Annotated in this window: 48 protein-coding genes and 2 tRNA genes; 12 read left to right on the top strand and 38 right to left on the bottom strand. The window is 45.8% G+C overall.

The window, feature by feature from the left end; genetic code table 11:
* Nucleotides 1-138: 138 nt before the first annotated feature.
* From DXD25_RS07680 to DXD25_RS07665, 4 genes are all read left to right on the top strand, one after another.
* Nucleotides 139-3,222, top strand: a complete 3,084-nt coding sequence (locus DXD25_RS07680; protein WP_117662657.1) for a TonB-dependent receptor — start codon at nucleotides 139-141, stop codon at nucleotides 3,220-3,222.
* A gap of 15 nt (nucleotides 3,223-3,237) precedes the next feature.
* Nucleotides 3,238-4,794: a RagB/SusD family nutrient uptake outer membrane protein gene (locus DXD25_RS07675; protein ID WP_233522228.1), complete on the top strand. Its 1,557-nt coding sequence runs from the start codon at nucleotides 3,238-3,240 to the stop codon at nucleotides 4,792-4,794.
* 177 nt (nucleotides 4,795-4,971) lie between these two features.
* Entirely contained in the window at nucleotides 4,972-6,189 is a 1,218-nt protein-coding gene (locus DXD25_RS07670; protein WP_117662688.1) for an ATP-binding protein, read from the top strand.
* A gap of 217 nt (nucleotides 6,190-6,406) precedes the next feature.
* Nucleotides 6,407-6,856, top strand: a complete 450-nt coding sequence (locus tag DXD25_RS07665) for a hypothetical protein (RefSeq protein WP_233522227.1) — start codon at nucleotides 6,407-6,409, stop codon at nucleotides 6,854-6,856.
* A 152-nt stretch (nucleotides 6,857-7,008) separates the two neighbouring features.
* Here the strand turns inward: DXD25_RS07665 and DXD25_RS07660 are convergent, their stop codons facing one another.
* From DXD25_RS07660 to DXD25_RS07615, 10 genes are all read right to left on the bottom strand, one after another.
* Nucleotides 7,009-8,301 carry an ATP-binding protein gene (locus tag DXD25_RS07660; RefSeq protein WP_117662651.1) on the bottom strand — a complete coding sequence of 431 codons (1,293 nt, stop codon included), beginning with the start codon at nucleotides 8,299-8,301 and terminating at the stop codon, nucleotides 7,009-7,011.
* A 366-nt stretch (nucleotides 8,302-8,667) separates the two neighbouring features.
* The gene (locus DXD25_RS07655) at nucleotides 8,668-10,497 is read right to left on the bottom strand and encodes a fimbrillin family protein (protein ID WP_117662650.1); all 1,830 of its coding nucleotides are present in this window, start codon (nucleotides 10,495-10,497) and stop codon (nucleotides 8,668-8,670) included.
* Between the two features lie 27 nt (nucleotides 10,498-10,524).
* A complete protein-coding gene (locus DXD25_RS07650; protein WP_117662648.1) occupies nucleotides 10,525-11,526 on the bottom strand; it encodes a fimbrillin family protein in 1,002 nt (333 codons plus the stop codon).
* Between the two features lie 30 nt (nucleotides 11,527-11,556).
* Entirely contained in the window at nucleotides 11,557-12,462 is a 906-nt protein-coding gene (locus tag DXD25_RS07645; protein WP_117662646.1) for a fimbrillin family protein, read from the bottom strand.
* Between the two features lie 61 nt (nucleotides 12,463-12,523).
* The gene (locus DXD25_RS07640; RefSeq protein WP_117662644.1) at nucleotides 12,524-13,438 is read right to left on the bottom strand and encodes a FimB/Mfa2 family fimbrial subunit; all 915 of its coding nucleotides are present in this window, start codon (nucleotides 13,436-13,438) and stop codon (nucleotides 12,524-12,526) included.
* Nucleotides 13,439-13,458: 20 nt separating this feature from the next.
* Entirely contained in the window at nucleotides 13,459-14,682 is a 1,224-nt protein-coding gene (locus tag DXD25_RS07635; protein WP_117662642.1) for an OmpA family protein, read from the bottom strand.
* A 231-nt stretch (nucleotides 14,683-14,913) separates the two neighbouring features.
* Entirely contained in the window at nucleotides 14,914-15,180 is a 267-nt protein-coding gene (locus tag DXD25_RS07630) for a helix-turn-helix domain-containing protein (RefSeq protein ID WP_233522226.1), read from the bottom strand.
* Between the two features lie 2 nt (nucleotides 15,181-15,182).
* Nucleotides 15,183-16,076, bottom strand: a complete 894-nt coding sequence (locus DXD25_RS07625; protein WP_233522225.1) for a hypothetical protein — start codon at nucleotides 16,074-16,076, stop codon at nucleotides 15,183-15,185.
* 319 nt (nucleotides 16,077-16,395) lie between these two features.
* A complete protein-coding gene (locus tag DXD25_RS07620; protein WP_089545314.1) occupies nucleotides 16,396-17,253 on the bottom strand; it encodes an enoyl-ACP reductase in 858 nt (285 codons plus the stop codon).
* A gap of 129 nt (nucleotides 17,254-17,382) precedes the next feature.
* A complete protein-coding gene (locus DXD25_RS07615) occupies nucleotides 17,383-18,339 on the bottom strand; it encodes an endonuclease/exonuclease/phosphatase family protein (protein ID WP_117662686.1) in 957 nt (318 codons plus the stop codon).
* A 56-nt stretch (nucleotides 18,340-18,395) separates the two neighbouring features.
* Between DXD25_RS07615 and DXD25_RS07610 the strand changes: the two genes are divergently transcribed.
* Nucleotides 18,396-18,467, top strand: a tRNA-Arg gene (locus DXD25_RS07610).
* A gap of 129 nt (nucleotides 18,468-18,596) precedes the next feature.
* Here the strand turns inward: DXD25_RS07610 and secDF are convergent.
* From secDF to DXD25_RS07595, 3 genes are all read right to left on the bottom strand, one after another.
* The gene (secDF, locus tag DXD25_RS07605) at nucleotides 18,597-21,620 is read right to left on the bottom strand and encodes a protein translocase subunit SecDF (RefSeq protein WP_117662638.1); all 3,024 of its coding nucleotides are present in this window, start codon (nucleotides 21,618-21,620) and stop codon (nucleotides 18,597-18,599) included.
* 110 nt (nucleotides 21,621-21,730) lie between these two features.
* Entirely contained in the window at nucleotides 21,731-22,828 is a 1,098-nt protein-coding gene (locus DXD25_RS07600) for an endonuclease/exonuclease/phosphatase family protein (RefSeq protein WP_117662636.1), read from the bottom strand.
* A 4-nt stretch (nucleotides 22,829-22,832) separates the two neighbouring features.
* Nucleotides 22,833-23,807 (bottom strand): rhomboid family intramembrane serine protease, encoded by a 975-nt coding sequence (locus tag DXD25_RS07595; protein WP_117662634.1) that lies wholly within the window; start codon nucleotides 23,805-23,807, stop codon nucleotides 22,833-22,835.
* A 227-nt stretch (nucleotides 23,808-24,034) separates the two neighbouring features.
* On the opposite strand from DXD25_RS07595, the gene DXD25_RS07590 reads away from it, so the two are divergent.
* Nucleotides 24,035-24,310 carry an HU family DNA-binding protein gene (locus DXD25_RS07590; protein WP_089545318.1) on the top strand — a complete coding sequence of 92 codons (276 nt, stop codon included), beginning with the start codon at nucleotides 24,035-24,037 and terminating at the stop codon, nucleotides 24,308-24,310.
* Between the two features lie 73 nt (nucleotides 24,311-24,383).
* Here the strand turns inward: DXD25_RS07590 and DXD25_RS07585 are convergent, their stop codons facing one another.
* From DXD25_RS07585 to DXD25_RS07525, 13 genes are all read right to left on the bottom strand, one after another.
* Entirely contained in the window at nucleotides 24,384-25,187 is an 804-nt protein-coding gene (locus tag DXD25_RS07585; RefSeq protein ID WP_117662633.1) for a gluconate 5-dehydrogenase, read from the bottom strand.
* A gap of 166 nt (nucleotides 25,188-25,353) precedes the next feature.
* Nucleotides 25,354-26,169, bottom strand: coding sequence for a FecR family protein (locus DXD25_RS07580; protein ID WP_117662631.1), 816 nt, complete (start codon nucleotides 26,167-26,169; stop codon nucleotides 25,354-25,356).
* A gap of 90 nt (nucleotides 26,170-26,259) precedes the next feature.
* Nucleotides 26,260-27,252, bottom strand: a complete 993-nt coding sequence (locus DXD25_RS07575; protein ID WP_117662629.1) for a DUF4249 domain-containing protein — start codon at nucleotides 27,250-27,252, stop codon at nucleotides 26,260-26,262.
* A gap of 57 nt (nucleotides 27,253-27,309) precedes the next feature.
* Nucleotides 27,310-30,054 (bottom strand): TonB-dependent receptor, encoded by a 2,745-nt coding sequence (locus DXD25_RS07570; RefSeq protein WP_233522224.1) that lies wholly within the window; start codon nucleotides 30,052-30,054, stop codon nucleotides 27,310-27,312.
* Between the two features lie 24 nt (nucleotides 30,055-30,078).
* Nucleotides 30,079-30,600, bottom strand: a complete 522-nt coding sequence (locus DXD25_RS07565; protein WP_117662627.1) for an RNA polymerase sigma-70 factor — start codon at nucleotides 30,598-30,600, stop codon at nucleotides 30,079-30,081.
* Nucleotides 30,601-30,685: 85 nt separating this feature from the next.
* A tRNA-Gln gene (locus DXD25_RS07560) sits at nucleotides 30,686-30,756 on the bottom strand.
* A 66-nt stretch (nucleotides 30,757-30,822) separates the two neighbouring features.
* On the bottom strand, nucleotides 30,823-32,124 hold the full coding sequence (gene tyrS / locus DXD25_RS07555; RefSeq protein ID WP_089545324.1) for a tyrosine--tRNA ligase: 1,302 nt from the start codon (nucleotides 32,122-32,124) through the stop codon (nucleotides 30,823-30,825).
* 63 nt (nucleotides 32,125-32,187) lie between these two features.
* Nucleotides 32,188-32,439 carry a membrane protein insertion efficiency factor YidD gene (yidD, locus tag DXD25_RS07550; RefSeq protein WP_089545325.1) on the bottom strand — a complete coding sequence of 84 codons (252 nt, stop codon included), beginning with the start codon at nucleotides 32,437-32,439 and terminating at the stop codon, nucleotides 32,188-32,190.
* The gene (rnpA, locus tag DXD25_RS07545) at nucleotides 32,436-32,840 is read right to left on the bottom strand and encodes a ribonuclease P protein component (protein WP_233522222.1); all 405 of its coding nucleotides are present in this window, start codon (nucleotides 32,838-32,840) and stop codon (nucleotides 32,436-32,438) included. Before rnpA ends, yidD begins: the two co-directional genes overlap by 4 nt.
* Nucleotides 32,841-32,848: 8 nt before the next feature.
* Nucleotides 32,849-33,598 (bottom strand): uroporphyrinogen-III synthase, encoded by a 750-nt coding sequence (locus DXD25_RS07540; protein ID WP_089545326.1) that lies wholly within the window; start codon nucleotides 33,596-33,598, stop codon nucleotides 32,849-32,851.
* A 6-nt stretch (nucleotides 33,599-33,604) separates the two neighbouring features.
* Nucleotides 33,605-34,636 (bottom strand): DUF4271 domain-containing protein, encoded by a 1,032-nt coding sequence (locus DXD25_RS07535; RefSeq protein ID WP_117662625.1) that lies wholly within the window; start codon nucleotides 34,634-34,636, stop codon nucleotides 33,605-33,607.
* A gap of 50 nt (nucleotides 34,637-34,686) precedes the next feature.
* Complete coding sequence (gene metK, locus DXD25_RS07530) at nucleotides 34,687-35,961, bottom strand: methionine adenosyltransferase (RefSeq protein WP_117662624.1); 1,275 nt, start codon at nucleotides 35,959-35,961, stop codon at nucleotides 34,687-34,689.
* Between the two features lie 148 nt (nucleotides 35,962-36,109).
* Complete coding sequence (locus DXD25_RS07525; RefSeq protein ID WP_089545329.1) at nucleotides 36,110-37,015, bottom strand: tyrosine recombinase; 906 nt, start codon at nucleotides 37,013-37,015, stop codon at nucleotides 36,110-36,112.
* A gap of 133 nt (nucleotides 37,016-37,148) precedes the next feature.
* Between DXD25_RS07525 and aroQ the strand changes: the two genes are divergently transcribed.
* Together aroQ and DXD25_RS07515 are read left to right on the top strand one after the other, a co-directional pair.
* Nucleotides 37,149-37,583 (top strand): type II 3-dehydroquinate dehydratase, encoded by a 435-nt coding sequence (gene aroQ / locus DXD25_RS07520; RefSeq protein ID WP_089545330.1) that lies wholly within the window; start codon nucleotides 37,149-37,151, stop codon nucleotides 37,581-37,583.
* A 1-nt stretch (nucleotide 37,584) separates the two neighbouring features.
* A complete protein-coding gene (locus tag DXD25_RS07515) occupies nucleotides 37,585-38,223 on the top strand; it encodes an O-methyltransferase (protein WP_089545331.1) in 639 nt (212 codons plus the stop codon).
* Nucleotides 38,224-38,297: 74 nt separating this feature from the next.
* Here the strand turns inward: DXD25_RS07515 and DXD25_RS07510 are convergent, their stop codons facing one another.
* The 11 genes from DXD25_RS07510 to pckA all read right to left on the bottom strand — a co-directional run bounded on the left by DXD25_RS07510 (nucleotide 38,298) and on the right by pckA (nucleotide 49,953).
* Nucleotides 38,298-39,527 (bottom strand): FtsX-like permease family protein, encoded by a 1,230-nt coding sequence (locus DXD25_RS07510; RefSeq protein WP_117662622.1) that lies wholly within the window; start codon nucleotides 39,525-39,527, stop codon nucleotides 38,298-38,300.
* A 16-nt stretch (nucleotides 39,528-39,543) separates the two neighbouring features.
* A complete protein-coding gene (gene rbfA, locus DXD25_RS07505; RefSeq protein WP_089544731.1) occupies nucleotides 39,544-39,879 on the bottom strand; it encodes a 30S ribosome-binding factor RbfA in 336 nt (111 codons plus the stop codon).
* Nucleotides 39,880-39,909: 30 nt separating this feature from the next.
* Nucleotides 39,910-40,746, bottom strand: a complete 837-nt coding sequence (murI, locus tag DXD25_RS07500) for a glutamate racemase (protein WP_089544732.1) — start codon at nucleotides 40,744-40,746, stop codon at nucleotides 39,910-39,912.
* The gene (locus DXD25_RS07495) at nucleotides 40,743-41,294 is read right to left on the bottom strand and encodes an OmpH family outer membrane protein (protein WP_117662620.1); all 552 of its coding nucleotides are present in this window, start codon (nucleotides 41,292-41,294) and stop codon (nucleotides 40,743-40,745) included. Before DXD25_RS07495 ends, murI begins: the two co-directional genes overlap by 4 nt.
* A gap of 102 nt (nucleotides 41,295-41,396) precedes the next feature.
* Nucleotides 41,397-41,882, bottom strand: coding sequence for an OmpH family outer membrane protein (locus DXD25_RS07490; protein WP_089544734.1), 486 nt, complete (start codon nucleotides 41,880-41,882; stop codon nucleotides 41,397-41,399).
* A gap of 139 nt (nucleotides 41,883-42,021) precedes the next feature.
* Nucleotides 42,022-42,537 (bottom strand): OmpH family outer membrane protein, encoded by a 516-nt coding sequence (locus DXD25_RS07485; RefSeq protein WP_089544735.1) that lies wholly within the window; start codon nucleotides 42,535-42,537, stop codon nucleotides 42,022-42,024.
* A gap of 11 nt (nucleotides 42,538-42,548) precedes the next feature.
* The gene (locus DXD25_RS07480) at nucleotides 42,549-45,185 is read right to left on the bottom strand and encodes an outer membrane protein assembly factor (protein WP_089544736.1); all 2,637 of its coding nucleotides are present in this window, start codon (nucleotides 45,183-45,185) and stop codon (nucleotides 42,549-42,551) included.
* 50 nt (nucleotides 45,186-45,235) lie between these two features.
* Complete coding sequence (locus DXD25_RS07475) at nucleotides 45,236-45,988, bottom strand: isoprenyl transferase (protein WP_117662618.1); 753 nt, start codon at nucleotides 45,986-45,988, stop codon at nucleotides 45,236-45,238.
* A gap of 24 nt (nucleotides 45,989-46,012) precedes the next feature.
* Complete coding sequence (locus tag DXD25_RS07470) at nucleotides 46,013-46,708, bottom strand: DUF6089 family protein (protein ID WP_117662617.1); 696 nt, start codon at nucleotides 46,706-46,708, stop codon at nucleotides 46,013-46,015.
* Between the two features lie 44 nt (nucleotides 46,709-46,752).
* Nucleotides 46,753-48,150, bottom strand: a complete 1,398-nt coding sequence (locus tag DXD25_RS07465) for a DUF6242 domain-containing protein (RefSeq protein ID WP_117662615.1) — start codon at nucleotides 48,148-48,150, stop codon at nucleotides 46,753-46,755.
* A 201-nt stretch (nucleotides 48,151-48,351) separates the two neighbouring features.
* Nucleotides 48,352-49,953 carry a phosphoenolpyruvate carboxykinase (ATP) gene (pckA, locus tag DXD25_RS07460; protein ID WP_117662613.1) on the bottom strand — a complete coding sequence of 534 codons (1,602 nt, stop codon included), beginning with the start codon at nucleotides 49,951-49,953 and terminating at the stop codon, nucleotides 48,352-48,354.
* A gap of 469 nt (nucleotides 49,954-50,422) precedes the next feature.
* Between pckA and upp the strand changes: the two genes are divergently transcribed.
* From upp to DXD25_RS07445, 3 genes are all read left to right on the top strand, one after another.
* Entirely contained in the window at nucleotides 50,423-51,082 is a 660-nt protein-coding gene (upp, locus tag DXD25_RS07455) for a uracil phosphoribosyltransferase (protein ID WP_089544740.1), read from the top strand.
* Nucleotides 51,083-51,836: 754 nt separating this feature from the next.
* Nucleotides 51,837-53,426 (top strand): S8 family serine peptidase, encoded by a 1,590-nt coding sequence (locus DXD25_RS07450; RefSeq protein ID WP_117662611.1) that lies wholly within the window; start codon nucleotides 51,837-51,839, stop codon nucleotides 53,424-53,426.
* A gap of 8 nt (nucleotides 53,427-53,434) precedes the next feature.
* Nucleotides 53,435-53,890, top strand: coding sequence for a hypothetical protein (locus DXD25_RS07445; RefSeq protein WP_117662609.1), 456 nt, complete (start codon nucleotides 53,435-53,437; stop codon nucleotides 53,888-53,890).
* 73 nt (nucleotides 53,891-53,963) lie between these two features.
* On the opposite strand, the gene DXD25_RS07440 is transcribed toward DXD25_RS07445, so the two are convergent.
* The gene (locus tag DXD25_RS07440; protein WP_117662607.1) at nucleotides 53,964-55,625 is read right to left on the bottom strand and encodes a nucleoside kinase; all 1,662 of its coding nucleotides are present in this window, start codon (nucleotides 55,623-55,625) and stop codon (nucleotides 53,964-53,966) included.
* A 171-nt stretch (nucleotides 55,626-55,796) separates the two neighbouring features.
* On the opposite strand from DXD25_RS07440, the gene DXD25_RS07435 reads away from it, so the two are divergent.
* Nucleotides 55,797-57,506, top strand: a complete 1,710-nt coding sequence (locus tag DXD25_RS07435; protein ID WP_117662605.1) for a Na/Pi cotransporter family protein — start codon at nucleotides 55,797-55,799, stop codon at nucleotides 57,504-57,506.
* The last annotated feature ends 165 nt before the right edge of the window (nucleotides 57,507-57,671 follow it).

Below are 57,671 nucleotides of genomic sequence, written 5' to 3'. Positions count from 1 at the left end.
TTATAGAAAAATTTGTGTAATTTTGCAAACGAAAACAAATGAAGGTTATCAGATTCAAAAACTGCATTTTTATAATAATGTATTTTTATACAACATAGAATATAATAGTATTAATTTAATTACAAGAGAGAGATTCTTATGGAAAAAAGACTCATGGTGTTTCTCGCCGGACTGTTTCTCAGTATAGGAATGGCCCTGGCACAAACTCAAGTTACCGGTACTGTTACCGCAGCCGAAGATGGCGCTCCTATCATTGGTGCATCTATCAAGGTGGTTGGTACAAAAACGGGTACTGTTACCGACATAAACGGTAATTTCAAGATGGATGTTCCTGCCAATGCAAAGTTGGAAGTGTCCTACATTGGTATGACCACAAAAACCATAAAGGCAGGTAAAAACTTAAACATTGTTTTGGGTGCCGACGAGCGTTCATTGGAAGAAATCGTGATCAGTGTGCCTTATGGTACACGTAAAAAAGCTTCCTTTACAGGTTCTGCAGGTATTGTTGGTGGAGAGAAGATTTCCTCTTCACAGGTTAGTAGTGTATCCAAGGCTTTGCAGGGTACCGTGGCTGGTCTTCAGTCATTCTCTACCAGCGGTCAGCCGGGTGAGGATGCCAGTGTCTATATCCGTGGTGTAGGATCCGTAAATGCCTCAACTACTCCACTTTACGTGGTAGATGGTATTCCATACGATGGTAAGTTGGCTAACATCAACAGCCAGGACATCGCTTCTGTCACCGTTTTGAAGGATGCTGCCGCAGCATCTCTTTATGGTTCTCGTGCTGCCAATGGTGTAATCATGATTACCACCAAGCAGGGACAGGCAGGCGCTGCTCCTTCTATCGAATTGACTGCCAAGTATGGTTTCTCTAGTCGCGCCGTAGCAGATTACGACCAGCTGAGCACCGACGACTACTTCAAGCTGCAGTGGGAAGGTATGCGCAACAGATACATCAACAATGGCAAGACCGAGGCAGAAGCAGCAACTTTGGCTTCAGCAAACACAGTAAAGGCATTGGGTATCAACCCTTACGGTACTGCTTATCCTCAGCCAATCGACCAGAATGGTAATCTGGTAGCCGGCGCTCACACCCTTTGGGATGACAGCTGGGAGGATGCCATGACCCAGAATGCTCACTATACCGACTTGAGCGCTCGCGTTTCCGGTGGTAGCAAGACCTCTAAATATTACATCTCTTTGGGCTACCTGGATGATCAGGGTGCTTATATCTGCTCAGGATTCAAGCGTTACAATGTACGTACCAACCTGACCTCCGATCTGAAGTCTTGGTTGCAGGTAGGTATGAACCTCTCTGCCTCTCACTCTATCCAGAGTTATCCTAAGCAGAATGATACTCGTACCGACAACGTGGTTTTGTTTGCCCGTCAGTTGCCTTCGTTCTATCCTGTTTATGAGCGTGATCCAGAGACCGGTGCTTATCTCTACGATAACAACGGCAACAAGATTTACGACTATGGTAACTACCGTTCAGGATCATACGCAGGTATGAACCTCGCCCAGTCTATGCTTTACGACAAGCACGACCGCAAGCGTGATGCAGTTACAGCACAAGGTTTCGTTTTGGTGAAGCCGATGGAAGGATTGACTTACAAGATGACGATGAACCTCGACTACAACAGTCTGTTCACTCACGATTATACCAACCCTACCTACGGCAAGCGTCCTATCGGTTCTTCAGCTAAGGGCAACACCCGTACTACAGGTTTCACCATCAACAACGTGGTCAACTATCAGCATACCTTTGCTGAGAAGCACGACATCACTCTGATGGCAGGTCAGGAATACTACGAGTACAACACCTCTAACTTCAGCGGTGAGCGTTCTAATGTGATTGCCGACGGTTACTATGAGCCAGACGTAGCTTCTACACTGGTAGATTTCGGTGGTAATGCCGATCAGTATAAGCTGTTGAGTTTCTTCGGTAACGCCGAATACTCTTATATGAAGAAGTACTATGCATCCGTATCTTTGCGTTCTGATGGTTCCTCACGCTTCCATCCAGATCACCGCTGGGGTACATTCTGGTCATTCGGTGGTTCTTGGCGCATCATCAACGAGAAGTTCATGGAGCCTGCTACCAAGTGGTTGAACAACCTGACTCTCCGTGCCAGCTATGGTGCCCAGGGTAACGACAACGTAGGCTACTATGCTTACCAGGCACTCTACAGCATCGGTAAGTTTGATGGAGAAGCTACCTTGCATGCATCTCGTCTGGCTACTCCTAACCTGACTTGGGAGACCAACCTGAACACCAACATCGGTGTAGATTTCAGTATGTTCGGCGATCGCCTCACCGGTACTGTCGAATACTTCGAGCGTGCTTCCAAGGACTTGCTCTTCAGCCGCAGTCTGGTACCATCATCAGGTTTCTCAAGCATCGACGACAACATCGGTAAGCTGAAGAACTATGGTTGGGAATTCACCCTCAGCGGCACTCCAGTCCATACCAAGGACTGGATGTGGAAACTCTCAGTGAATGCTACCACTTACAAGAACGAGATTGTGCAGCTTCCTACAGAAGTGATGTGGAGCGGCAGCAAGAAATGGGTGAAGGGCGGTTCGCTCTACGACTACTATCTCTATGAGTGGGCAGGCGTAAACCCTGACAATGGTAACCCACAGTGGTACTACTATGACAATGGCGAGAAGAAGGTGACAGAAGATTACAGCAGTCTGACATCAGATGACAAGGTGAAGTCTGGCTCTTCTCTTCCTGATGTAACCGGTGGATTCTCTACTGACATCAGCTGGAAAGGACTCACACTCTCAGCCCTGTTCTCATACGCTATCGGCGGCAAGCTCTATAATAACGACTATACCGACCTGATGGGTGTTGGCGGTTTGAACGGTAGTTCCAAGAGTGTCGAATTAATCAACCGCTGGACTCCAGAGAACAGAAATACCAACGTTCCGAAGATTGTAGATCAGCAGACCAGCTACTTCACCTCATCATCTACCAGATGGTTGGTTGACCGTAGTTATCTCCGCTTGAAGACCGTGACATTGAACTATTCATTGCCACACAGTCTCTTGCAGCCACTGACATTGAAAGATGTCAATGTATTCATTCAGGCAGAGAACCTGTTGACATTCAGCCATCAGCAGGGATTGGATCCAGAACAGCCATTGAACGGTACTGTATCTTACCGCTATCCTGCCATGAAGACCATCTCATTCGGTATCAATGTAAAACTCTAAAATAGAAGTATCAAGATGAATAAATATATAACAAGAATGGGTGTGAGCCTCGCCTTGATGGCAACCACATTGTCTTCATGCGACCTGGATACCACCCCTACCACATCACTCGACTCTGATGCGGCTTTCAAGACCACCACATACGCAGAGAATGTATTGAGAGGTGCCTGGAGTTATGCCTTCAATGAAGGACAGACTTATCAGTCTATTGGCATATTCTCTGTTCTCCTGAGCGATGACTTCATGGGCTCAGACTGTGTTAAGGCTAAGAGCTATGGTTACAGTCAATGCTACAATCTGACCGTAGGCTACGGTCGTGGCCAGCACAATTCCGTACTCTGGGATATATGCTACGATGCCATCAACAACTGCAACAACATCATAGCCAACATCGATAAGGCTTCAGGTAGCGATACCGACAAGAGCCGTATCAAGGGTCAGGCATACGCCACCAGAGGATATATGTATATGATGCTGGCATCACACTTCGCCTTCTCTGTAGAAAAAGATCCTAATGCAGTCTGTGTTCCAATCTACACAGAGCCTACAGATATGAACCAGGCTTTGACCGGTAATCCTGCTGCCAGCGTCAAGGAGGTATATGACCAAGCATTGGCAGACTTGAAGGAATCGGTAAAGTTGATTCCGGAAAAGTATAATCGCGGTGTGAACACTACAGATTATTACAAGATCAACCATACCGTAGCCATGGGTATTCTTGCCAGAACCGCCCTCTATGCCCGTGACTGGCAAACAGCTTACGATTACGCCAGCAAGGTATTGGAGAAGAACTCTTATCTGATGACTGAGGCTGAATACAAGAGCGGCTTCAACAACTGCAACAACGGCGAGTGGCTCTGGGGATATTCTGCAACACAGGATGACAGCGATGGTGCCTACACCATGAACTTCAAGGACAAGTCTCTGGATGGTTATGGAAGTCTCTGCGTAGATCCATATTTCGTAGAAAACTATCATGATAACGACTATCGCAAGGATCTGTTCCAGGATTGGGGCTACACCGCACAGGGTGGTAAGGTAGTTCGCCTGCTGAACTCAAAGTTCGCCTTCCAGGATATTGACAATGGAATTACCGATATGGATCTGATGCGTACTTCAGAGATGTATCTCATCAAGGCAGAGGCAGCTTATTATCTCCACCATACCGACGAGGCAAAATCTGTACTCTACACCTTGCAGCAGGCTCGTATGAAAGAGGGTAAGACTGCTCCTGAGATTACTGCAACGGGTGAGGATCTGCTGAAGGCTATCTGGTTGGAGCGTCGCCTGGAACTCTGGGGTGAAGGTTTCGCCATCACTGACATCATCCGCAACCAGCAGTCTATCGAACGTAAGGAGTTTGAGGGGCCTGTCATCATCAAGGAAGAAGATGAGGAAGGAAACATCACTACCGAAGAAGCTACAGGTACCGGCCACGATGTGCTCAAGTTCAACGATGGTACAGACTTCTGTCCTAATAGCAAGTACTACCTCTACCGTATTCCGCTGAACGAGGAGCTCCAGAACCAGAACCTCTATAAGAATCATGAGAAGTTAGACTTCTATAGATAATACGTTTTAATAAATGAATCTCGTAAAGTTCTATATCCCTGCTCGGATATAGGGCTTTTTTATGTGAGATGCAGTGTGCACCAAACTTGTTAATTATAAGTAATAAAAACAAAAAAACTGTTGTTTTTGTTACTTATACGAAACAAAAAGAGTATCTTTGCGGAAAGTTTTACTCGTATGAAACAAAAGATATTAGAAAGACTAGGGTACTCCAATCGTATCGAACGCATGTTTGGACGTGGAATGATGATTGCCTTGACGGGCCAGAGGCGTGTCGGCAAGAGTTGTGTGATGCGGCGAATTTATAATCACATCGCTGAGAATGAGGAAAATCACGTTATCTATATAGATAAGGAGAAAACCTCATTTGATATGATAGCCAACTATCAGGATCTGGAGACTTATGTAGCAGCCAACATCGTTGAGGGTAAGGAAAACTATCTGTTTATTGATGAGGTGCAGGAAATTTCTGATTTCGAGAAAGCACTCCTCAGTATCCAATCGGATGATACCTGCCAGATTATGATTACCGGCAGCAATGCCAAGATGCTGTCGGGCGAACTGGCAACTCGCCTGAGAGGCAGATATATAGCTTATCGTATTCGAGGACTCTGCTATGAAGAGTTCCTGACGTTCCATGAACTGAAGGATGATGATGCTTCCTTGAACCTGTATCTGCAGTATGGCGGACTCCCTCAGTTGCGCAATTTAGGGTTGGAAAATACCGATTTGGTAGAAGATTATCTTGACAATGTGTATAATACGATAGTGCTTCGTGATATCATAGAGCGAGAAAACATCAGAAACATACCATTGTTGCGAACGCTGCTGAAGTTTGTGAGCGATAATATCGGTAAACAATTCTCGGCAACGAGTATTGTTAAATTCCTGAAGAGTCAGAACACCGAAACGTCTGCCAAGATGATTCTCACGTATTTGGAGTATTTAAGCAATGCGTTTATTATCGATCGAGTTAACAGATACGACATTCATGGTAAACGACTTTTCGAGTTAGGCGACAAGTTCTATTTCGAAGACCTAGGAATCAGGAATTATATTATAGGCGGCAATAGGCGTTTTGATATAGAAAAGGTAATGGAGAACGCTGTATATATCCATTTGAGCAGGATGGGATATAAAGTATATGTTGGTCAGATGTATAAGGCTGAGATTGATTTTGTTGCCGAGAAAGCGGATAATGTGGCGTATGTGCAAGTTACCTATCTGCTGGCTTCTGAGGAAACGGTAAAACGTGAATTCGGCAATTTGAAATTGATAAAAGACAGTCATCCCAAATACGTGATTTCTATGGATAGGCTTTACAGTCAAACCAATATTGATGGCATTAAGCACATTCATCTGCGAGATTTTTTGAAAATGACAACTTTGGTTTGATGCCATGTAGATTATGAATATTACCATATAATCAAGGGTCTATACGCCATCTGTTCATCGTGGCATATAGACCCTTGTCACAGATTTACACATATATTTACCTTATAACATAAAATATGTGGGTTCCTAACTTTTTCCGTAACATTTCCCAGAAATCTCTTGCAGATATGAAAATAAAGTCGTAACTTTGCACTTGAGAATTTTAAAACAGATGGTTATGAAGTACTTAGATCCTAAGGCAGACCTCACGTTCAAGAAGATATTCGGCAATCATCCCGATCGATTGAAAAACCTTCTGAATACCCTTCAGTCACTCAATGAAAATGAACTGATACAACAGCAACAATATCTGCCGACAACAGAAGAGCTGGAGATTTCTGGTTTCTCGGATGCCGAACTCAGAGCCTACGACAAGTTTTGGGATTCCGTAAGCGTTGAAAGAACCCTCATAGATGACAGCTACCAGAAAGGTAAGGAAGAAGGTATGGAGAAAGGAATTGCTGAAGGCATGGAAAAGGGCATGAAGCAAGGCATGGAAAAGGGCATGAACCTGCGAAGCCTTGAGATTGCCAGGAAGATGCTGGCAAAGGGTATGGATGACGCATCGGTCATGGATATGACGGGGCTGACGGCAGAGGAGATAAAACTGCTGAAAGCGGAGATGTAGATTACGAATATCACCATATAATCAAGGGTCTATACGCCACCTGTTTATCGTGGCATATAGACCCTTGTCGTTTATTTATCCCAATACAACATTGGCAGGGACGGCAAGGTTGTGGTATATGTTTCTTGCAACAGCAATGGTTTCACACAACATTAAGTACGCAGAAAGGCTCCATAAAGCGGTATGTTGGAGATATTCTCTTGTTGACGATAAGGCAACATAGAATAACGTATGGCAGATATGTCAGGGTGCTCCTTAAGATAGTTATGCAATGAGGTGGCTTTGATGCTTGTACCGCCTTTTACTTCTATAGGCAATAATGCCCCTTCACGCTGAACGAGGAAATCCATTTCCATACGAGAAGTATCAGAACTGTAATAATAGATGTGGGTAATACCCGATGCAAGCAACTGCTGAAGGACATACTGTTCTGTGAACGCTCCTTTGTACTCCGTGAATACGTTATCGCCAAGTAACACATCCTTTGCAGCGGTATCAGCCATAGCCCCCATCAGTCCACAATCGCACAGATACAACTTGAATGCCGACAAGTCTTCATAAAACTTCAACGGCAACTCAGGCTTTGTCACCTTAGTTATTTTATAAACCAAACCGGCATCCACCAACCACTGTATGGCTAACTCAAATTCCTTGGCTCTGCCACCCTTTTTCAATACCCCATAGACAAACTTCTTATTCTCTTTCGAAAGCTGACCGAGTATGGACTGCCATACCATATCTATGCGAGGCACCTCCTGTGCAGGAGCATGCTTGGAGAAGTCGCTTGCATAATTGGAGAGAATTTCATTCTGAATAGTGCGCACTTGCCCGAGCAATTTGTTTTCCATATACATCTTCACAACTTCAGGCATTCCGCCCACGTAATAGTATTGACGCAAATAATCTTTCAGTTTTTCGTGGAACGCATTCATCAACGTATAATCCTTGCTGTGCATCAACTTGAGCAGCTGGTCCTCTCCCATGGCCATAAGAAATTCTTCAAAATCCATAGGGAACAGACGCATTGTCTGAACCTTGCCTACGGGAAATGACACACCTGCATGCAGGGCAACCCCCAACAGCGAACCTGCCACCACAATATGATACTCTGGAGCATCTTCGCAGAAATACTTCAAAGCTTCCAACGCCTGTGGGAATGCTTGCACCTCATCCAAGAATATAAGGGTTTTACCAGGAATTATATCCACACCAGTCAAAGCACTTAATCCTCGAATGATTCTCGCCGTATCGAAGTCGCCTTCATATATGGCTTGCAGGTTATCATTCCTATCGCAACTTACATAAGCAAGATTATCAAACTCTGCACGACCGAATTCTTTAAGAATATAAGTCTTGCCACATTGTCTTACCCCGTTTAATATCAACGGCTTATGACACTCTTGATTTTTCCATTCTACAAGCTTAGCATATATCTTTCTCTTCATACCTTTACACTTTTAGACACAAAAAACAATCAGATCATTACACTTTTCGACACATGATAATGTCGAAAGTTTACACTTTCTGACACGTAATATCAATGCAAAGCTACACTTTTTTACACATACGACCAAATAAACATTGAGCATAAAGCGGGATATTAAGATATTTTAATACAATAGGTACTTCAAACCATGAAAACAGGTAGCACGAAACCACCACACAGCCATATCATCCACCGAACGGGCATCGGGACACGATGAAGGGTCTATACGCCACCTGTTCATCGTGGCATATAGACCCTTTAGTTTTGCTTTTGCAATGTTATTTCATACCCTCCAGAGCATACAGCCATGTCGGGCTCTTTCTCATTATTCTGTTATTTTATTACCACTTTCATCCAGTACGGTACATTGACCAATCTTCCAGAGATCTGGGTAAGAATAGTGCTTTATCATTACATCATAGGCCGCTTTGTCTTTTACTGTGAGAGTGCGGGTAGATGCTTTTGTTCCAGCGTCACTAAAACAAGAATAAACACCATAAGAAACCTTCATTTGATTGCTTGGAATTAACAATTTGACAGAAGATAAGTTATAACAATAAGCAAACATTTGATAGCAGCTGTATTGTTTTATTGTTTCAGCTGAAACTTTCGGACCATTTACAAGTGCCTCACACGTTGAGAACATAGATTGATAGCAACCTTCTGGCAAATCCTTGACTAGCAAATCAGGAACCTCTGTTAGAGCTGTACAACCAGAAAACATACCATAATAACAGCGGGTTGCCAATTTTGTGGCTGGCAAATCCGGAGCTTTCTCTATGGAAGTACATTTCCTGAACATATAATCATAACAGTGATCTGCCATTATTTTGGCTGGCAACTTCGGAGCCTCTGCTATAGATGTACATTCTTCGAACATATGAAGATAGCAGTTATCTGCCAAATTTGTGGCTGGCAAATCCGGAACAGAGGTTAATACATCACACTTCTTAAACAGATAGCAGAAACGGGCATTGCTTGTATTAACATTCTTGTAATTTTTGTAGTTGAGCAATGTACGGATGTCACCTGTACATTTCACATTTCCATTTCCTGGTTGAGTAATACTGATTCTAGCATACTTAGTTGCACTTTCTGCTGTACCATTTTCATTTGTACCACGCAAGCGGAGATTACCATACTTTCCACCAAACGTTACAGAACTGGAAGTATATTTTTTCCATTCTCCGAAGTTTACGGAATACTCAAGACCAGAGTGTACATATCCATTTTCGCCTATCAGGTAAAAATCATGCCATTTATCCGCTGTGAAAGTTACGTAAGGAGGTATTTCTTCAGCCGTTTCCTGTTTTTCGCTAATATTGGCACTCTGCCAATCTGCTACTTTTACGTCAGCTATGGTTACTGCTTTTTTACCCACAATGAGGTTGTAGGTATAGCTCTTGCCAGCCACTAAGCCTCCAGTCTTGACAACAAGAGGGTCAGAGATTGTTCCTCCATCAGATACCTTGATGTTTGCCTCGATACTTCCTGGAGCAACCAGAGCAGTATAGGTTGAACCAATTGCACCCTCACCAGTATGCAAAGGAGTGATATTAACAGTAGCTGTCTCGCTGACATCAGTAGTTGCCTTGCTAACAATACTGAGGTTGTTGATCTTTGCACTAGCAGTAAACTGGTCGTTAAAACGCTGTATCTTAAAAATCAGACGGGCGGTCTTGCGTTCCAATTTTACAGTGAGAACTTTATCTGAAGGGATAGTTTTAGGGGTTGTCTCAGCAGCCATATAATCAGACTTTACAATCTTATCTGCATCACTCTGGTCTTCCTGGATATAGCCATACTCAAAGGAGTTCTTGCCATCGGCTGGATACCAGCATTGGAATGTCAGATTCTTAGTATCCCATACCAGATACTCGGAATTACCTGGCGTCCAGTTGTCACCATCGAAGGTGTAAGTGAGCGATGAGCCACTATTGCTTATACCTATCTTATCTCCACTGTTAAAACTCGTCAAGCCAGCATCATCTGTTGCCGTTGGATTACTGCGTGTGGTGGCGTTACCCACTGAAGCCGAAATGCGGACTGCATTCGAATCGTTGAACCATGCATTCTGGGTGTCGGTATCTGTTGCACAACCTGCCAGGAACAAACCGGCAGTTGCAACCAAACCTAATATTTTCTGATACTTCATAGTCGTTCTTTTAAAAGTTTATGTTTTTTATTCTGTCTCAAGAGTGCTATCAGGCTCATTGAGCCATGGTTTAGCTGTGATGCTTTCCTTTGTAGTCAATACCACATCATTACCCATGGTAAGCTTGAGAGTATGACTGAATCCGCTCTTCAAGGTGATTTCTTTATCTAAAATCCATTCATAGGCCTTATTGGCAGTCTTCAGTGTAATCTTGAAGTCATTGGCAGCAATGGTTTGCGGAATGACTATGCAGGAGAATCTAGCTGTACAGGACTTTTTTGCATTGTCCTTATCAAAGGTAAAAGTGCCCTGTGTTGCTTTAATATCGGTAGCAACTGCTTTATCTGTAGGGGTCGCGATGGCAGTTGTGCTGGTCACATTTACATTCGCTGCAATCTTAGTTCCTCCTATGGTAACCTCTGTGATAGGAGAAGTTGTTGGAACAGATGGCACGTTGAATTCGGTTCCCAGTGTTACGATGATATCTATCAAACAGAAAGCATGATTGAACGTGATGTTCAGTTTCTGATCCACGAGTTTCTTTCCTGGCTCAAAGTCTGGGGAATAACAGTACAGCAAGTCGTTCTTGGCATCAGCTGTCGTCTGGTCGGCAGCTACGCTATAAGAGAAAGATTGAAAACCTTTACTTTGATCATAGACACCATTGAATATTGTTTCCTGTGCAGGAGCCAATGCCACGATATCTACAGGTGTTATCGCATTCTGCCAAAGCAGAGTTTCACCGCAGCTCCATGTGCCGGAAGTCTTAGAAAACCTCTTGTTGACATAGGTATATGTAGCAGCCAGAGAGCTCTCAGAATTCTTATTCACGATAGTCATGAGGAAGTCTTTTTCCATGAGTGAACCACTGTTCTCGTCTGCACGAGTCTTAGCATTGTTCAAATCTGTAGTTACGCGGATGATGTTATCACTAGGATAATTGCTCTGCGCCAGATCTCCATCGTTGGAACAGCTGGTAAACATGGCAGCTGCCATAGCTGTTATTGCGAAAAAATGTATTACTTTCATATTATTCTGTTTTTAGAGTTGAATATTAATTTAATCGACTGCTTCACCGGTAATAGGGGTACTGGTCTCCCAATCGGTAATCTTTACTTCATTCAGGGTAATTGTATCACGACCTACCACCAGGTTGACGGTTGTAACCTTGCCACTCTCAAACTTGAAAGGAGTGCCGTTGTCGTAGATGAAATTCTTGCCGCCTATTACGACGGTAATCTTCTGAACGCCATCCTGCGGGATGATGATGGAAGCATATTGCTTGTTGGCAGTTAAAGCAGGCATGTCGAAGTTGGCTTTATCTTCTGCTACTGCAGATGGGGTGACAACCTTGGTGAGATAATTGACGGTTGCACTTTTTACGGCATCGCCTACAACTACCTTATCTACGGTAGGTCCCTCTGTTCCCCACTGATTCTTATAGGTGAGGTTTACTAGAAGTTTAGCCATCACATGGGTAAAGGTAAGCGGTACAGCCTGTTTGCCTTCTGCAGTTATTCCGTCAGCATTCACAGCCACCAGCAGGTCGCTTTCCACTTGCTTTGTCGCATCAAATACATATTCACCAGCCGCAAGGTCTGAAATGGCTTTTTTAGGATATACACCGATGAAATAATGCTTGTCGCGGTTGTTCTTCCACAGCATCTGCGGAGTAGATATCCACGAGCCTTTGGTCAGTTTGTTGATGGCATTATCCACCACACGTCCGGTTGCTGCCGGAACTGCAGTTGCATCTCCTGTCCAGGCATACACACTGATTTCATCACCCTCCTCAAAGGTTTGACCGCCTTTCGCATCTGTGGCAACACGGGTCATATTGCCGATGCTGGTAGAAACGGTGATATACTTGGAGGTCTCGCCTCCGATACCGTTCTCGTTGTCAGAACAACTGCCCAATGCCAAAGCCATTGCCATCAGGGCAAAGAGATAAGTCTTTGTTTTCATTGTCTTTTACTTTTTTATGTTTATATTCTTGTTTTGATTCTCACTTGAATGATAGAGCCGCTTAATCTCCCGGATTCAGGATTTCACCACGATATACCCAACCTTCTGTCCAATCATCAATCTTCGTGCTCGTAAGATACATGTAAGGTTTCATCTCCTCATATTCCAAGTTGATCTGGTACTTGCCGCCAGATTTCATGACAGGAGCTTCGATGTCGTAGTTGCTAACTACTCCCCCAGGAGAAATCAGTTGGATAAACAACTTGGTGGTATGAAAACCGTTGGCTGTCGGCATCAAGCGTAATGTTTCCGTTTTTAAAGTTTCACCAGGCACTGCGATTTTCAAAGGTATATCACACTCCTCCTTGGTATAGCTTGCCGTCCCGAATGTTCCATCCTCATTCTTTTGCAGAGGTAGGAGTCCGGTTGCCACATTCAGAACCTTGCCTATCATTGCAAAATTATCAGGAACTCCTTCTATGAAGATAGTCAATTCTGCAAGTATATGTCGCATTTCATTTTTTGTGATATAGTGCACATTCTCCTTGTCTATACCGATGTCCGTGACACCATAATAGGCATGTTCGGGTGAAGCACTCGGATCCGACAGTCCGATTGCCAGACTGTTTATGTTGTCAACGGCTCTTGTCTGCACACTGATGGTGAACGGATCCACCAGATTGGTGGTGGTGAGAATGCGGTAGTTACCTTCCGGCAGGTCATATCGCTCTTTTGCCATTTCCTGCGCACTGCCATGCTGGCTTTGCGCCACCTGCGTGCCGTCTGTAGCATTCACAATCCATGTCTTCACGTCCTTCACTTCCGTGCCCTCATCGGCTTCATCAGCCCAGGCAAGCGAAACCGACAAGCCTCCATCCCCTTCGCCATCATGGACATCATGATCGCAGCTAGCCAATAGGCATGGGACGCATAGCAGCACCCATAACCCAATATTAAATCTTCTTTTTGCTCTCATTTTCTATCTTGTTTTATGGGTTACTGATGATGATTTGTAGTCTCTACTCGGCGGGCTTTTGGGGCAGTTCTGGAAGCGTCGCTTCCCTTTCCTACTACCGAGATGCGTCTTGCTGCAATACCTCTCTTCACAAGCCAGGTCTTCAGGGCTTGTGCTCGCTGGCGGGAGATGCGTCTGTTGACAGCCACGCTGCCTCTTGTGTCGCACCAGCCAGTCACCATCACCTTCATATCCGGATTCTCCTTCAATATATGGAGGATGCTTTTCAGCTTGGAAACCTCGCTTGGGCGAATGGTGATGCGGTTGAAGCTGAAGTAGATGACAGGGAATGTCACCTTTACAGGTTCTTTAATATCCTGTTCAACAACTTTTGTTTCAGCCTTATCCTCCGTTTCTTTTTCTTTCTGATTGACATTCTCCGAAAGAATGGTATCTTGATGTAGAACTTCCGTTTGTGGAACTGATGGAGTTTCAACTATCTTGTTTTTCTTTTTTGAGAAGCTGATTCCCAGTCTGATTCCGCTTTCCCATACGAAGTTGTTCTTGTGCAGATGTTCCGGCATTCCGTCCATACGTTCTCCTGAAAGGCGTGTCAAACCGGAATAGATGCCCAGATTAAGATTGGAGGTCAACTGGTAACCAGCCTGCAAGCTGGCTCCATAGCCCAGATGCCAGCGGGTAGAGCCTTTCATCACCTCGGCATGATCTGCCAGGGTCTGGATATCTGCGCAGGTGGTCACTGCATAGAGATGAGGAGATACGGCTACAGTCCATCGGCTGTGGGCGGTATTGCGTAACAGCCCCAGCAGATTCACGTGAACCCTTGCACCATACCAGCCCATCCTGACATGGCTTTTCAGTTGGGCATATTCCCAGCTATCCATACCCAGGACACCTGCCTTGTAGAGTATGCCATCGCTGCCCAGCCAGTAGTTGCGCTCCACGCAGCAGTCTTGTGCCGACAGGTTCACCTCTCCATATCTGGCAGAGAGTTCTGCTGAGAAAATGGGGTTGAAACGATAACCGCCATAGATGCCGGCAGCCCAGCCCAGGTGGGTCTTGTCGTGTCCGAAACTGGAAAAAGTGGATAAGCCGAAAGGCAATCCGCCATCCATGCCCAGATACCATCCTTTGGAATCTGGCAGGTTACTATCGCTGGCTTCCGCTTTCGCAAAGGAAAAGGAAAGAATGGAAACAAGCACAGCAACCAGTAATCTGATCTGTGTCGTTGAACGATTCATCATATTACTCTACATTATTGTCATTACTTACTACATTATTTTCATTTGCTTACTTCAGAATATATAAGAAGCTTTCCGAAATGATGATTCGGAAAGCCAAATCTTGATTGATGGTATAAGATTCAAATATTTCTTTCGTGCCACAAAATTAGTGTTTTTCACTGAAAAAGGGTGTCGCATTCCCCTAAAAAAGTGTCGCATTCCTACCAAAAAGGAGTAGCATTCCTAGAAATGCTACTCCTTTTTGGCAGATTTTCTCCATTCTGTAGGCGAGCACCCTGCCTTGGTCTTGAAGATGCGGTAAAGATGGGTGCGGCAGGAAAATCCGCACTCGGCAGAAATGATATCGTTGCTGTAGTCGGGATACTCCAGCATCATCTTCTTGGCTGCATTGAAACGGATCTCGCTGAGCCATATCCTGAAGTTGGAATGCAGACACTGGTCGAAGAACAGACTCAGTTCGTTCTTCGAGATGCAGAGTGTGTGGGAAAGTGTGAGCATATTCACGTTACAGTCCTTGTAGCCCTGATTCTCACACCAGGCATCCAGGCTCTGCTGGATAAAGTTCCTGCGTTCATCAGAAATAATCTGCAATTGCCTTGGTTTATCATCCGCAGGATTCTGCTGTATGTCAGAATTTTCCTCTGCCCCCCCCCATTTCCGGTTTCAGATGGAGGGTTGTTTTCCGCTTCCTTGTCCAGGAGCTCTTCGGTAGGAATGTAATTGCTGCCAAGGGCTATGAATGTAAGGTTAAAGAACAGCAGTGCCATCAGCCCCACAGGAGCCAGTATATATAATAAGGTGGTGGAGAACATGGCTACCGGCAAGACAAGGACCGGGAGACAGAGGATGAATATGCTGGCTCGTGAATATCTCACGTAGGGCAGCATATCCGTAGCCGCCATCGTTTCCAGCATCTTCCTGCGCCTGTTCATCTCCCGTATAATCATATATATGCAATAGGATACACTCACGCAAAACAGTACCAGCATCAGATAAAGTTCTTCTCTAATATACAGACTTTGGTGAAGGCTGACGCCCACGCAGAAGATCAGGATGATGGCGGTATAGATGGCACCGCACACCAGATACATCTTCCTGCGGTTGGCACGGGTGGTCTCCAGATTATAGATGCCCATACAGATGAGCGAGAAGCAAGGGGTATAGATGAGAATGTTGATCACCGCCCCCAGATCATCGTCTATGGCACGGAATCCGAACTTCATCTGTATCACATATTGTATCGCCAGACCTGTGATGGCTGCTGCTATCATCCATCTTGAACGTTCGTATCGTTTGTTCTTCCATCTTACATGCAGACAAGAGAGTGCCACGATGAAGGCATTGATGAACATGAAGATGAAACAGGCAAACTGAAGTAAAAACAATGAATCCATACGCTTCCTATCTTATGTTTACTTGCTTAAATTTCTAATTACTTGCTTTATGTGTATCAAAGTTGTATATCCCAACAGCGTAAGATAACTATTTATATAGTGTAAAGTCTATGTATTATGCGCCGTGCATCGTTCGAAGTAAGCACGTGCATCGTTCGATGTGAGCGCGTGCGTCGTTCGACGCACGTGCTTACTTCGTTCGGTGTGAGTCGCAAAACAAATAGGCAATACACCTCTTTCCCTGCAGGAATGAGCGTATATTGCCTATTATGAATAGATGTGATGATATATAGAGTATCATCCTTTCCTTGTTTTTCTATTATCCGTAGATAACCTTACCATTCTCATCCTCGTAAGGAGTCATATCCTTAGCATACTGGTTCATGGCGCGGAGGCTCATACCCATAGATGAGAAACCACCATCGTGGAAGAGGTTCTGCATAGTTACCTTGCGGGTGAAGTCAGAGAACATCATTACGCAATAGTTAGCGCAATCCTCTGCTACCGCATTTCCGAGTGGAGACATCTTGTCAGCGAAGTCCATCATATTCGCGATATCCTTGATACCCTTACCTGCAGTTGTAGCTGTAGGGCTCTGAGAGATGGTATTGATGCGGACATGCTTCTCGCGACCATAGATGTAACCAAAGCTGCGTGCGATGCTCTCAAGCATGCTCTTGGCATCAGCCATATCGTTGTAACCGAAGAAAGTACGCTGAGAAGCTACGTAAGTGAGAGCTACTACAGAACCCCACTCATTGATAGCATCCAACTTCTTGGCTACCTGCAACATCTTGTGGAAAGAGATAGCAGAAATATCCAAAGTCTTGTTCAAGAAATTGTAGTCGAGATCATCGTATGTACGATGCTTACGAACATTAGGGCTCATAGCAACAGAGTGGAGCACGAAGTCAATCTTGCCACCGAGCTTCTCCTGAGCCTCAGTGAATACCTTTTCCAAATCCTCAACGCTGGTCGCATCCGCTGCGATGATAGGAGCGTTGATCTGTTCAGCGAGCTTATCCAGCGTGCCCATACGCAAAGCCATAGCTGTGTTACTGAGTGCGATGGTAGCACCCTCTTCAGCAGCCTTAACAGCTACTTTCCAAGCGATTGATTCCTCATTGAGTGCACCGAAGATGATGCCACGCTTGCCTTTTAACAAATTGTGAGTCATTGTTATCTTAATACTATATGTTTGTAAATCGTGCGCAAAATTACGAAATTTGTGCAATATATGCAAGCTTTTTCGCAAAAAAGTGCTGTTTATACCACCTTTTTTGCGAAAAGTCAAGTAAATCGTGCCTTATTTATCATCTATCCGGATGCGGGCCACCAATGGAAGATGATCGCTGTAACCTCCTAAATACCTCGGACCCAGGTAGGTGCGATATGGTTTTTTACCGCCATATTTCTCATCATCTTCGAGCAGGAAAGGCAAATCTCCTATTCTGCAGGCATTTTCCGGATGCTGCATCGATTCGCTCAGCAGTATCTGGTCAAGACTGCGCCATTCTCCATGCCAACGGTAAGTAGCCTTTGCCCCATGGCTACCCTGTGCTCCGGCAGATATATTAATAAGGTGGTGCTGATAGAGATATTCCAGAGCGGGAGAGTCGTGATAATCATTGAAGTCTCCTGCCACAATAATCTTTGCCCCACTTTGAAGCGCATAAATGGAATCCACAGCTTCTGCCAACTGGCTCGCCACCTGCAGGCGGTAAGGACGGGATTCACGCTCTCCTCCTCTTCTACTAGGTGCATGCACCACAAACACATGCAGCGTATCGCCCGTGATGACACGTCCCGAAACATAGAGAATGTCTCTCGTAGGACGGGTATCCGGCAGACGCTTCACCCGAATAGACCAGGAATGTATCAATGAAAAGGAAAACGGCTGATACATCAAGGCTACATCGATGCCTCGCTCATCGGGCGAATCGGTCATCACATACTCATAACCAGCCGTACGGATGACTGAACGCTTGGTCAGGTCAAACAATACACTGTCGTTTTCCACCTCACAGAGAGCCACCAGGTCGGGAAGCTGCACATCTCCGGAAGCCTCCTCATACCCCAGTCCCACAATCTCCTGCCCCAGCTGGTTCACCTTATGCCAATAGCGGTAGGGAGTCCAGTGATAACTGCCCTCAGGCAGGAACTCGACATCATTCTTAAGCGAATCATGCCGTGTATCAAAGAGATTTTCGCAGTTTAACTCCACAAAAGTGAGTAAACTTGATAGGATGAGTGTTAAAAACATAGTCATTTATTTTGTATTGTCAATGTTTTAATGTATCTTTGCAGTCAGTTTTCGAAGGTCCCATAGTTTAATGGATAGAACGGAGGTTTCCTAAACCTTTGATCCGAGTTCGATTCTCGGTGGGACCACGTAAACGATAAAAGGTCGCTCCTATTTAACTAGGAAGCGACCTTTTATCGTTTTATAGTCTTGATGATTCCCTATTTCCATCCGGCATTCACCGGACAGAAACAGAAGAATCTCTTATTGTTTACGTTTTACTTAACCTCTGCAACAGCAGTCTCTTCAGCTGGCTCCTCCTTGATCTTGCGGCCAAGAACGATGTAAGCCATTGGAGATGCGATGAAGATAGAAGACAAAGTACCGAATACAACACCCAGAATCATTGCGAATGAGAAGCTGCGGATGCTGTCACCACCGAGGATGAAGATACAGAGCAACACAATCAATGTAGATGTAGATGTATTGATGGTACGAGCCAATGTCTCATTGATAGATGCATTGAAGAGCTGCTGACGGTCGCCCTTAGGATGCAACTTCAAGTTCTCACGGATACGGTCGAATACTACCACCTTATCGTTGATAGAGTAACCTACCACGGTCAGGATAGCACCGATGAAGGTCTGGTCAATCTCCAATGAGAATGGAACGAGACCCCACAGGAGTGAGTAGAAACCGATAACTGTCAAGGCATCGAATGCCAACGCAACAGTAGAACCTACAGAGAAGGCTACATTGCGGAAACGTATCAGGATGTAGAGGAAGATAGCAATCAGAGCGAAGAGCACACTATAGATAGCACCCATAGTGATATCCTTAGCTACAGAAGGACCTACCTTAGTACTACTGATGATAGAACCACCCTGGCGAACGTCTGGGTTCTTGAATGCCTCAACACTCTTCTGAGAAACCAGGTTAGCCTTCTTCAAGGCGTTGTAAAGGATAGTCTCAGCCTCATCGTCAACAGTTGGACTGTTGCTCTCAATCATATAGTTGGTAGATACACGGATAGTCTTACCATCTGTACCGATAGCGATAGCACTTGTAGTAGCCTTAGTACCATCTGCATTGACGAAAGCACCACCAAGAACGGTACGGATCTGCTCAGGCTCTACAGGATTCTCAAACTGTACTACATAGTTACGACCACCAGTGAAGTCGATACTCTTGCTCAAACCACGAACAAAGAAGCTACCGATGAATACCACAGCTGCTACGATGGCAACGGTGAAGGTAGTCTTGTACATAGACATGAACTTGTACTTCTTGCCCTGCATCAGGTTGTGAGAAACAGGAGTATCAAACTTGCAGTGCATCCACTTGTCGTGATTCAACTTGTAGTCGTAAACCAGACGAGTCAAGAATACGGCTGTGAAGAATGAAACGATGATACCGATGATCCAAGTAGTAGCGAAACCACGGATAGGACCTGTACCGGTAGTCAACAGGATGACACCTGTAATCAATGAAGTCAAGTTAGAGTCGAAGATAGCTGAGAAAGCATTACCATAACCGGCAGCTACAGCCTGCTTCATACCCTTACCAGAGCGAAGCTCCTCCTTGATACGCTCATAGATAAGCACGTTAGCATCCACGGCAGTACCCAGAGACAAGACCATACCGGCAAGACCTGGCAATGTCAAGGCTGCCTGGAATGACGTCAGAATACCGAGTGTGAAGAATACATTGACGAGCAATGCCAAGTTAGCCATCATACCAGGAATGATGTTGTACATCATCACCATGTAAACCATCAGGAGTACGAAAGCAACAACGAATGAGATGATACCCATCTGGATAGACTGTGCACCGAGAGTAGGACCTACAACCTCCTCCTGAACGATACGTGCAGGAGCTGGCATACGACCAGACTTCAATGTATTAGCCAAGTCCTTGGTCATTTCGATAGTGAAGTTACCGGAAATCAGAGAGTTACCACCATCAATCTCACCGTTTACACGAGGAGCAGAGTAAACTACACCATCCAGAACGATAGCGATAGCCTTGCCCACGTTAGCCTTGGTCATCTGAGCCCACTTGCGGGCACCCTCTGTATTCATCTTCATGCTTACAACAGGAGAACCCATCTGGTCGAACTCATCCTTAGCGTCTGTGATGACATCACCCTCCAATGGAGCACGACCTGTAGTAGTTGTCACCTTCAAAGCGTGAAGCTCATAGATGTTCTTCATCTTGATATTGTCAGCAGGCTGTGCACTCCAGAGCAAACGCAAGTCTGAAGGCAACAGGCGCTTAGCCACTGCAGAATAGATAATCTTGTTGATAGCAGCAGTATCGCGAACGCTGGCGTAACCAACAGTACTCAAACCACCACCAAGCTGCAAGCGAGCCAACAGTGGGTGAGCCTTGATGGCAGCAGCATTCTGAGCATCCTCGCCTACCTTGGCAGCAGCATCGTCCTTCTTCTTGATAGAGAACTTAGTTTCTGCCTTCTTAGGCTCGGCCTTAGCTACATCCTTCTTAGCGGCAGCAGAATCTGCTGCTACGGTATCGTTCTTCTCCTCACCGTTATCGCCATTGGCAATACGAGTGTCGAGCTGCTGGAGATAAGGAGCGATTTCCTCAGAGTTATATGTCTCCCAGAACTCAAGGTTAGCACTACCCTGAAGCATCTTACGCATACGCTCAGGCTGGCTGATACCAGGCATTTCTACCATGATACGGCCCTGCTGACCTTCCAACTTCTGGATGTTAGGCTGTACAACACCGAACTTATCGATACGGGTGCGGACAACGTTGAAAGAGTTGTCGATAGCATCCTGTACAGAAGCGCGGATAGTCTTCTCTACCTCTGCATCGCTGCTCTGAGGAGAAACCTTGCCCTGCAACTGCTGGGTAGCAAATACCTCTGCGAGTTTATGACCAGGTGCGCTCTTGTGATAAGCGTTAATGAAAAGTGACACGAAGTCACCACCGTTAGCTTCTTCCTGAGCTCTGGCTTCCTTCATGGCATTGGTAAAACCAGCGTCGGTCTTGTGATCGGCAAGGTTTTCAATTACATCAGGTACAGAAATCTCAAGAATTACATTCATACCGCCCTTCAGGTCAAGTCCAAGACCAATCTGGGTCTCCAAGCAGTTCTGGTAAGAATAAACACCCAGGTACTTTACAGAATCCTTATAATCCTGCTGAGCAATAGGGTCTTTGATCTTTGCAGCCTCGCTGTCATAGTAACGTGTGGCAAACGAGAATGACAAATAGAAGATACTTGCGAGAGTCAGTAAGACGGCTACACAAATTACAATTCCTTTGTTTTGCATTTCTATTTTATTGTTATTAATTTATTTATTTTCAGCTTTATAATTCATCATTACATATATAATGACGTGCAAAAATACGCATTTTTTTTCTTATATAAGAATATTTTGCCTTATTTTTGCTTTTTTGGGCGCTTTTTTAGCTTACAGATGATAGGATAATGGTCTGAAACCGCTATTTTATCATCTACTTTGCACTCATAAGGCTCCCAATCCTCAGAACACATGATATTGTCTATCCGTACGAAAAATCCACCACGATGATAGCTGATTCCCGGTCCGTTGCCGCTTTCTACATAGCAATCTACCAGATTCTTAGCTATCGTGCGATGCACGTAAGAGATCGGTCCGTCATTGAAGTCACCGCAAAGGATTGTACTCATCCCCCGATGCTCCCTGATGTATCTCGCCACCGCTTCGGCTTGGGGCGCACGCTTCTTCGTTGCCTCTGCCAACTTCACCACCAGAAGCTTGGAGGTCTGCTCGGCAGTATCTACCTGCAGTTTGCCTACGACCAGTTTCTTGAACTGCTGACGGTCTTCCTTGCTCAAACCCGTCGTCTCCAGATGATTATTGATAAGCAGAACTGGCTTATCGTTGATTTTCAAACGGTAAGCCACACTCATATTCCCCTGCGATTCATAGGGAATCAGTTCCTTGGAAAGGATAGGATATTTACTCAGCAGCATCAAGGCGTTTCCGCCATGGGGATGAACCATAACGTCCTGATAAGCATAAATCGGCTTCAGCATACTGTCTATCTGCTCTGCATTCCTGCCGGTAGGCTGCGCTTCCTGCAAACAGACAATATCAGCATTCTGTTCCAACAGATAAGACAGGCAGATATTCACTCCATCCTCATCTTCCGTCTGGTTTCCGAATCCCCAGGTATTGTACGACAGAACCTTGATGCTTTCCTTCGGAGCATCTCCCTTCATATTGACCGGCATATACTGCCGGACAGGTACGAAGCTGACCAGAAAGCCCAACAAAGGAATGAGAACATACCTGGCACGGAAGATGACCCAGAATATCAGAAAGCCTAGATTGAGGAAAAGAAAGACCGGAAAGAGCAGTCCTGCATTGCAGAATGCGGGAAAACGTTCCGGATTCAGCAGATCAGAATATCCCACCAATAACATAAAGGCAACAGTAGCCACATTGGCTCCTGCCACCATCTTGACCGTAAAATCCCTTAATCCATTCAACATGACGCTATCTGTTACTCTGGTCAAAAAGAGTCTGTTTCTCTTCTCGGGTCAGACTGTCATAACCACTCTTGCGTATCTTATCCAAGATACGGTCAATCTCCTTCTGTGCAGCCTTCTTGCGCTCTTCGGCTTCATCTGTACGCTGGAAATCTGTGGTATAGGTATCATTACGGCTATAATTATCGTTGCGGGTATAGTTCTCATTGCGGGTATAATCGAAACGTTGCTTGGTCTGCTTGTTTCTACCCCCAAACATATTACGTAACTTATCGAAAGAATCGGCAGCAGAAGAGTTATGATAACCTCCATCCATCTGCTTACGCCAGTAACGGATCATGAAGAAACCGAATACCATACCTCCCAGGTGGGCAATATGAGCCACACCATCGCCACGGGTTGCCAAGGCAGAGAAGAGCTCGATGGCAGCATAGCCAATCACGAAATACTTCGCCTTGATAGGTACAGGCAACGGGAAGATGAATATTCGCTCATTAGGATAAATCATTCCGAATGCAAGCAGGATGGCATAGATGGCACCCGATGCACCTACCGTGGTCCACATGTTGAGATAATCGCCCATAGCCATACGGGCGCCCTCACCACTTACTACAAACTCATAGGCAGCCATATCCTTGACGATATAGGTAACATACTGAGCTGCTTCCTGAAAGAGGCCGGCACCTACGCCGCAGGCTATGTAATAAAAAAGGAACTTCTTCGGTCCCCAGACTCTCTCTACGACACATCCGAACATCCAAAGGGCGAACATATTGAAGAGAATATGCTCGAAACCACCATGCATGAACATATACGTAAACAGCTGATAAAAATGGAAATCGGAAGCCATGAAGAAATGAAGTCCCAAGATATCATTGAGAACATACCCATCGGTTCCGTTCTTTCCCATGACCAGGCAAGCCAGAAAGGCCACCACATTCACTATCAGCAGATTCTTTGTAACTATTGGAATATTGCGCATAACAATTTTTGCCTTAACTATTAATGATCTTATTAAAATTTGAAATTTGGTGGCAAAATTACTAAAAATATCCGTGAAATCACCAAAAAATGAGTAGATTACAATAAAATTTCACTATTTTCATCACTTTTCTGCTTTTTTTATTTGAACTTTCAAAGGAAAAGACTATATTTGTAAGCAAAATCGATAATTGATAGAAATTACTAATCATTTAATAACGTATAATTATGAACAAGACAGAATTGATCGACAAGATTGCAGCAGGTGCAGAGATCACAAAGGCACAGGCTAAGGCAGCTCTCGACGCAACTACTAATGCGTTGAAGGAGGCTCTCATCGCAGGTGACAAAATCCAGTTGGTAGGCTTCGGTACCTTCAGCGTAAACGAGCGTCCTGCTCGCGAGGGTATCAACCCAGCAACCAAGGAGAAGATCCAGATTGCAGCTAAGAAGGTGGCTAAGTTCAAGGCTGGTGCTGAGCTCGCTGATGCACTCAACAAATAATTGTTAAGATTATTTTCGACGTAAAAGGGCATTCCTCTCGGAATGCCCTTTTATTGTATGATATTACTTGATATTATTTTGGCTGCTTGCCGATGTAAGCCAAAATACCACCATCTACATAGAGGATGTGGCCATTTACTGCGTTAGATGCTTCTGAAGCCAGGAACACGGCTGGTCCTTCCAACTCCTCTGGATCCAACCAGCGGCCTGCTGGAGTCTTTGCACAGATGAAACTGTCGAATGGATGACGGCTACCGTCTGCCTGACGCTCACGAAGTGGTGCAGTCTGTGGAGTTGCAATATAACCAGGACCCAAGCCGTTACACTGGATATTGTACTCACCATACTCAGAGCAGATGTTACGAGTCAACATCTTCAAGCCACCCTTGGCTGCAGCGTATGCAGAAACGGTTTCACGACCCAACTCGCTCATCATAGAACAGATGTTGATAATCTTACCATGGCCCTTCTTGATCATACCTGGGATAACAGCCTTAGATACGATGAATGGTGCAGTAAGGTCGATGTCGATTACCTGCTTGAAGTCATCTACAGACATCTCCGTCATAGGAATACGCTTGATGATACCTGCATTATTTACCAGGATGTCAATAACACCGAGTTCCTTCTCGATATCAGCAACCATGTTCTTCACCTGTTCCTCATCAGTTACATCACAGATATAACCCTTGGCATCAATACCCTTAGCCTTGTAATCAGCAAGCGCCTGATCCATGTGATGCTGGCTGCGGCAGTTGAAAGCAATTTTTGCACCTGCCTTGGCATAAGCCTCAGCAATAGCGAAACCGATACCGTATGCGGCACCAGTTACGAGGGCAACCTTACCCTCCAATGAGAATAGTTTGTTAAAGTCCATACTTCTATATTTTCTGTTGTTTGATTTGTTACGATGGCAAAGATACAAAATATTTTTGAATCTAGCTCTTAATCAATACGAAAGATGCGACCTTTTTACTTATTTTCTCATTTTATTGACTACTTTTCATAAGTTAGTCCCTTTTTACGATGTTTTATTCACACACTTATCGTATCTGAACACCCAAAGTCTCTTCTATCACCTGAATAACCTGCGGGATAGAATCTGTTTCAAAATCACCCGTCAGACGCTTGCTCTCATCAGAAGCCGTATATCTGGTGCCTGACAATTTAGATAGTTCCTCCAATACTTCGGATAATGGAGTATTGTCGAAATGCAAACGATGCGTAGCCCATGCCACATCGTTGATGTCGTAATCAGCCAACAACTCAGGCTGGACAGCCCCTTTCAACAGACGTGCCCGCTTGCCTTTAATCAGGAAGACACCTTCAGCAGAACTGCGAGCCGTGAAAAGCACCTTTCCACTGGTTACCATCACTTCGGGAACATCTGTTCTTTCATCCACCATAAACTGGGTACCGAGCACCCTTACATGTCCATGCTCTCCTACCACATCGAAAGGATGCTGTTCATCATGCTTCACCTGATAATAGATACAGCCCTTCATCTCCACCTTTCTGCAATCATCTTCCTGATAGGAAAGAGAAGAATGAGGCATCAACGATACCTTCGTTCCATCAGGCAGATGATACGCCATTACTTCCGATTCAGCAGAAAGCGTCACCGTCTTTGGCTGCAAAAGCGTATAGGCTCCTATGGTGAAGAGCACCAGAATAGATGCAGCCACTGCTATCCAGCGGATGCGACGCATGCGTAAAGATACAGTTGCTGCATGCGAAACTTCTTCATCAGCAATGCCAACCCGAGCCTTCACTTTCCGCAAAGCCTTCCGGGTATCCAGCTTGCCCGGCAGAAAATACTTCAGCACAAAATCCTGTTCATTCTTATTGATCTTCATCATAGAATCCCTTTCTTCGTTTAAAATTGTCCTGTAATCTGTGCCTTGCCGGCAATGGCAAAGCACTTGGTATATATTCCTCCATTATCTTCGTTATTTATAGAAGTATTTCGAAACAGAACTTATATTGTAGCCAGCCACCACTCCGAAGCCTTCTTTTACATTCGAATAGGTAGGCGTAACCTGCATCAAGCCCACATCTGCCCAACTGTTGCTCTGCGCATCGTTGATACTCTTGAGAAACCGATAATATTCAGGAGTTACCTTGTATAAATCTACTACATAAGAAAAACTATAAAATGACTGATAATATGAATTAGAGTATGTATCCAGATGAAGTGTATAGGTCTTGCCATTTATCGTACGGTCATTAAAGATGTAGGCATTACCAAAATACTCATAATCATCCATACCGAAATCATCATCCAGCTTCGACTTCTTGTTCAACAAGGGTTCATTGTCTGTCAGCAGCCCTAGATCACGGTTCTTTTCTCGATTCAGTAATCTGAGCTTCACCGAATAATAATCTTCCGAAGAAGGATTATCATGGAAAATGGCTTCTACCCTATCAATCGTTATCGGGTTATAACCATCCGATGATTTCATTTCCAATTTAACATCACCCAACTCCACTTCTACCTTCTCTGGGATATAAGTAGATGCTGAAACAGATGAGAAATCCGGTGCAGAAACCTGAATACTGATTTTGTCGCCAGCTTTCTGCTTGCCTACCACATAATACTGACCTACCAGTTGCGAAAGCACATCGGATTTTGTGCTTCGGGTAAAGAGTTGAGCCTCTTCCTCGTTTGCGATGCGTTTCACCGTTTGCTCCACCCCATTCACCTTATATATAATATGTGCATCTACCTTTTCGCGGGATAAGATGTCAACATTCCCCTTTACTGATGCTACAGGCAGACTCTTAGCTACACTGACGAGCGTGGTATCACCTTCGGTAGGAAAGCAATAAACCACCAGTCGGGGATGATCCTGCAGCTTTTGAATATCAAAATCATCCTTGCAGGAAACCAACGCCAAACATAAAAGCATGAAGCTAAATGCCCTATATATCATTGTTTTCATTTTTATCTCTTTTTATCTTTACATAAAATCTACATCTACTATTCACTATGCTATTCATTAGAACTTGATGGTATAGCTGAACGAAGGAATGATTGGGACAAATCCCTTGTTCTTTGCCCTAAACCGCTTTGTTTTCTCATCGTAATCCACCTTGACATACATCGAGTTCAGGTGACAATATGCATTGTAGATGCTCAAGTTCCAGATGCGCTCATGTCCATGCTTGGTAACATGATGGAAATCAAAGCCCAAGTCCAGACGATGATAAGCCGGTAAGGTCAGGTTGTTGGGGATGGCATAGACAAAAGATGCCGAATTCCACCAACTGCCAGGGTATCGATTGCCACCATCCGGCAAACCAGGCAGTGCTGCAATCTGAGTTGGCACGGTGGCATGATTGCCGGAATGATAACTCCACACCGCATAGCAACTCACCTTCCTGTTGAAATCATATCTCAAGGAAAGGTTCAACTTATGGCGATTGTCATACTTGTCGTAATACCAGTCCTGATAGAACTCATCATACTTCCGCTTGTTCCAGGAGAGCGTATAGGAACCGCTCAAGGTCAGGTGATTGGTACGATATGTGGCATCTGCCTCCAAACCATAGAACAATCCCTTGCCATCTATCACCTGACTATCCCAATTCTCTGCCGGAGGTTCGATTCCCAGCCAACTGCTGTATTGCAGAAGATGCTTTGAGAGCTTGTAATAGCCTTCGAGCGATAAAATCCAGTGGCGATTCGGCTGCGCATAGATGCCAGCTGCAATCTGATAAGAACGCATCGGTTTCAAATCCTTGGTGGTTGGCACCCAATAATCAGTAGGCAAATCCAGATAACTGTTGGATATCTTATGCACATACTGAGTCATCTGCGTGAAAGAAGCCTTCAGCGATACCGCATGACTCCACTGGTATTTCAGTGCGAAGCGAGGGTCTATATTGAAGAAGTTCTTATCGCTGATATGAAACAATCCCAGATGGAAACCAGCATCCAGGCTCCATTTATCACTGAGACAGATTTCATCCTCCGCATACGCCGACCATTCATGAGACACATGCCTATTGGTACTATTCACACGGATGGTATCCATCTCAGCACCACTTCCACCTCCCATATAGTCAAGCTGCATCACCGTCTGTGGACGGAAGAGATGCATCGTGTAGTCATGACCGAAACGGATATGATGACGTGGATTCGGACGGTAATCGAATGCCGTGCGATATCCGGCATCATAGATAGTAGAAGTATAGCCATGCTCCAAATGACTCCACACCCTTTCATTCTTGGTTTGTGGATAGATTTCCCTGTCATTATCCAGGGAGTAAAGTTTGGAACGGTTATGGGAATATACAGCCGTGAAGTTGGCAAAGAGCTTCGGTGAAAACAGATAATTCCAATTCAAAGCTACATTGAAATTTCCCCAATTGAGCTGCGTCTTCGTTAATTCCTTATTATATGAATCACCTTCATGGTACCAATCCCCCTTGCTATCATCCATATCATCCGTCACGTCCCAACTGTCTTTTCCGTGATAGAGACTCAAGTCTATCTTCGAACGGTCGTTGAAACGATGGGTTACCTTGGCATTCAGGTCCATGAAGTAATAACCTATCGAAAGTTTCTCATCCGGATCAGAGAAAGCCTTGGTCAGGGGACGGGACAGCAAATCCAACCAGGAACGGCGCATACCTATATTATAAGAGGTCTTGCCTTTCTGGATAGGTCCCTCAAACTGCACACTGGCATCGAGCAGTCCGATGCGATAGGCGCCATGAAACTGATTCATGTTTCCATCGGCAGTACGCACATCCACCACCGACGACAATCTTCCACCATATCGTGCAGGAAAGCCGCTCTTGTAGAAATCCACGTTTTTCACCACATCGGCATTGAAACTGGAGAAAAGACCCAGCGCATGATTCGTATTATAAAGCGGAGTACCATCAATCAGAAAAAGATTCTCATCGCCATTGCCGCCATGCACATAGAGTCCGCTTGCCAACTCCTGTCCTTCTGCCACTCCACTCACACGCTGCAGGGTCTTCACCACATCCGGCGAAGACATCAGGGCAAATTCAGTCTTGATATCCTTGTTCGAAAAGGAGCGCTTGCCGGTTTGTGTGGTCAGAAGAGGAGAGTTCAAGTCGCCATCTACCACCACCTCAGGCAGTTTACCATCTACCCTAAGCGCCATATTATGATGCATATCTTTCGAGAGATTCAGCTTCTCCACCTTGTCGGCATAGCCCACATACGAAAAGCGGAGCTGGTGCTCGCCTTCGGGCAGGGTAAGCGAAAAGAAACCATATTCATTGGTGGTTGTACCGATGCCATCCGTCAGATCATAGATGGTGGCATTAATCAGCGATTCGCCACTCTCGTCACGGACGTATCCGCTGAGAGTATGGCGACGCTGAACCTGCTGAACTTTGTGATCTATATTCGTGTAAGATGTTGATATTTGTTGTATGGGTTTTCGCTTCAATATCACATAGTTCGCATTGATATTATATAGAATATGAGTTTTCTCGAAAAGCGCCTTCAGTGCCTTCTTCACCGAAAGATGCTGGATATCTGGTCCATGATACTTGATGTTCAATTCCCCATCAAGCGATGAATCATAGACGAAGTTGATTTTCCTGATGCGGTGCAGCCAATCCATCTGCTGACGGATGGTGGTAGAAGTCTGAGCCTCCACCATCATCTTCGGCGTGCCTGCCAACGTTGGAGCTGGCAAGGCTAGAATTGAGAGCGCAAAAATAATCTCTTTACCTTTCATAACTGTACTTTTATTCATTCTTTTATTGCTATAACGCAAGAATTACAGAATACCCCCATGGATGAAAGGTAAAATATAGAAAAAATCTGCAAGAAAATCATCTTTCTTGCCTCGTAAGGTCTTTAAAGCCTTGGAAATCTGATGTTCTACGGTCTTTTGCGACAGGTTGAGTTCTTCGGCAATCTCCCGATAAGTCATGCCATCACGCTTGCTCATGAGGAAGATTTCCCTGCATCGTTCGGGCAATAGCTCGATAGCCGTCCACAGTTCTGCCTCCCGGAAAGAACTTTCCTGTGCCTGGTCATCAGAAATTGTGCCGCTCAAGTCAGAAGGAGAAATCTCCGTATCTATCGGAGACTGGCGGCGCAACCGGTCGATGCAGGCATTGCGCACAGAGGTATATAAGAAAGCCTTGATGTTTTCCGGCATGATGTTCCTACTTATCAATTTCACAAAACAATCCTGCACCACGTCTTCAGCCTCATCGATATCATGAAGATAATGAGTGGCATAAAGACATAGCGGACGATAATAGTGCTGAAATATCAAGTCTATCTCTTGCATAAACCTTCTCTACCTAAACTAAACTCTTATATAACAAAATAACCCTCCAAATCCGCAAAGACCTGAAGGGTTATTTCATAATCTGTTGTCCCAGGCGGATTCGAACCACCACTGACAGAACCAAAAACTGTAGTGCTACCATTACACCATAGGACAAGCAAATCGGATGCAAAGGTAGTGGATTTTTTCTCCACTACCAAATATTTTCAATACTTTTAACGATTACTTAACGGTAATCAAGAAGTAGTTCTTCTTACCTTTCTGAACCAAAAGATACTTGCCGTCAATCAGGTCATCAGCAGTTACAACCTGGTCGAAAGCAGCGAGTTTCTCCTTGTTGAGAGAAACGCCACCACCCTTAACGAGCTTGCGCATCTCGCTCTTGCTTGGGAAGATCTGCATACCCTCCTGATTGAAGAGATCTACGGCTGTACCACCGAGCAGGTTCTTGTCGAGGTCGTAGTGAGGAACATTGGCGAATACATCGTTCAATGTAGCCTCATCGAGCTGTGCCAGATTCTCCTTGGTAGCCTTACCGAAGAGGATGTTGCTGGCTGCAATAGCCATATCCAAGTCCTCCTGTGAGTGAACCATTACGGTAACCTCCTCAGCCAGACGCTTCTGGAGTACACGGCGACCAGGATCCTGCTTGTGCTCTTCTACGAGGGCATCGATAGTCTCCTTGTCGAGGTCGGTGAAAATCTTGATATACTTCTCAGCATCATCATCGCTTACGTTCAACCAGAACTGGTAGAAAGCATAAGGAGTAGTGCGGTTGCGATCCAACCAGATGTTACCGCTCTCAGTCTTACCGAACTTCTTGCCGTCTGCCTTAGTAATCAAAGGACAAGTGAGGCAGAAGCACTCTGCATCGTTACCCAATGTACGGTGAATCAACTCAGTACCGGTAGTCATGTTACCCCACTGGTCGTTACCACCCAACTGGAGGCGTACGCCATACTTCTCATACTGATAGAGGAAGTCGTAGCCCTGGAGCAACTGATAGGTGAACTCTGTGAAAGACAAACCGTCACGAGCCTCACCGTTCAAGCGCTTCTGCACGCTATCCTTCGCCATCATATAGTTAACTGTGATGTGCTTACCTACCACGCGCGCAAAGTCGAGGAAGGTGAAGTCCTTCATCCAGTCGTAGTTGTTAACCAACTCAGCCTTGTTAGGCTCATTGCCATCGAAGTCGAGGAACTTAGATACCTGCTTCTTGATAGCTTCCTGGTTATGATAGAGAGTCTCAGAGTCGAGCAGATTACGCTCCTGGCTCTTGCCAGAAGGGTCGCCAATCATACCTGTAGCACCTCCCACGAGGAGATAAGGCTTATGGCCACAACGCTGCAAGTGACGCAACATCATGATACCGCAAAGGTGACCGATGTGCAGAGAGTCTGCAGTAGGGTCTGTTCCGAGATAGGCAGACACCATGTGGGTGTTAAGGTATTCCTCAGTACCTGGCATAATCTGTGCCAGCATACCACGCCATTTCAATTCTTCAACAAAATTTTTTGCCATCGAATGTGATTACTTTATATATTATATAATATGTATAAGGGGCCCAGCGAAACAGCCGGAAACTTACGGCACGGGATCATAGCCCGAACCACCCCAAGGGTTGCATCTCAAGATACGCCATATTGCCAAAGCCAGCCCCTTGAAAGGTCCATGCTTCCGTATGGCTTGCCTGGCATATTCAGAGCAGGTTGGCTGAAAGCGGCATGACGGCGGTGTATAGGGAGTGATGCACTTCTGATAGAACAGGATAGGAAGTACCAACAGCCAGGTCAGTACTTTTACGAATCCATGCCAGACGATATGCAGATACTTCATAGTTTCTCTACCAATCGTTGCAGGTTCTTGTTCATCCTGGCATTCAGCTCAGCCGAATCGTGCAGTTTGCCATCCTGCCAGATGACGGCAAGCAGCAGCTGCTTGTCGGGCATCTGTGCCATACGCTCCATCAGCTCATGCTTCTGGGTGCGGTAAGCCTCACGGATCTGTCTTTTCACCCGATTGCGCTTCACGGCTCTCTTGAAGAATCGCTTCGACACGCTTACCATCAGTTCTACAGAAGCACTCTGCTCATCAGTCTTGTCAACAACAAGATACACCATCTTCAAGGGCCAAGCCGTCATAACATGGGCTTTACCGCTAAAGAGCTGGTCTATGAGCGTCTGCTTGCATAGGTGCTCTCTCTTTCCGAAAGTGTTATCTGTTTCTGTCAACATCATATAGTTTCTTATTTATTGTTTCGCTTCAGATAATCCTTCAGCGCTCCAGTCATGGATGGGAACTCCTTGGTAGGAGCCTCCAAGTCAATGCGAAGACCTTCGTCAGTTACAGTCTTCATGGTTGCCGGACCGAAAGCACCGAGAGCAATCTTGCCCTGCTCAAACTTAGGGAAGTTCTTCTTCAGGGCTTTTACTCCTGTAGGACTGAAGAAAATCATCATATCATAGTCGAACGACTTGATTTCTTCCTCTGTGAAGTCATTGCTTACCGTGCGATACATCACGCACTCAGTATGATTCAGCTTCTTCTCGTCGAGAAGGTTCTTCACATCATCATTGTGTACACTGCTCAGTGGAACGAGATATTTTTCTCCTTTATGACGACTCATCTGTGCCATCAATCCGTCGATCTTGCCAGTATCACCGAAGAAGACCTTGCGCTTACGATACTGTACATACTTCTGGATATAGAGTGCGATGGTCTCAATAACACAGAAATACTTCATATCCTCAGGAATGGTAATACGCATCTCCTTGGCTAATTTGAAGTAATTGTCCACTGCATGGCGAGATGTAAAAACGACTGCAGTGTAGTCTAACAGATTAATCTTCTGCTGACGGAATTCTTTCGCTGTAAGTCCCTCAACCTTAAAGAATGGGCGGAACACACATTCTACGCCGTACTCCTTCTCGATATCATAGTAAGGAGATTTCTCACTTGCCGGTTTTGGCTGAGAAACTAAAATTTTTTTAATCATCTTGTCTTAAAAGTTTATTTTCAAATAATGACTGATTAATACGAGTCCACCCCAAAGGGCAGACAGAGGTACTACTTCAAGGGCACAAAAGTACAAAATTATCTGCAAAAACAAGCCATTTCTTTTAAAAAAGATGAGATAACTCTTATAAAATGACAACATTTTCACCAATACGAGTACTATAATGGTATATATCACTGCTACCTGGAGCGATAAGTCGAAGTAAGACAGGAGCATAACTACCGGGAACAGCAGTACTCCCTCGCAGGATAACAGGAAGAGATACGCCTTGAGCCATTGTTCATTTTTTTTCTTGTCGAAGAATACCAGACCCGCTATGGTATAGAGCAAAGCCTTGATCAGGCAATAGCTCATCACATATCCGGCATAGATACAGATTACCCAATTCTGCTCGATGGTAAACGTATCGCTGATGGATGCCTTCGAGTAGAAGAAGTATCCGAGTGCCACCAGCAGGCAGGTCTGCAATACAAAGAAGAACTGGAAGCGAACCTCCGAACTCGTCTCCGTAATCACAGTAGTACCCTCTCGCGGAACGCGGAAGAAGGCCTTTGCCTGGCGGAAAACGAAATGCTTCGACTTGGAGAATGCAATACATGCCAACACAAAGCACAAAAGCAGCAACGAGGTGATGAAGTTGTCGCCCGCCACCGTATAAGGCACCGGATCACCCGCCACACCCAATCTTCCACCCCTTAACTCAGGATGGAAGAGCGAGTCTTTCGAGAAGAACGACTCACGATAGTATTGTGGCAAGCTCACATCTCTGAAACTCTTGCCGGCCTTATGTCCGGGCAGATGCAGGGTATCGGGCATCCTGCTCCAGTGAGTAATCTCACAGGGTTTGATGTGCGCCCTGATCATAGAATCCTGTTGGGCAGGGGTCGCATTCTTAGGCAGCCAACTCAGCACCAGTTTAGGTGTGAGTTGGCTGCTATGTTTTTGCTGGACAGATTGCTGCTGTAATTCAGCTTCAATCTCCAGACCTGTATGTATCGAATCTGCTTGCTGCACCATTCTTTTCTATCGATTTCCTAAGAAACCGCTCTCTTATTGTTATTCGTTCCTTAAAGACCGAAAGCCTTCTTGATTTCATCTACCTTATCGAGCTTCTCCCATGTGAAGAGCTCTACCTTCATGGTCTTTGCTTCGTGATAACGGCTGGTGAAGGTCTTCTCCACTACCTCGTTCTTACGTCCCATGTGTCCGTATGCGGCAGTTTCAAAGAACATTGGCTGACGCAACTTCAACTGGCGCTCGATAGCCTTTGGACGGAGATCAAACATCTCGGCAATCTTCTTGGCAATCTCGCTGTCGGCCATATTCACATGGCTTCTGCCATAGGTATTTACGTAGATGCTTACAGGCTCTGCCACGCCGATAGCGTAACTTACCTGAACCAACATCTCGTCTGCCACGCCGGCAGCTACCATGTTCTTGGCGATGTAACGGGTTGCATAAGCTGCAGAACGGTCCACCTTACTAGAATCCTTACCAGAGAAGGCACCACCACCGTGAGCACCCTTGCCACCGTATGTATCTACGATGATCTTACGGCCGGTAAGACCTGTATCTCCATGAGGACCACCAATCACGAACTTACCGGTAGGGTTTACGAAGTACTTGATGTCGTCGTTGAAGAGAGCCAATACCTTATCGCTCAAGTGAGTCTTTACTCTTGGAATCAGGATATTGATCACATCCTCACGAATCTTTGCCAACATGGCATCATCATCGTCCTCGCCATTTGACTTCTTGATGAAGTCATCGTGCTGGGTAGAAACCACGATGGTATCGATGCGCTGTGGGATATTATCGTCTGAGTACTCGATGGTAACCTGGCTCTTAGAGTCTGGACGGAGATAAGTCATCACCTTACCCTCCTTGCGGATATCAGCAAGCACACGCATGATGAGCTGTGCCAGGTCGAGTGATACAGGCATGTAGTTAGCGGTTTCGTTTGTAGCGTAACCGAACATCATACCCTGGTCGCCAGCACCCTGATTCTCATCCTCCTCACGGCTTACACCGCGGTTGATGTCATCACTCTGCTCGTGAATGGCAGTGAGCACGCCACAAGAGTCACCGTCAAACTGATACTCGCTCTTGGTATAACCTATCTTCTTGATGGTCTTGCGGGCGATAGTCTGCAAGTCAACATATACATTAGAGCGAACCTCGCCCATGATTACTACCTGACCAGTAGTACAGAAGCTCTCGATAGCGCAGTGAGCATGGTCATCGTATGCCAGGAACTGATCGAGCAAAGCATCTGAAATCTGGTCGGCCACCTTATCTGGATGTCCTTCAGAAACTGATTCTGATGAAAACAAATATGCCATATTTTTCCTTTATTTTCTGTTATTAATTGATATTCTTTATTTTGCGGCTGCAAAGTTACGCATTTTTTTTCAGATTCTGCCATATTCAGCCGAAAAATAGAGCAAATACAGCCGAATAATCCTCCTTTTGTAGCTGAATTATAACCATTTACTCTTCCCTGTGCTTGATATTGCGTGGATGATGGTATAAGATGGCATCCCTGAGGTCGGAAGTTTCGATATGCGTATAGATTTCCGTGGTTCCGATGTCCTCGTGTCCCAGCAGTGCCTGAATCACTCTCAGGTCGGCTCCACCCTTGAGCAGAGCGGTGGCAAAACTGTGTCTCAGCGTATGGGGCGAAATGGTTTTCTTGATACCCGCATCCTGTGCCGCATTCTTGATCATGATGAGAATCATCACACGGGTAAGATGGGCACCTCTGCGGTTCAGAAAGACATAATCTTCCTCTCCGGGCTTGATCTTCATGAGATTGCGGTCGATGTACCACAGGTGAATTTCCTTCAATGCCCTGTCAGAGATAGGCACCAGCCTTTCCTTCCGTCCCTTTCCCAGAACTCTGATAAACTTATCCTCCTCAAAGATCTGACTGATCTTGAGATTCACCAGTTCCGTAACACGCAGTCCGCAGGAGAAAAGGGTTTCGATGATAGCCTTGTTGCGCTGCCCTTCCCATTTCGAGAGATCGATGGCAGCCTCCAGCATATCCACCTCCTCTACAGAGAGATATTCTGGCAAATGTTCGCCTATCTGCGGCGAAGGCAACAGTTCGGTAGGATCATCCTTGATATAGCCGTCGGTCACCAGATAACGGTAGAAGGAGCGCACACCACAGAGGATGCGTGCCTGCGAGCGGGCAACGATGCCTTTGTCGTGAAGACTTGCCGAGAAGTTCTCCAGATTTTCCAGCTTCATATCCACCAGTGCCACATCGTTCTGGCGGGCATATTCTATGAGATATTCCAGGTCGTGGCGATATGCCTCAAGCGTATTATACGTATAGTTTCGCTCCAGCTTGAGGTACCTCATATAATTCCTGATGATGTCATTTGCCATTTTCTTATCTAAATTCTTGTCAGTTTCCAATTTTATTATTACCTTTGCATCAGGGTTAGCTATGAGATAGATAACCTATGCATCTGCAAAGATACAAAAAATTAATGATACAGACTTAAAAAATCATGTGATTATGAAGATACAGATTATCAATGGTCCTAATTTGAACCTCCTGGGCGTTCGCGAGCCAGGCATTTATGGCAGCAATTCTTTCGAGAGCTATCTGCCTAAGTTGAAGGCTAAATACCCTGATGTAGAGATAGAATACTATCAGAGCAACATCGAGGGCGAGCTTATCAACAAGTTGCAGGAAGTAGGCTTCACCTACGATGGCGTAGTGCTCAATGCGGGTGCCTACACCCACACCAGCATTGCCTTGCAGGATTGCATCCGCAGCATGAAATGCCCTTGCGTAGAGGTACATATCTCCAATGTGCACAAGCGCGAGGAGTTCCGCCATCACTCTTACATCTCCTGCGCCTGCCTGGGAGTCATCTGTGGCTTCGGTCTGGCTTCCTACGACCTTGCCATCGCAGGAATCTTATCACAAAAGGAAAACGGGGAGTAAGATGACCGAAACAGAATTGATAGACAAATACATCTGCCAACATATTGAGCCAGAGGGAGATTACCTCTATCGTCTCTACCGTGCCACCAATATCCATACCATTCACGGACGTATGGCGAGTGGTCACATCCAGGGCAGATTACTCAAGATGCTGGTTCAGATGATTCGCCCCAAGAATATTCTTGAGGTGGGAACCTTCAGTGGCTACAGCGCCATCTGTCTGGCTCAGGGATTGCAGGAAGGAGGCAAGCTCTATACTTTCGAAATCAATGACGAGATGGAAGATTTCACCCGTCCCTGGATTGAGGGTTCGGATGTTGCCGACAAGATTGATTTCCGTATTGGCGATGCCAACGAAGAAGCACCCAAACTGGGGGTGATGTTTGACCTGGCTTTCGTGGATGGCGACAAGCGCACCTATATCGAGACATACGAGATGGTGATGAAGATTCTGAATCCTGGCGGATATATTCTGGCAGACAATACGCTGTGGGACGGGCACGTCATCGACCCAGCCTACGACCGCGACCATCAGACCAAGGGCATCCGAGCATTCAATGACCTGATTGCCAACGACCCTAGGGTGGAAGTAGTCATCCTGCCGCTGCGCGATGGCTTGACACTCATCAGAAAGAAATAAAAAGAAATAAGCATAAAAAATCCTGCTTGCGTTGATCATACACAAGCAGGATTTTTTATGCTTATTTCTTTCTATTAACTCAAAAGCCTTTTACTCAATGCTCTCACCGGATACCATACGGCAAGCCAGCCTACGGCGATAACCGTTACAAAGATGATGGCTACATCAGAATAGTGAACGCTTACCGGATAGGCATTTACGATGAAGGAGCCCTCGGAGTCGCCCAGTCTTACGAAGCCATACTGCTGCTGCAGCCAGCAGAGCAACAGGCCCAGTCCGATACCAATCACCGCACCAATCACTGCAATCATTCTTCCCTCGAAGAGGAAGACACGCGTAATCTGCTTGTCATTCGCACCCAGATTCCGCAACGTCACCACATCGTTCTTCTTGTCGATGATGAGCATCGAGAGCGAACCGATGATGTTGAAACATGCCACTACGAGGATAAAGGTCAGGAAGATGTAAGCCATCAGCTTCTCTATCGACATGATCTTGAAAGTATCTTCCTGCTGCTCAAATCTATCCAGCACCTTATACTTGGTGCCGGCAATCTTCTGCATCTCAGCCTTTACTGCCTGCAGGTCACTACCCTCCTTCAGGCGGATCTCCAGATCAGAGAGCATACCCTGCTGACCGAAGAGGTTGCGCGCAAAGGCAATGGAAGTGATGATATAATTCTTGTCGTATTTCGACTGCTTGACGGCGAAGAGCACACCCGGAGAATTCAGCGAATCAACCACGAAGCCGGCATCCGGATTCATCATATCCAACTGTCCCTCCTTCTGCGGAGCATAAATCTTCATAAAACCATCCCATTTTGCCCCGATACCCAAGGTCTGTGCCAGACGGATACCCACGGTTCCATACTGCAGATTGGCAGCATGGAGCGAGAAACTGCCATCACCATAAAGGATGTCGTTGATATGCGACAACTCAGAGAAGTTGTCGTCCACGCCCTTGATCCTCACCATAGCCTGACGGTCGTCATAGATTGCCAGCGCCTGGTCTTCCACGGTTTCAGTAGCCACATCTACCTGAGGCAGCATACGTATCTGCGTCAATATCGGGTCATCGGCAGGTGCCGTCTTTCCTTCCATCGGCACCACCTTCAACTGCGGGTCGAAGCTCGTAAAGAGCGTAGCCACCAGGTCGTGGAAACCATTAAATACGCTCAGCACGATGACGAGTGCCATCGTAGCCACAGCCACACCAATCACAGAGATGGAGCTGATCACGTTGATAACGTGTGTACTCTTCTTGGAAAAGAGATACCTGCGAGCAATAAAGAATGGAAAATTCATTTGTCTTTTTACTTTTTTACTTCTTCAAGAGTTCATCAATGCGCTCCAGATAATCCAGGCTGTCATCCAGGAAGAAACGGAGCTCAGGAATGATGCGCAACTGATTTCTCACCTTTCTGCCCAGGTCGAAGCGGATAGTCTTCTCGTTGGCATTGATATTCTTCAGAATCTCCTCACCCTTTTCAGATGGGAACACGCTGAGGTAAGCAGTGCAGATGCTAAGATCCGGGCTCACTCTTACCTTAGTAACACTTACCATCACACCATGCATCATGCGGGTCTGTGACTGGAAGATAAGACTCAACTCCTTCTGGAGCAGTCTTGATATACGGTTTTGTCTTGTTTCTTGCATAACTATTAACTATAAACTATTAATTATAAACTATTCAAGGTCCACGTGTGTAACGTCCACCTGCTCATGCAGGAATATCAACGCCGACTCCTTGAATTTCTCCTCACTTTCTGTAGTCAGATACTTGCAGCTACCACCCTTTGTCACCATCTGTTCCATATTCGGATGTCGCTGCAGATAATCCTGCAGACTGTTGGCCACATATTGTCCCTGTGGCACCACTCTCACGCCGTCGGGAAGATTCTTCACGATGCTGCTCATGAGCAGTGGATAATGGGTGCAACCCAGGATGATGGTATCGATATCCTCATCCATACGCATCAACTGGTCGATGCGCTTCTTGACGAAATAATCAGCACCAGGACTATCTGCCTCGTTGGCCTCTACGATAGCAGCCCAGAGTGGGCAAGCCACTCCGCTTACCTGGATATCCGGCCAGAGCTTGCCAATCTCCATCTTGTAGCTCTCGCTCTTGATGGTTCCCTCTGTGGCAAGAATGCCCACGTGGCGACTCTTGGTCAGCGTACCTATCACCTCGGCAGTAGGACGGATGATGCCCAGCACGCGGCGGTCAGGGTCCAGTTCCGGGATGTCTCTCTGCTGGATTGAGCGCAGCGCCTTAGCCGAAGCCGTATTGCAACCCAGGATTACCAGATGGCAACCCATGGAAAAGAGCTTCAGCACAGCCTGGCGCGTAAACTTATACACGACCTCGAAGGAGCGCGAACCGTATGGCGCACGGGCATTGTCGCCCAGATACATATAGTCGTACTGCGGCAACATCTGGCGCAAGCCATGCAGGATGGTCAAGCCACCATATCCGGAATCAAAGATTCCGATAGGTCCGGGATTGGATGGCAGAATCATTTCAGTTTCTCCTCCAGCACTGCTGTAATATCCTCACCCATTTCTTCACTCAGATAAGGTGTGGCGTTGTTGTCGGTATTGATGATGAAGGCAAATCCCTTCTCCTTGCCAATCTGCTTGGCAGCCTCGTTGATCTGGGCCTTGAGAGGAGCATACGCATCGGTCTCTGCCTGATTCAGGAGTTTGGCAGCCTCAGCCTTGAAGGCGATGTTCTTCTCCATCAACTCACGCAGTTCAGCCTGGCGCTTCTCCAGGATAGTCTTGGCATACGAGCGCTGACCGTCAAGGAATTCCTCATACTTGGTATTAAACTCAGTTTCCACGCGCTTGGTTTCCTCATCATACTTTGCGCGGAGTTCATCCATATTATGCTTGGCTATTGCATAACCAGGCATGGTATGAAAAACCTGCTCAAAGCTGAAGTAGCCAAATCGCAATGCTGGCTGTGCAACGATGGCTGCTGGTTGTTCCGCCGGAGTCTGGTTCTGCTGTGCAGAAGCCGAGAGGGCAACAAGAGCGAGCGCCAAAAATAGGAGATTCTTTTTCATAATGCGTGATACCTTTTATATATAATATGAATATACTGGATGATAAATAAGGGCAGGCACTTGTGCCTGCCCTTAGCTTTTTATAGAAATACTTACGTTTGATTACTTGATCTTAGCCTGTACTTCCTTGGTAACATCAACCACGTTGGCGCCAGTATAGATAGCTGTGCCTTCCTCCATGATGTATGTATAGTTACCAGCCTTACCTACAGCCTCGATAGCTGTACGTACCTTAGCGATGATAGGCTGCATGAGCTCACTGCTCTTCTTCTGCAACTCCTGCTGACCATCCTGGTAAGCCTGCTGAATCTTCTGCTGAAGACCCTGCAATTCTGTTTCCTTCTGCTGCTTGGCAGTAGCATTCATTGTGCTTGCGCCCTTCTGGTACTCATCTGCCTTGCGCTGGAACTCATCCTGCATAGACTTGAGGTCGTTCTCCTTCTGCTTCTGGAGAGCTTCCAACTCGCCGTTGGCCTTAGCTACGTCTGGCAAAGACTGCATGATCTGCTGAGTATTTACCTTACCGAACTTCTGTGCCATCATTGTCATTGGTGCGCAAAGCATCAACATTAAAATAAGCTTTTTCATTTCTGTTTATTCTTTTTTAATTATTATTCTTAATTGGTTATGCCGAGGGCGGTATTTTCCTGCCGTATCCTCTCTTATCGGCTGCAAATATACAATTATTTCTTGAAATAACCTAGATTATTTCCTGGAATAACACTTATTATTTGTTAGAATAGCCTAATTTCTGGAGTACCTCGTTGCTGATGTCTATTTTTGGCGAGCCAAAAATGATTCCATTGTTGCTGGCTCTGTCGAGAACAAGCGAGTAGCCGCGCAGGTTGGAAATCTCCTTTACGGCATTGTAAATCTCCTCCTGGATAGGTCCCATCAGCGCCTCGCGCTTCTTGTAAAGCTCTCCCTCGGCACCGAAGTATTTCTTCTTCAGGTCGCTGGCTTCCTTCTCCTTCTGCATAATGGAGTCCTGCTTGGCCTTCTTCTGCTCCTGTGAGAGGAATACTACCTCGTTCTGATAGTTCTTGTACATGGTGCTTGCTTCCAGATTGAGCGCCTCAACCTCGGCCTGCCACTTGCGGCTCACCTGGTTCAACTGTTCGTTGGCACGCTCATAAGCTGGGATATTGCGCAGGATGTACTCCATATCCACCAATGCATATTTCTGTGCATGTGCTGAGATGGCTGCTACAGCCATCATCAGCATCAATACTATTTTCTTCATAAAATCCGTCTTTAGAATTCCTGACCTAAGATGAAGTGGAACTGACTTCCACCCTTCTTATACTGGCTACCGTTCCATACCTTGTCGAAACCGTAAGCCCAGTCAATACCCATCAGACCCACCATTGGCAGGAAGATACGCACACCGACACCGGCACTGCGCTTCATGCTGAATGGGTTGAAGTCCTTGGTATCATACCAGGCGTTACCTGCCTCTACGAAGGTCAAACCATAGATAGTGGTATTGCCCAGGAGGAATGGATAACGGAGCTCCAATGAGAAGCGGTCGTATGCATAAGCATAGTAACCGGTGGTACGGCCGTAAGATACGGAACCGTTCTCGTAACCACGGAGTCCGATGGTTTCCTCACCATAATAGGATGAATAACCGCTCATACCGTCACCACCCACATAGTAGGTCTCGAATGGACTCTTCTTGTACTTGTTGTAAGCACCGAGCAAACCGAGCTCTACACGGGTCATCAATACGAAGCACTTCTGACCCTCTGTAAGTGCGGTATAGGTCTTAGCCTTGAACTTCCACTTGTGATACTCAATCCAGCGGTATTTCTCCTGCTGCTCTGCAGAGTAGGTTGGAGACTGGGAGTTGTTGGCGAGGTTCTTGTAATCCTTGTTGTCGAATGCACTCCATGGTGGAGTAAGGTTGACACTTGCCTCAAACTCTGAACCACGACGTGGGAAGAGCTGGTTGTCGGTTGATGTACGGTTCAATGCGATGGTCAAGTTCAAGTTGTTCGCATTACCGTTGGTCATCAGCATATAGCTCCAGTTCTTCATCATGTAGCGCTGGTAAGCCAACTGTACAGACAAGGTGAAGTAATCATCCGGCCAACGGAGGCGCTTACCCCAACCGAGGCTCACACCCACCATCTGGATGTACTTGTCTGGATCGTAATAATTCTCGTAGTTATTATAGTAACCCGTACCATAACCATACATGTAGCTCATGTAGTTGTTCATGTAAGCACTATTGTAATAGTTGCTTGACACGTCTGTACTCTTACTGTAGTATGCACCTACGCTGAACTGGATAGGGCGCTTGCCGCCAAACCAGTTGGTAGAGTAGCTTACGTTATAGCTCTGGTAGTAGGTACCATTGGTCTGTGCACCGATGCTCAGCACCTCACCATCACCGATAGGCATGATACCACGATGCTCCTTGTTCTTGTTGAAGAGGTTTGCCATAGAGAAGTTGTTGAGCTTCAAGCCCACACGTCCGATGACACCCGTCTGACCCCAACCGAGTGAGAACTCAATCTGGTCATTACTCTTCTGCTCCAGGTTCCAGTTTACATCCACAGTACCGTCCTCATAGTTAGGCTTTACATCTGGTGAAACCTTCTCAGCATCGAAGTGACCCATAGAAGCCAACTCACGAGCCGAACGCATCAGGGCATCCTTAGAGAAGAGGTCGCCTGGCTTGGTACGGAGCTCACGGCGTACTACGTTCTCATAGAGACGGGTATTACCGTTGATACGTACGTGGCTCAGGTAAGCCTGAGGTCCCTCTGTCACGCGCATCTCCAGATCGATGGAATCGCCGTCGATGTTCACTTCGGCAGGATTGATGTTAGAGAACACGTAACCATTGTTGTAATAGAGGTTGCCCACAGCATCTTCATCTTCCTGCAATCGCTTGCCCAGGAGTTTCTGGTTATATACATCGCCCTTCTTCATGCCGAGCACGGCATTCAGATAGTCGGTAGCATATACGGTGTTGCCCACCCAGTTGATATTGCGGATAAAGTAGCGCTTACCCTCATCTACCTTGACATATACGTTGACGTGCTTCTCGTCGAAGTTGCTTACGCTGTCTTCCAGAATCTGCGCATCACGATAACCATACTCGTAGTATTTGTCGATGAGTTTCTGCTTGTCTTCCTTCCATCTCTCAGGAGTAAACTTCTTCGATTTGAAGAAAGTAGCAAACTTGCCAGCCTCGTGGGTCTTGGCAAAGGCTCCCTTCGAGAAGAGTCCACCCTTGATCTTTCTATCCGAGAGTTTCTCGTTACCATCGATGGTAATCTGGTGAACCTTGATTTTCTGTTTCTTATCTACGATCACGTCCAGGATTACCTGGCCCTTGTTAGCCACATCGTCGCGCTGGTTAATCTGGATTTCAGCATTCTTGAAGCCCTTGTCATCGAAATATTTCTTGGCAAGGATCTTGGCACGGTCGAGCATATTAGGTGTTACCTGAGTACCCTTAACCATACCGAGCTTCTGCTCCATATCCTCACGCTCGCTCTTCTTCAAACCCACATAATGGATATCAGAGATACGAGGTCTTACCGCGAGATAGATGTGAAGATAAAGTTTTTCACCCACGATAGAGTCGGCAGCGATAGCGACTTTAGAGAAAAGTCCATGTTTCCAATAGCGCTTGACGGCATTGGTAATAGCGTCGCCTGGCACTTCTATCTCTTCTCCCACTGTCAGGCCCGAGATACCAGTGAGCACATAGTCTTCGTATCCTTCCACACCCGACACATTGATACCTCCAAGGGTCAAGGTGCGAGGGGTTCCGGCATACGAGATATCTGGATGTACTATCTTGTCCTGTGCCATAACCTGCACACTCGCCATGATGCCGAATAGCAGGATGAAAATCTTTCTTAGCTTGTTCATTTATACCTTATTATATATATAGTATCTATTTTTCGTCCTTTTTCCCCCTTTTACTTCTCTTCCTCTGCTTCTACCTGAGCCTCGGTCTTGCCAAAACGGCGCTGGCGCGACTGGTAGCTCTCGATAGCCTTGTGCAGGCACTCCTCGTTGAAGTCTGGCCAATAGGTATCGCAGAAATACAACTCAGAATAGGCAATCTGCCACAACAGGTAGTTGCTGATACGCAACTCGCCACCTGTACGGATCAGGAGCTCTGGGTCTGGCATGAAGCTGGTCTCCAGGTGCTTCTCGAAGTTTTCCTCGGTAAGCATCTTCTCAACCTCCTCATAGCTGACGCCATTCTCCATAGCCTCCTTTACGGTTTTCTTCATCGCATTCATGATTTCCCAGCGCGAAGAGTAGCTCAGGGCTACCACCATGGTCATGGCATCGTTCTTGGCGGTATGGTCCATGGTCTCCTGCAACTTGTCCTGCACAGCCTGTGGCAGACGCTTCAAGTCGCCGATGACACGGAACCGCACATTGTTCTTCATGAAGATCTCATCCTCCAGAGAAGTCAGCACCAGTCCCATCAGGGCAGAAATCTCGTCGGCAGGACGATTCCAGTTTTCAGTAGAGAAAGTATAGAGAGTAAGGTACTTCACACCGAGGCGAGTACATTCTGATGTAATGCAACGCACTGCGTCAACTCCAGCCTGGTGGCCGTAGCTGCGATCCTTACCTCTTTCTGTTGCCCAGCGTCCATTGCCATCCATGATGATGGCGATGTGCTCAGGTATTCTGTTCATATCCAAGTTGTTCATATCTTATTTTTTAATTAAGAGTTCTTATTCTTCTTTATTACACGTTTTACACTTTGCGCTGAAACTGTAGGTGAACGAGACTTGCAGCATGGAGTAGCAGTCCTGGTTCTTCCAGAGTCCGCTGCTCTTGATGCCATAAGGGTCTTTCACCCCATCCAGTTCATCGCTCAGCGAGAAATGGATGCTCCAATCTACGCCTACGTTCATCCGTTCGTTTATCTTGTATTTCGCCCCGATGCCCAAAGGCACGTTGGCGGTAAATACATTCTTCTGATCTCCTTTCACAAAGGTGGCTCCCAGACCTCCGAAGATGAAAGGCACCAGCCTCCTGGCTCCTCGGTAGTCCCTGCCTGTGCCGTAAGGCCAGAAATTGTACTCGAAGACGAGGCTCATATCCACCAGGGTATTGCTGAAGGAGTAGGCTTTCCCATCCAGGTCGGGATAATCGGTCTTCACCTTGTCGTTAGAGCCTTTCAGCTTGCCCAGCCCCAGGTTGAACCGCAGATCCTTGTAGGGGTCGAAGTTGTATCTTCCCACGATGGCTGCCATCGGCTGCTGGTGGGCAAGGATATTGCCGTTCAGGTCGCCTTCGTAGGCAACCAGTCCCACGCCGGCACCCATCTCCAGACGATACTGGTAATCGTCCTGTGCCCTCATCACCTGCAACGGCAAGAGGAACAAGACCGGCAGCAACAAGCATTTACACAAGTTTCTCCTCATGTCTATACCTTACGCGATATGAATATGATTGATTCCCGAGGGTCTTATTCGAAGATGGTCTGGTCCTTGATCCAGCCATCCTTGTTGAAGCGGCCCTTCCATACGCTGCCGTTTCTTACTACCCAGTAGAAGTTGTCCTTGTCGCGGCAGAAGCCGAAGCGCTGGGTGGCAGCAGAGAATCCGGCTGGCATGGTTACGAGCGTATCAACACCCCATGTCAGTCCGTTGTTCTTGCTCTTATACCATTTGCCGTTGCTGCCGAGAGCTACGAAGCCAGAATCAGCACCGCAAACGAGCACCTGATCCATCATTGGCATCTTGCCACTCTGGTAAGCATCATATTCTATATAGTTCCATGCGCTTTCTGAAGCATTGGCAGAGTAATCAGCCACATGATTCCAGAGTGTAGCGATGGTATCGCCATAGCTTGCATCACGGGTACCGAGCAGGAGAACATTCTCTACATTCTTCACAGAAGCGATGGTAGAAACATTCATGCTCAGGTTCTGGGTAGGCAGGAGTGAGAGGTCAGCATCCATCTTCTGGGCAGCCCAGGTTGCGCCATTGTCCTTAGACACGGCGATGCCTGTAGCGGTGAAGGCATAGAGATACTTGCTGCTGGCACCTACCAACTGCTTGAGCTGGCTATCCTCGCCTACCAGACTCCAGGTTGCAGCATCGGCAGAAGCATACACCTTGCCATCAGAGAGGATGTAGAGTTGATTGCCCATCTGCACGGCGTTCTGATAATCGGCAGCTGCGAAAGTCTGGTTGGCTGTTACCTCAGCCCAGTTGTTACCGTCGCTTGCAGCACTCTTGTATATCTTCATTCCCCCGAGAGTCTTGCCGAATACATAGATATGGTTTCCGATATGGTTTTCCAGGGCAAGCACCTTCAAGTCGCTGAGTGCAGCGAGCTGCTCATTGAGTTGAGCCTTGGCTTGCCAGTTGAACTCATTGCCTTCCTGCTGATGCACGTTCACCTTTACGGTGTAAGTAACGTAGGCATTGAGCGAGTTGTTATATACACGAACCATTCGTGGCTGAGAGAAGTCGATGGAATCGGTGCTTGAATAATACTTTGCCGAGTCGATCTTCTCAGGGCAATTCTTGTTCATGATGAAGATAGGGCTGCTGTTCTTGCTACTGATGGTAGCCAATACGGCAGCGGTCCTTGTCTTGGTAGGCAAGGAATCTACGTTATAGATCTGGCGGTTAACCTGATCTATATAAAATTTATAGTTAGCTCCATTCACTTTATCAGCGATCAGAGTATCCTTGCCTGCAGTAGTCTTCGTGTATCTACCGAGCTTTCCCAAAGAGAAACTCGTGATGGCTGTATCATTTGTATATTCTACTACCGTCTCGTCGCTGTTCAAGCATGAAGAGAGCGACAAAGTAGCTGCAACAAGTGCTATAAAAGCTAAAAATTTACTTTTCATTCTATCCAATTTTTCTTTTTAGCTGCAAATTTACTGAGAATTCTTTAAAAACTCGACCTTTTCTCCTTATTATTATGCAAATTATTCATTTTAGGCGCATTTTTTAAGTTTTTTAGTGATTTCGAGGCGTAAAAACGAAGAAATCCCGCCTCTCTTGCGAGAAACGGGATTCCATATTTAGTATAAATTCGAAATGTCGAATTAGAGCTGTGGACCAGCAGCAACGAGAGCCTTACCAGCCTCATTGTTTGTGTACTTAGCGAAGTTCTTGATGAAACGAGCGGCCAAATCCTTAGCCTTCTCCTCCCACTGAGAAGCATCAGCGTATGTATCGCGTGGATCCAAAATCTCAGTAGCTACACCTGGCAACTCTGTTGGAACCTTGAAGTCGAACATAGGAATCTGCTTTGTTGGAGCCTTGTCGATGTCACCGTTCAGGATAGCGTCGATGATACCACGTGTATCGCGGATAGAGATACGCTTGCCTGTACCGTTCCAACCTGTGTTAACGAGGTATGCCTTAGCATTGTTCTTGTTCATCTTCTTAACCAACTCCTGAGCGTACTTTGTTGGGTGCAACTCCAAGAATGCCTGACCGAAGCAAGCAGAGAATGTTGGAGTAGGCTCTGTGATACCGCGCTCTGTACCAGCCAACTTAGCTGTGAAGCCAGAGAGGAAGTAGTACTGAGTCTGCTCTGGAGTCAGGATAGATACTGGAGGCAATACACCGAATGCATCAGCTGACAGGAAGATAACCTGCTTAGCAGCTGGAGCAGAAGAACCTGGCTGGATGTTGTTGATGTGGAAGATTGGGTAAGAAACACGAGTGTTCTCAGTTACGCTCTTATCAGCGAAATCAATCTTACCATCAGCAGCTACAGTTACGTTCTCGAGAAGAGCGTTGCGCTTGATAGCGTTGTAGATATCTGGCTCAGACTCCTTGTCAAGGTTGATAACCTTAGCGTAGCAACCACCCTCGAAGTTGAATACACCATTGTCATCCCATCCGTGCTCATCGTCACCGATCAACTTACGCTTAGGGTCTGTTGACAATGTAGTCTTACCTGTACCAGAAAGACCGAAGAAGATAGCTGTGTTCTCACCGTTCATATCGCAGTTAGCAGAGCAGTGCATAGAAGCCATACCCTTCAATGGCAAGAAGTAGTTCATCATAGAGAACATACCCTTCTTCATCTCACCACCATACCATGTGTTGATGATAACCTGCTCCTTAGATGTTACGTTGAAAGCAACGCAAGTCTCTGAGTTCAAGCCGAGCTCCTTGTAGTTCTCTACCTTAGCCTTAGAAGCGTTGTAAACAACGAAGTCTGGCTCGAATGCCTCAAGCTCCTCAGCTGTAGGACGGATGAACATGTTTGTTACGAAGTGAGCCTGCCAAGCAACCTCAACGATGAAACGAACAGCCATACGTGTATCCTTGTTAGCACCGCAGAAACCATCTACTACATAGAGGTTCTTGTTGCAGAGCTCCTTAACAGCGAGATCCTTAACAGTACCCCAAACCTGCTCAGACATTGGGTGGTTATCGTTCTTGTACTCCTCTGTTGTCCACCATACAGTGTCCTTAGAGTTCTCGTCCATTACGATGTACTTATCCTTAGGTGAGCGACCAGTGTAGATACCTGTCATAACGTTAACTGCACCTAACTCTGTCTGCTGACCCTTCTCGTAACCCTCGAGACCAGCCTTTGTCTCCTCCTCGAACAACTGCTCGTAAGAAGGATTGTGAGCGATTACTGTAGCACCAGTAATGCCGTACTTTGTCAAATCTAACTTTGCCATTTTTTCTAAATGTATTTAAGTTGTGAAATATTTCTTTCTGAAACTTTATCCTAATATTCAAAATGGGATTTCCAAAACCCTTTTTTCCTAAAACCGCCGCAAAGTTACAAAAAATATGTTTTATGGCAAAGATTCTTAGATAATATTCTTGCATTTTAAAACCTTTTTAGGTTAAAGAATTAAAAAATCGACCCATTCATCTATAATTTGCCATATTGACTTTGCAAATATTCGCCGCAAATCTGCTTCATCCAAATTCATTTTCCACCTATTATATATATAGGGGTTCAGAAGACACATAAAAGCCCATGGATGACACCAGAAGAAGCCGGAAGGAAAAAATAACGGAAAACATTTTGCGGTTTCCGGATTTTGCCTTATCTTTGCAACACCTTTGCTGCATCTTGACAGATGATTTCAGCAAGAATAAACATCGATTGAAATAACAAGAATATAAATACTACGACTTATGAAAATTAATAATCTGAGCGAGCATAACTGCATCATCAACCGCTATCTGGCTGAGATGCGCGACTGCGAGTATCAAAAGAACCGACTCCTCTTCCGCAACAACATCAAGAGAATCGGCGAGTATGAGGCTTTTGAGATTTCAAAGACCCTCAATTACGAGAACAGAGACGTGACTACCCCTCTTGGTGTAGCCCAGGTTAATTTCCCTACCGACAAGATTGTCATCGGTACGATTTTCCGTGCAGGCCTGCCTTTTCATGAGGGTTTCCTCAATATCTTCGACCACTCCGGCAATGCTTTCGTGAGTGCCTATCGTGAATATACCAACAAGGAGCATACCGAGGTGGGGGTTCATATCGAGTATCTGGCTACTCCAGACCTTACCGGCAAGACGCTCATCATCGCCGACCCGATGCTTGCCACCGGTATCAGCATGGAGATGGGCATGAAGGCGCTCCTTACCAAGGGAACCCCTAAGCACATCCATGTAGCCTGCGTGCTTGCCGCTCCACAGGGCATCGAGCATGTCAAGAAGACCTTCCCTGAAGACAAGACTACCATCTGGTGTGCATCTATCGACGAGGGACTGAACGAGCACAAATACATCATTCCTGGCTTCGGCGATGCCGGAGACCTCTGCTACGGAAGCAAGCTCTAAAGCGAAAAACGGCTGCACAGAAAGCCACTTTCGCTTTTACTCTTCACTCTTCACACTTAGGCATTAATCCATTAATTATCAATACATTAAACAGGTGAAGAGTCAAGCTTCACTCTTCACCACTCTTCACCTCTCTTCACCTTATCACGAAGCTCAGCCATCATTGAAGCCTGGAGCTGGTCATCATTGAAGACAGAAGGTGGTCATCATTGAAGCCCGGAGCTGGTCATCATTGAAGACCAGACGTTGTTCCTGAAATGATTTCGCCCTCAAAAAAAGTCAGGGTGAAGAGTGGTGAAGAGTGGTGAAGAGTCAGCCCCTACTCTTCACCCACAATATTCATTGAATATCAGCAATTTACACCCAAAACGTGAAGAGTGAAGAGTGAAAGCGAAAGTAGCGTTTTATTCGCAGGAATACGATGCGATAGCGCTTGCCTTCAAAATTCCTTCACGACATAACGAATCTTGCCTCACCACGGCAAAATATTGCCCTGGCAGAGGGCAATAATGTGCCATAGTGAGGCAAAAAACACAAGTACCTAATAATGGAATGAGCTGCCGCCCAGAAACTCTCGCAAGAGGGAGGTTGGAGGCAGATTATTATAAGTGCGCTCTTTTAGAACAAAAATCGTATCGTCAAGCGCACAGATGATAAAATAGGAAAAGTTTTTGTTACATAAGACAAAGTTCGTTTTAAATTAACTTTGTATATTTGCACCCATAATTTAATTATTAACAAAAATGTCAAACGTATGAAAAAGTTTACAAGTCTATTTATTTCATTCATTCTTGTTTTCTGTAGCTGCCAAAGTTATACAGAAGAAATCTGTAATGAACAAAAGTTTCAAGCAGACAATGCTGTTACTCACGAATGCAATTATTATTACTACAACGGAAAGAAGATAGAGCTCATTATTGACTCTACTAAAAATTTTATTGTTTATAACTCGGAAATTCCAATACAGAAAAAGATTAAAGGAGGTGAATTTCAAAAAGGCTTTTCTACAACGAGAAGTGGTGGACAAACAAAAGCATCATGGGCCATAATACAAAAAGAGAGTTACACAAGAAACGCCTCTGACAATACTGATGCGCTCTATGAATCACCTATGTACATTTCTAAAGAAACAGGTAAAAGTATCGGCATTAGCAACTTAATTCATATAAAGTTGAAAGATAGTAAAGATAAGAAATTACTGGATGAACTAGAGAGTAGTTTACATATTTCAATTTATTCCCAGAATGAATACCTTCCTCTATGGTATACCGTTTTCTGTCAAGACAATTCACATGGCAACAGTTTGGAATTATGCAACAAGTTGCAAGAAAGCAATAAATTTGCATATGTTGAACCAGACATTATGGTAGATTTAGCACAAGGAGTAACATCTTTTGTTACTCCAAACGACCCATTCTATTCTAACCAATGGAATCTCCATGGAAAAAATTCCATCAATTGGGAAGAAGCTAGTCTTTTAGTCAATGGTAAGGGTATCAAGATTGGTTTAATCGACACAGGAGTAGATGTAACCCACCCTGATTTCGGAACGAAAACATTAAAACCCGTCTACGATGCATACATAGGAGATTGGTACGTAAATGGACTATACAGCTCTCATGGAATGGCATGTGCGGGAGTTATAGCAGCCACTCCTAACAACAAGAAAGGTGTGGTTGGCATTTCTCCAAGTTCTGAAATTCAAAGTTATAGCGACCCTCTTACTGCTAGGCCTAACATTTCTCAAAACCTAGCATCAGACTTATACCTTGCATGCAATAGTGCAGACGTTGTCAGCTGTTCCTGGGGAGGAAACGATTTAAGAAGTAGCGAGATTGAGGAATCTATAAAATATCACGCACAATGGGGAAGAAACGGCAAAGGGGTTGTAGTGGTATTTGCTTCAGGAAATGATTCTGGCCCCATAACCTTCCCTGCAAACTTTGATGAAAACATTCTTGTTGTTGGTGCCTCTAACAAATATGGCAACAAAGCCGACTTCAGCAACTATGGTAAAGAGATAGATGTAGTAGCTCCTGGTATAGATATTCCAACAACTGGGTGGACCAAAACAGACACCAGTACTTATAATTATATTAAATTTTCTGGCACTTCTGCCTCCTGTCCACAAGTTGCAGCAATAGCGGCATTAATCTTATCCATCAATCCAAACTTGACAAGCAAAGAAGTATGCGACATCATAGAAAAAACAGCCCAAAAAGTAGGAAGCAAAGCCTATACTAGCTACAGCAACAGACCTAATGGCACATGGAATGAATATATGGGCTATGGGCTTGTTGATGCGACAGCTGCTGTAAAAGCCGCAAAATTAACATTAAAATAAAAAAGATTATGAGAAGTACAATAATATCAGCAATATTAAGCTGCATTTTAACATTAATGGCAAGTTGTTCTAACAACGATGGAAATACTGCGTCATATAGAAAGTATGAGATTCCTACCGATGTGATGATAGAGACTCCAGACAATCAGATCCTTACCATAAATACGAAAGATGACTTTGAAAAGTATTTCAAGAATTGTGTAAGTAGCGCAAAACCTGACACAAAAATAGAACTACCAGAAGTGAACTTTCTAAAATACACGCTAATCTACATACAAGGAGAATCAACACATGGGATAGCCAAACTAGAGAGTTCCTTGGCATCAACAGAAAGTTGCAAAATTCTATCCATCCATATAGAACAGAACTTTACAAATGTGATGCAAAGATGGAATGTCGCATATCTTATCGACAGAGAGGATAAGCCAAACATCAAATTACAATACCAAATAATAGAGCCATAGTCTTTAAAGAAAAAGTCCAAAGAAAGAAATCTGGTTTGAAAACTATCTTTGGACTTTTTTGATAAGCTACCCTTTAATAATGGAATGAGCTGCCGCCCAGGAACTCTCGCAAGAGAGAGGTTGGAGGCAGATTATTATAAGGTATTCCCTTGAAATACTTCAGGAACTTCAGCAGGCGGTAAGCCTCAGCAAATTCCTCACAATTCTCCGGCACCTGCTGGAGCAACGGTTCTGCCTGCATCTTGAGAACCGACAACTCATAGAGCATCGCCGTGTTCAGCATGGCATCGGCATTCTCCTGGAACGGGAAAATCCACTTGTTCTCTCCGGCTCTTACCGATGGCCAGCGGCGGATGGTTTCCTGGGCAGATACACCTCTATATTTATAGTCGCGAATGATGCGGCGCAGCAGACGGTTGTCCGTTGTAGGGATATAATTGTGATTATCCAGCAGAATGGTGGTCAGCGCAGAAGCATACACACGGAAAATCTGCTCTTCAGGAACATGCGCCGTAAGCTCCGGATTCAGGGCGTGGATTCCCTCTACCACCAGAACATTGTTAGGCTCCAGCTTCAACATCTTTCCACTCTTCACACTCTTGCCCGAAGGAAAATCGTATTTCGGCAGTTCCACCTCCTCGCCACGGAAGAGCGCATTAAACTGCTCGTTGAGCAAATCGAGGTTCAGGGCATAGATGCTCTCAAAATCAAAATCACCATTTTCATCCTTCGGTGTCTTATCTCTATCCACGAAGTAATCATCGAGCGAAATCTGCAGAGGCTTCAGTCCGTTTACGGCAAGCTGGATGCTCAGACGCTTGCAGGAAGTAGTCTTGCCCGAAGAAGACGGACCCGCCAGCAGCACCAGCTTCACCCCTTTGCGGCTGGCAATCTCCTCGGCAATCTTCGCCAGCTTCTTCTCCTGCAGCGCTTCGCTGATATTGATGATATCCGTAGCATGTCCCGCATCGATAGCCTGGTTGAAGTCGCCCACGGTTCTGATACCCAGGATTTCCTGCCAGCGATGATGCTCCTTGAAGATATCAAACATCTTGTCCTGCCGGGTCATTTCGCCCAGCTCATCCGGGTTGCTGACCGAAGGAATGCGCAGCAACATGCCATCATAGTACTTCTCCAACCCGAAGAGATAGAGCTGGGAGGTATTGGTGAGCAGGGTGCCATAATAATAATCCACATATTCACCTATTTTATAATAAGTGGTATAGATGGAACCCGAAGTTCTGAGAAGCTTCACCTTCTCCACATCGCCCTTTTCCTGGAAGAGGGCGATAGCCTCCTCGGTAGGCACCGTGAAGCGGCGTATCGGCATCTTGGAGTCGATGATCTCCTGCATGCGGCGGCGGAGGATGTTCACATCCTCATCTACTACCGGGCGCCCCAGACGGATATCCACATAGAATCCGTTGGATACCGGAATATCGATGACCACATCCGTATTCGGATAAATATCCTGCACCGCCTTGCACAGTACAAAGAAAAGCGTCCGGGTATAGGCACGTGAACCCGACGCAGAGTTCATATCCAGGAATTCTACATCCTTGGAGTTATAAACACGGTAATGCATGCCTTCCACCTTGTTATTTACCCTCGCAGACACCGGTCCATGGGTCATTTTAAGGTCAAATAAAGAAAAAACATCAAAAAGTGTGCTTCCGATTTCGACTTTCTGAGATTTTTTATTATTTTTGCAACGGATTTGTATCTTCTGTTTCATTTGTGTTAAAACTATGTTACAAAGTTAATAATCTACAGCCTAACGAAGACCTCCCTGGAGGACGTTCACCGGGCCTGAGCAAGCCCTCAAGCGGAGCATTGCTTACAGAGCGTAAAGTTACGAAAAAAAACGTAAACTTGATGATTTTGACAACATTAATTAAGTTATAATATGTCGATTTGGATATTTTTTAGGCTTATCGGAGCACTCGCCTTACTGATGTTTGGTATGAAGACCATGAGCGACAGTTTGCAGAAGATGGCCGGACCACAGCTCCGCCATGTGTTAGGAACTATGACCACCAATCGTTTGACGGGCATACTCTCGGGTACGCTCATCACGGCTGCCGTACAGTCTTCTACTGCTACGACAGTGATGACGGTATCATTCGTAAATGCCGGTCTCCTCACCCTTGCCCAGGCTATTTCGGTTATCATGGGTGCCAATATCGGTACCACGCTCACCGCCTGGATCATGAGTGCAGGATTCTCATTCAACATCACCGACTTTGTGTGGCTGGCGTTCTTCATCGCCATCATCCTCATCTATAGCAAGAAGCGCAAGATCATAGGTGACTTCATCTTCGGTATCTCCTTTATGTTCCTCGGCTTGGGTACACTTCGCCAAACCGGTATCGACATGGATCTGGCTCATAACCAGCCGGTTCTGGAGTTCTTCTCCAGCTTCGACCCCCACAGCTTCCAGACCACCATCACCTTTCTGATCATTGGTAGTATCCTGACCATGTGTGTGCAGAGTTCGGCTGCCGTCATGGCGATTACGATGATTCTCTGTTCTACCGGCGTACTACCTATCTATCAGGGTATTGCGCTCGTGATGGGTGAGAACATCGGTACCACCGTAACTTCCAACGTGGCAGCACTCACCGCCAACACGCAGGCACGAAGAGCGGCGATGGCGCACATGGTGTTCAACATCTTCGGTGTGCTGTGGATACTCTGCGTATTCCGTCCGTTCATCCATCTGGTTTGCGGCTGGGTAGGTTTCGACGATGCCATGGAAAAGAGCGATCCCCACTTCGTTGCCAATGCAGCCAAGCTTTCCTTCGTGCTCGCCGCCTTCCATACCACGTTCAACCTCTCCAACACCTTTATCCTGGTATGGTTTATCCCACAGATAGAGAAGCTGGTATGCAAGATTATCCGTCCTAAGAAGAATGCCGACGAAGATGATTTCCGTCTGCGTTTCATCCAGAGTGGTATCATGAAGACTCCGGAAATCTCAGTATTGGAGGCTCAGAAGGAGATCCACTGTTTCGCCGAGCGCATCCAGCGTATGTTCGGTATGGTGAAGGAGCTCCTGGGCGAGACCAACGACGACAAGTTTATCAAGCTCTATACCCGCATCGAGAAATACGAGGGAATCTCCGACAACATGGAGATTGAGATTGCGAAGTATCTCGACCAGGTGAGCGATTCTCATCTTTCTGATGAGACCAAGGCGAAGATCCGCGCCATGCTGCGTGAGATTTCAGAGATTGAGAGTATCGGTGACAGCTGTTTCAACATTGCCCGCACCCTCAACCGCCGCATCCGTGGCAAGGAAGACTTCATTCCTTCTCAGTATGAGCACATGCACCAGATGATGGAGCTTACAGATAATGCCCTCACCCAGATGAACATCACCCTGGTGGGGCATAAGGTAGATAATGATGCCAACCTCTCTTTCAACATCGAGAACGAGATCAACAACTATCGCAACCAGTTGAAGAGTCAGAACATCAACGATGTAAACAACCATCTCTACACCTATGCCATCGGTACCATGTATATGGATATCATCCAGGAATGCGAGAAGCTCGGCGACTACGTGGTAAACGTAGTAGAGGCTCGTATGGGTGTAAGACAGCATGAGGCTTAACCCTCAATGAAATTAGCTGCATGAGGCTAACCCCCAATGAAATTAATGAAAAAAGCTTGGAATCGCATTCGTGATTCCAAGCTTTTTGTTTTTTGTCTTTATGTTTCAGGAAGGTTCAGAATCACCCCCCCCAGCCCGTCCGAGAACGGCCGTTTGGGGGTGTAT

The organism is Prevotella sp. TF12-30 (assembly GCF_003436715.1).
In the GTDB taxonomy this organism is placed as follows: Bacteria; Bacteroidota; Bacteroidia; order Bacteroidales; family Bacteroidaceae; genus Prevotella; species Prevotella copri_A.
This window is presented reverse-complemented; position numbering and strand designations above follow the sequence as displayed.

Bases quoted from the DNA above. Each gene is read 5' to 3' on its own strand.
- DXD25_RS07680 (WP_117662657.1), top strand. From the start codon at position 139: ATGGAAAAAAGACTCATGGTGTTTCTCGCCGGACTGTTTCTCAGTATA.
- DXD25_RS07675 (WP_233522228.1), top strand. From the start codon at position 3,238: ATGAATAAATATATAACAAGAATGGGTGTGAGCCTCGCCTTGATGGCA.
- DXD25_RS07670 (WP_117662688.1), top strand. From the start codon at position 4,972: ATGAAACAAAAGATATTAGAAAGACTAGGGTACTCCAATCGTATCGAA.
- DXD25_RS07665 (WP_233522227.1), top strand. From the start codon at position 6,407: ATGAAGTACTTAGATCCTAAGGCAGACCTCACGTTCAAGAAGATATTC.
- DXD25_RS07660 (WP_117662651.1), bottom strand. From the start codon at position 8,301: ATGAAGAGAAAGATATATGCTAAGCTTGTAGAATGGAAAAATCAAGAG.
- DXD25_RS07655 (WP_117662650.1), bottom strand. From the start codon at position 10,497: ATGAAGTATCAGAAAATATTAGGTTTGGTTGCAACTGCCGGTTTGTTC.
- DXD25_RS07650 (WP_117662648.1), bottom strand. From the start codon at position 11,526: ATGAAAGTAATACATTTTTTCGCAATAACAGCTATGGCAGCTGCCATG.
- DXD25_RS07645 (WP_117662646.1), bottom strand. From the start codon at position 12,462: ATGAAAACAAAGACTTATCTCTTTGCCCTGATGGCAATGGCTTTGGCA.
- DXD25_RS07640 (WP_117662644.1), bottom strand. From the start codon at position 13,438: ATGAGAGCAAAAAGAAGATTTAATATTGGGTTATGGGTGCTGCTATGC.
- DXD25_RS07635 (WP_117662642.1), bottom strand. From the start codon at position 14,682: ATGATGAATCGTTCAACGACACAGATCAGATTACTGGTTGCTGTGCTT.
- DXD25_RS07630 (WP_233522226.1), bottom strand. From the start codon at position 15,180: ATGCTCACACTTTCCCACACACTCTGCATCTCGAAGAACGAACTGAGT.
- DXD25_RS07625 (WP_233522225.1), bottom strand. From the start codon at position 16,076: ATGGATTCATTGTTTTTACTTCAGTTTGCCTGTTTCATCTTCATGTTC.
- DXD25_RS07620 (WP_089545314.1), bottom strand. From the start codon at position 17,253: ATGACTCACAATTTGTTAAAAGGCAAGCGTGGCATCATCTTCGGTGCA.
- DXD25_RS07615 (WP_117662686.1), bottom strand. From the start codon at position 18,339: ATGTTTTTAACACTCATCCTATCAAGTTTACTCACTTTTGTGGAGTTA.
- secDF (WP_117662638.1), bottom strand. From the start codon at position 21,620: ATGCAAAACAAAGGAATTGTAATTTGTGTAGCCGTCTTACTGACTCTC.
- DXD25_RS07600 (WP_117662636.1), bottom strand. From the start codon at position 22,828: ATGTTGAATGGATTAAGGGATTTTACGGTCAAGATGGTGGCAGGAGCC.
- DXD25_RS07595 (WP_117662634.1), bottom strand. From the start codon at position 23,807: ATGCGCAATATTCCAATAGTTACAAAGAATCTGCTGATAGTGAATGTG.
- DXD25_RS07590 (WP_089545318.1), top strand. From the start codon at position 24,035: ATGAACAAGACAGAATTGATCGACAAGATTGCAGCAGGTGCAGAGATC.
- DXD25_RS07585 (WP_117662633.1), bottom strand. From the start codon at position 25,187: ATGGACTTTAACAAACTATTCTCATTGGAGGGTAAGGTTGCCCTCGTA.
- DXD25_RS07580 (WP_117662631.1), bottom strand. From the start codon at position 26,169: ATGATGAAGATCAATAAGAATGAACAGGATTTTGTGCTGAAGTATTTT.
- DXD25_RS07575 (WP_117662629.1), bottom strand. From the start codon at position 27,252: ATGAAAACAATGATATATAGGGCATTTAGCTTCATGCTTTTATGTTTG.
- DXD25_RS07570 (WP_233522224.1), bottom strand. From the start codon at position 30,054: ATGAATAAAAGTACAGTTATGAAAGGTAAAGAGATTATTTTTGCGCTC.
- DXD25_RS07565 (WP_117662627.1), bottom strand. From the start codon at position 30,600: ATGCAAGAGATAGACTTGATATTTCAGCACTATTATCGTCCGCTATGT.
- tyrS (WP_089545324.1), bottom strand. From the start codon at position 32,124: ATGGCAAAAAATTTTGTTGAAGAATTGAAATGGCGTGGTATGCTGGCA.
- yidD (WP_089545325.1), bottom strand. From the start codon at position 32,439: ATGAAGTATCTGCATATCGTCTGGCATGGATTCGTAAAAGTACTGACC.
- rnpA (WP_233522222.1), bottom strand. From the start codon at position 32,840: ATGATGTTGACAGAAACAGATAACACTTTCGGAAAGAGAGAGCACCTA.
- DXD25_RS07540 (WP_089545326.1), bottom strand. From the start codon at position 33,598: ATGATTAAAAAAATTTTAGTTTCTCAGCCAAAACCGGCAAGTGAGAAA.
- DXD25_RS07535 (WP_117662625.1), bottom strand. From the start codon at position 34,636: ATGGTGCAGCAAGCAGATTCGATACATACAGGTCTGGAGATTGAAGCT.
- metK (WP_117662624.1), bottom strand. From the start codon at position 35,961: ATGGCATATTTGTTTTCATCAGAATCAGTTTCTGAAGGACATCCAGAT.
- DXD25_RS07525 (WP_089545329.1), bottom strand. From the start codon at position 37,015: ATGGCAAATGACATCATCAGGAATTATATGAGGTACCTCAAGCTGGAG.
- aroQ (WP_089545330.1), top strand. From the start codon at position 37,149: ATGAAGATACAGATTATCAATGGTCCTAATTTGAACCTCCTGGGCGTT.
- DXD25_RS07515 (WP_089545331.1), top strand. From the start codon at position 37,585: ATGACCGAAACAGAATTGATAGACAAATACATCTGCCAACATATTGAG.
- DXD25_RS07510 (WP_117662622.1), bottom strand. From the start codon at position 39,527: ATGAATTTTCCATTCTTTATTGCTCGCAGGTATCTCTTTTCCAAGAAG.
- rbfA (WP_089544731.1), bottom strand. From the start codon at position 39,879: ATGCAAGAAACAAGACAAAACCGTATATCAAGACTGCTCCAGAAGGAG.
- murI (WP_089544732.1), bottom strand. From the start codon at position 40,746: ATGATTCTGCCATCCAATCCCGGACCTATCGGAATCTTTGATTCCGGA.
- DXD25_RS07495 (WP_117662620.1), bottom strand. From the start codon at position 41,294: ATGAAAAAGAATCTCCTATTTTTGGCGCTCGCTCTTGTTGCCCTCTCG.
- DXD25_RS07490 (WP_089544734.1), bottom strand. From the start codon at position 41,882: ATGAAAAAGCTTATTTTAATGTTGATGCTTTGCGCACCAATGACAATG.
- DXD25_RS07485 (WP_089544735.1), bottom strand. From the start codon at position 42,537: ATGAAGAAAATAGTATTGATGCTGATGATGGCTGTAGCAGCCATCTCA.
- DXD25_RS07480 (WP_089544736.1), bottom strand. From the start codon at position 45,185: ATGAACAAGCTAAGAAAGATTTTCATCCTGCTATTCGGCATCATGGCG.
- DXD25_RS07475 (WP_117662618.1), bottom strand. From the start codon at position 45,988: ATGAACAACTTGGATATGAACAGAATACCTGAGCACATCGCCATCATC.
- DXD25_RS07470 (WP_117662617.1), bottom strand. From the start codon at position 46,708: ATGAGGAGAAACTTGTGTAAATGCTTGTTGCTGCCGGTCTTGTTCCTC.
- DXD25_RS07465 (WP_117662615.1), bottom strand. From the start codon at position 48,150: ATGAAAAGTAAATTTTTAGCTTTTATAGCACTTGTTGCAGCTACTTTG.
- pckA (WP_117662613.1), bottom strand. From the start codon at position 49,953: ATGGCAAAGTTAGATTTGACAAAGTACGGCATTACTGGTGCTACAGTA.
- upp (WP_089544740.1), top strand. From the start codon at position 50,423: ATGAAAATTAATAATCTGAGCGAGCATAACTGCATCATCAACCGCTAT.
- DXD25_RS07450 (WP_117662611.1), top strand. From the start codon at position 51,837: ATGAAAAAGTTTACAAGTCTATTTATTTCATTCATTCTTGTTTTCTGT.
- DXD25_RS07445 (WP_117662609.1), top strand. From the start codon at position 53,435: ATGAGAAGTACAATAATATCAGCAATATTAAGCTGCATTTTAACATTA.
- DXD25_RS07440 (WP_117662607.1), bottom strand. From the start codon at position 55,625: ATGAAACAGAAGATACAAATCCGTTGCAAAAATAATAAAAAATCTCAG.
- DXD25_RS07435 (WP_117662605.1), top strand. From the start codon at position 55,797: ATGTCGATTTGGATATTTTTTAGGCTTATCGGAGCACTCGCCTTACTG.